We start from the raw sequence: 57671 nt of genomic DNA, 5'->3' as shown, positions 1-57671 counted from the left end.
GGCGTCGTCGCCCGTCTCCTCGCGCCCGAGGGTGGCTGCGTCTGGAACCACGAGCAGACCCACGCCTCGCTCGCCCGGTACGCGGTGGAGGAGGTCTACGAACTCGTCGACGCCGTCGATGCGGACGACGAGGTCGAGATCCGGGAGGAACTCGGCGACGTCCTGTACCAGGTCGTGCTGCACGCGGGGATCGCGCGATCGTTCGATCTCGAAGACGTCGCCGCCGGCGTCCGGGACAAGATGGTCCGCCGACACCCGCACGTGTTCGGGGACGAGCGGGCGGACACGGTCGGTGACGTCGAACGCGTGTGGCGTGCGGCGAAGGCGGCGGAGAAGGCTGCGCGGCGCAGCGCCCTGGACGGGGTGCCCCGGGCGATGCCGCCGCTCGAGCGGGCGGTCAAGCTCCTGGAACGCCTGGAGGTGCGTGGGGACGCCGACACGGTCGTCGCGTCCGTCGGCGGCGCGGGGACCGAGAACGACGCCGCGGTCGACGTCCTCGCGGGTGACGTCGTCGTCCTCGCGGGTGACGTCGTCGCGGCCGGTGCCGGGCGGGTCGACACGGCGTGGGGGACCCGGGCGCTCCGGGCGGTCGCCGCGGCCCGGCGGGACGGCGTCGATCCGGTCGCGAGCCTGCGTGCGGCGGTCATGGCGCTCGAGGAGGCGGGGCGCGCCGCGGACGCCTGAGTCGCGTGCCGAGCGGGAGAACTCGTCGTGCCGACCGAAGGGAAGCGTGCCGAGGGTGGGGCGCCGCGCCGGCCGCGGCGGCTCGACCTCGGCTTCGAACAACTGACACTGTCGCCACTGGCCCGGCACGGTGATACCGTCCGGGGCACGTGGCCGAGCGAGAGGTAGGGACCGCGATGGAGTCCAGCAATCCTGTCATCCCGATGTCCTACGACCTGATCTGGGGCGCTCTCACGGTCGTGATGTTCGCGCTGCTCGTCGCCGCGCTGATCTCGATCGGGAGGCACGCCGCAGAGATGGGCGTGATCGTGGCGCTCGTCTGGGCCGTCGTGGCGATCGTCATGCCGTTCCTTGGTCCGGCCGCGTGGTTCTTCGTTGGCCGCCGTCAAAGCGGGTCGGCGTCTCGGAGAGGCGTCTCGACGAGCTGAGCCGGTTCCGTCAGAGGCGGCCTCCGCACCGATTGCGTGGTGCGGAGGCCGCCGTCGTTCCTGCGGATGGGCTCTCGCATGCAAAGTGATCAGATCCGCGTGCGCTACTCGATGGGGCGTCGCGGCGTTGCGCGAGCTCCGACCACTGGCACATCGGTGCCGTGGACGCGGGCTTCGGTGGCGTGAAGGCATCCGACGAAGAGAATGCGGACGCCCTCCCAACCCGAAAAAAAGGAGGGCGCCCGCGAGCGGGCCACTCACGCACGCAGGGAATCGGAGCATGAGTGGAGACCCGCTCACCGTGGGGCACACTGCAGCACGTTGCCCACACGATCGGACAGCGGATGGATCAGGCATCCGCAGTCCGAGGTACTGGATGAAGAATATCAGACCGGAGATGGTCGTGCAACCCGCCCGGTCCGTTCTGGCAGGATCGAGACATGGCGACGACCGTGACGGCACCCCGTGGCATGCGTGACTTCCTCCCTGCGGACAAGGCCCGTCGCGAGCACGTGCTCGGCGTCGTTCGTGGTGTCTACTCACGCCACGGGTTCGACGAGATCGAGACCCCGGTGGTCGAGGACGCGGCGCGGCTCCACTCCGGGCTCGGCGGCGACAACGAGAAGCTCGCGTTCGCCGTCATGAAGCGCGGCCTGGGCGTCGAGGACCTCCGAGCCGCCGACGCCCCGCTCGATCTCGCCGATCTCGGACTGCGGTTCGACCTGACGGTCCCGCTCGCCCGCTTCTACGCCTCGCACCGTGCCGAGCTGCCGACGGTCTTCCGGTCGGTCCAGATCGCGCCGGTGTGGCGCGCCGAGCGTCCGCAGAAGGGGCGCTACCGGCAGTTCGTCCAGTGCGACATCGACATCCTCGGTGAACCCGGGCAGCTCGCCGAGATCGAGCTCATCCGAGCGACCACCGACGCGCTCGATGCCCTCGGGGTGTCCGGGACGTCGATCCGCATCAACGACCGGCGCATCCTCCTCGGGCTGCTCGCGTCGTGGGGGATCACGGACCCCGCCGCTGCCGACCGGGCGCTGATCACGATCGACAAGCTCGACAAGATCGGCGCGGACGGGGTCGCCGCCGAGCTCCGGGAGACCACCGGCTCCGACCTGCCCGGGCTCGAGGACACCATCCGGGCGCTCGAGTCGGCCGACTGGGAGTCCGTCCGCGGGGCCGACTGGCTCGACGCGGCGGCGTTCGACGACCTGACGCGTCTCCGTGCGGCACTGGGCGGCGTGGACCTCCGGTTCGACCCGACCCTCGTGCGCGGCATGGGCTACTACACCGGCACGATCTTCGAGGTCGCGCACCCCGACTTCGGGTACAGCCTCGGCGGCGGCGGACGCTACGACGGCATGATCGGGCGCTTCCTCGGGCAGGACGTCCCGGCGGTCGGGTTCTCCCTCGGGTTCGAGCGCCTCGTCGACCTCGTCACGTTGCCGGACGCCGAGTCGGCCGACGCGGTCGTGCTGCTCTACGACAAGGACGTCGAACCGGTCCGACTCGCCGCGCTCAAGACCGAGGCGCTCGCGACGCACCAGCGCGTCCGGCTCGAGAAGCGCGCGAAGAACACGAAGAACCAGCTCGCGGCGCTCGCGGCGCAGGGCTTCGGCGCGTTCACGTCGGTCCGGGCCGACACCACCTCGCTCGACGGGATCGAGTTCCGCCCACTCGGCTGACCGGCCGAGGCCTGTGCGTCACCGGGAGTTCTCCACGGCGAGCGTCATGCGGAGTGTCCGCACCACCGGGCCTCGGTAGGATCGGACCCGCAATCACCACAACCGAACTCGTAGGGAGTACCCCGTGGCCCAGATCGATGCCGTAGGCGCACGCGAAGTCCTCGATTCCCGAGGCAACCCGACGGTCGAGGTCGAGGTCCTCCTCGACGACGGCGTCGTCTCGCGCGCGCTCGTCCCGTCCGGTGCCTCCACCGGTGCGTTCGAGGCGTACGAACTCCGCGACGGCGACGCCTCGCGCTACGGCGGCAAGGGCGTGCTCAAGGCCGTCGACGCCGTCCTCGACGAGATCGGCCCGGCGCTCGAGGGCTTCGACGCCACCGACCAGCGCCTCGTCGACGCCGCGCTCATCGAGCTCGACGGCACCGAGAACAAGTCCCGCCTCGGCGCGAACGCGATCCTCGGCGCCTCGCTCGCCGTGGCCCGTGCCGCCGCCGACTCGGCCGACCTGCCGCTGTTCCGCTACCTCGGCGGCCCGAACGCGCACACGCTGCCGGTCCCGCTCATGAACGTCGTCAACGGTGGCGCGCACGCCGACACCAACGTCGACATCCAGGAGTTCTTCCTCGTGCCCTACGGTGCCGAGTCGTTCTCCGAGGCGCTCCGCTGGGGCGTCGAGACCTACCACGCGCTCAAGGGCGAGCTGAAGAAGCAGGGCCTGGCGACGGGCCTCGGCGACGAGGGCGGCTTCGCCCCGGAGCTCGCCTCGAACCGTGCCGCGCTCGACTTCCTGCTCTCCGCGATCGAGAAGGCCGGCTTCACCCCGGGCAAGGACATCGCGCTCGGCCTCGACGTCGCCGCCACCGAGTTCTTCCACGATGGCAAGTACGCGTTCGAGGGCAAGCAGCTCTCGAGCGAGGAGTTCACCGGCTACTTCGCCGACCTCGTCGCGAACTACCCGCTCGTCACGATCGAGGACGCCCTCGCCGAGGACGACTGGGAGGGCTGGAAGCACCTCACGGCCGAGCTCGGCTCGAAGCTGCAGCTCGTCGGCGACGACCTGTTCGTGACGAACCCGAAGCGCCTGCAGCGGGGCATCGACGAGCAGGCCGGCAACTCGATCCTCGTCAAGGTGAACCAGATCGGCACCCTGACCGAGACCCTCGACGCCGTGTCCCTCGCACACCGCCACGGCATGACCGCGATCCTGTCGCACCGCTCGGGCGAGACCGAGGACACCACCATCGCCGACATCGCGGTGGCCGTCGACGGCGGGCAGATCAAGACCGGTGCGCCGGCCCGGTCGGACCGCGTCGCGAAGTACAACCAGCTCCTCCGCATCGAGGAGGAGCTCGGTGACGCCGCGGTCTACGCGGGTCGCTCGGCCTTCGCCCGCGCCGCCGCGCTGTAGGCGCCGGCACGACCACCGGGACGCCGTCCTCCTCCGGGAGGGCGGCGTCCCGTCGTCCTGAGCCGCTGGGCCGTGTCGTGCGCGCCGGTGCGGACCGTCGGAGCCCGACCGGGAGCCGATCGAACAGCGCGGAACCGCGATGCCGAGTGATCTCGGTCGTGCGCTGCCGAGCGGCGGCGACCGGCGGGACGGAGGCGAGTCGTGCCTCCAGGGCGAGGCTGGGAGGCGGCCGCGCGCCCGCGTGCCGGGCCCGACCACGGCGTCGAGCCGGGTTAGCGTTGGGGTGTGCCCAGCCAGAAGCCCCGCGTCCGCCGCGTCCCCGTGGCCATGCCGGCCGCCGGCGCGGCCGCGCACCAGCCGTGGTACCGCTCGCTCCGGTTCTCCGGGTTCAGCCTGCTCATGCTCGGCATCATCGTGCTGTTCGTCGTCGTCCTGGCCCCGTCGCTGCGCACCCTCATCCAGCAGCAGGAGCAGATCGCGCAGCAGCAGCGCGAGGTGGCGGCGCAGAAGGAGGACGTGTCGCAGAAGCGGAAGGACGTCGCGCGCTGGGACGACCCGGCGTACATCGAGGCGCAGGCCCGCGACCGGCTGCTCTACGTCTACCCGGGCGAGGAGAGCTACCTCGTGATGGGGAGCGAGGGACGCCGTTCGTCGAGCACCCCGACGACCGACTCCGGCACGCCGGTGAGCTCCACCGTGCAGACCCCGAAGGTCGACTGGGTGCAGGCGATGCTGTCGTCCGTGCTGCAGTCCGGCCTCACCGACGAGAGCCGTCAGGAGCTCGTCGCGCCGGACTTCTCCGGCACCGGTGACACGAAGTAGGACCTCGCGCCGGACTCGGGTAGGCTCACGTACCCGTGACGACCCCTCCCTTCGACCCGCCCACCGAGCGCGACGTCCGCGTCGTCTCGGAGCAGCTCGGCCGACCGGCGCGTGACGTCATCGGGATCGCGGCACGTTGCGTCTGTGGCAACCCCACGGTCGTGTCCACGAAGCCCCGGCTGTCGAACGGCACCCCGTTCCCGACGCTGTACTACCTGTGCCACCCCGCGGCCACCGCTGCGGTCAGCACCCTCGAGGCCAACCAGGTCATGCCCGAACTGGCAGCCCTGCTCGAGGACCCCGCCGTCGCGGAGCAGTACCGCGCCGCCCACGAGTCCTACCTGGCAGACCGTGCGTCCATCGAGCGCGTCGAGGAGATCGACGGCATCAGCGCCGGTGGCATGCCCACCCGTGTGAAGTGCCTGCACGCGCTCGTCGGTCACGCCCTCGCCGCCGGACCCGGCGTCAACCCCATCGGCGACCTCGCGCTCGAGCGCGCGGACTGGTCGCCCTCCCGGTGTGAGTGCCGGGCGTATGATGAGGGTGCAGACGCCGGAGTCGGGGCGGGTGGCGGCGAACTCTGACCAGCCTCCCGGCAACCACCCCACTCCAAGGAGATCATCCCCCGTGCCCAAGATCCTCGTCGTCGGCGGCGGTTACGCCGGTTTCTACACCGCCTGGAAGCTCGAGAAGCACCTGCGTCAGGGTGAAGCCGAGGTCGTCATGGTCGACCCGCTGCCCTACATGACCTACCAGCCGTTCCTGCCCGAGGTCGCCGCCGGGTCGATCGAGCCGCGCCACGCGATCGTGTCGCACCGCCGTCACCTCAAGAAGACGCGGGTCGTCACGGCGAAGGTCACGAAGGTCGACCACGCCACCCGCACGGCGACGATCACCCCGGCCGTCGGCGAGCCGTGGGAGGAGACCTACGACCAGATCGTCATGACCGCCGGTGCCGTCTCGCGCACCTTCCCGATCCCGGGCGTCGCGGACGAGGCGATCGGCCTGAAGACCATCGAGGAGGCCGCGGCGATCCGCGACAAGATCCTCACGAACTTCCACAAGGCGGCGACCCTGCCGGCCGGTCCCGAGCGCGACCGCCTGCTCACCGTCGTCGTGGTCGGCGGTGGCTTCGCCGGCATCGAGGTGTTCGCCGAGCTCCGCTCCTTCGCGAGCGACCTGCTGAAGAGCTACCCGGAGCTGTCCTTCGACGACACGCACTTCCACCTCGTCGAGGCGATGGGGCGCATCATGCCCGAGGTCTCGCTCGAGACCTCGCACTGGGTGCTGCAGAACCTCGCGGAGCGCGGCGCCACCGTGCACCTCGAGACGCAGCTCGCCTCGGCCGAGGGCGGCGTCTGCCAGCTCAAGGCGAAGGACGAGTCGATCGAGACGATCGAGTCCGACCTCATCATCTGGACCGCCGGCGTGATGGCGAACCCGATGGTCAAGGGCACCGACTTCCCGCTCGAGCAGCGCGGACGCATCCGGGTGCAGCCCGACCTCCGCGTGGTCGACGACAACGGCGTGGTCGCCGACGCGTGGGCGTGCGGTGACGTCGCAGCCGTGCCGGACCTCACCGGCGGTGGCGTCGGCGGCTTCTGCGTGCCGAACGCCCAGCACGCGGTCCGTCAGGCGAAGCAGCTCGCCAAGAACGTCGTCGCCGTCATCCGCGGCGAGGCCACGACCGACTACAAGCACGAGAACCTCGGCGCCGTCGCGGGCCTCGGGCTCGGCATCGGCGTGTTCCAGTCCGGCAAGTTCGCGATGAAGGGCTTCCTGGCCTGGGGCGCGCACCGCGGGTACCACGGTCTGGCGATGCCGTCGTGGGAGCGCAAGTGGCGCGTCATCGGCGACTGGGTGGGCGGATTCTTCCTGGGCCGCGACATCGCGTCGCTCGACGACCGTGAGACCCCGCGCGCAGCGTTCGAGGCCTGGGCCTCGCGTCCGAAGCCGGCCGTCGAGGCGCCGGCTCCGGCAGCGCCCGCGGCTGCTGCTCCCGAGGAGGGCAAGCCCGCCGACGCCGCCGGCCCCGCCTACGCGACGCCCGCCGAGGACGTCTCGAAGGAGGCCGAGCCGGTCACTGCGGAGGCAGACGCCAAGTAGGCATCGCTCGACGTCCGGACGGCGGTCACCCCACGGGGTGGCCGCCGTCCGGCGTCGTCGGGCTCGGCTCCCGGGGTCGGCGCGGCTCGGTAGGCTGTTGCGGCCCGCCCCCGTGGCCCAATCGGTAGAGGCATGCGACTTAAAATCGCCGAGTTGTGGGTTCGAGTCCCACCGGGGGTACGTGCCGGGTGACCGACACCCGACTTACAACCGCCGAGTTGTGGGTTCGAGTCCCACCGGGGGTACGTGCCGGCCGCGAAAGCGACAGAACCGTGGCGACGGCGCGCACCGCACTGTCGCTTTCGCGGAGGCAACCTCGAACGCAACCGCAACCGCACGCACAACGGGCCCGCGGCGACGGCGCCAGCTACGATCGACTCCCGTGGTCGGACTCGGAAGCGCACTCACCCAACTGCGGAACACCCTGCGTCGCCCCGAGCCCCACGTCGAGCTCGTCGACGGTGAAGCGGTCCCCGTCGGCATGCTCCTCGGCACCCTCGGCGCACTCCTCCTCGACGCCGGCAGCTCCGTCACCGACGTCCGGTCGGCCCTTGAGAAGGCCCGGGACGCCGCAGGCATCGGACCCGAGCTCGCGGTCGGCGTGCTCCCGGCGCTCGTCATCGTCAGCGAGACGGCGACCGGCGCCGCAACCATCGTCAACGCCGAGGGCGTGGAGCTGTCCATCCGCCAGTCGGCCCGGGCGAACCGGCTCGTGCTCGGCCTCGAGAGCGGATCCATCGCCCTCGCCGAGATCCCGGCGCGGGTCCGTGCGATCCGCGCCGGCACCCGGCTCACCGCCCCCGTGCCGTGGATCCTCGGCAACGCCCTGACCTCGGCGGGCCTCGCGGTCGTGTTCCGCTGCCCGTGGTGGGCGATCCTGCTCGCCCTCGGGGTCGGCGCGGTCGTCGGGGTGATCGGTCTGCTGCTCCGGCGCTTCCGCGAGGCCGTCGCCATCGTGCCGTTCCTCGCCGCCTTCGTCTCGACGACGATCGTCGGGCTCGTCGCCGCGGGCACCGGCTTCACGCACGTCCCGCTGTTCGCCGTCTGCGCGCCGGTGGCCGTGTTCGTCCCGGGGGCGCTCATCACGAACGCCCTGCTCGAGCTGACCGCGGCCGACATCGTCACCGGGTCCTCGCGGCTCATGCAGGGCGTCATCATGCTCGGCTTCATGGCGGCCGGGATCGCCGCCGGCAGCGTCCTCACCGGGCTCCGGGTCGATCCCTCGTCGGCGGCGCTCGTCGGTCAGGTCGCCGGTGTCGGAACGGACCGCGGCGGCTGGGAGGCGGTCCCGCCCTACTGGGTCTCCTGGGTCGCCGTCGCGCTGCTCGCGGTCGGGCTCGGCCTCGTCTTCCAGTCCGGGTGGCGGCTGACGCTGGTCTCCGTCGTGGTCATGACGAGCGCCTACGCGCTGCTCACGGGCATCACCCCGGTCGCCGGCAGCGTCGTGGCGACGGGCGCGACGGCCGCGGTGCTGTTCGTCGCGACGCGGGTCCTCGAGCGCATCGTGCCGGTGATCCCGGCGACGATCTCGTTCTTCCCGGCGTTCCTCCTGCTGGTCCCGGGGACGGTGGGCCTGGTCGCCGTCGCCACGTTCGACCCCGTTGCCCTGACCACACCGGTCGCGACGTTCGTCAGCCTGTGCGTGGGCACGAAGATCGGCGGGCTGCTGCCCGGCCTGTTCGCGCGGAACGCGCCGCAGCAAGCGGGGTGACCACGCGTCGGACGGGAGGCACGGTGCGGGCCCGACCCGTGCCTCCCGTCCGACAGGGCGGAGCCCAGCCCGGCAGGGGCAGACGGTCCGCTCGACCGTCTGCCCCTGCACTCGGTCAGGGCGCGAGCAGGCGGCCGGCCTCCTGGTCCTCGACCGCGGTCGCCTTGGCGAGGTAGTGGACCTTCTTGCCGGTCGCGTTGTAGGGGAGCTCGGTGACGAACCGGTAGCGCCGCGGCCGCTTGTAGCGGGCGAGTCCGGGGTGGGTGCCCGTCCACTCCTCGAGCACGGCGGCGGCGGCCTCGTCGTCCTCGGGCAGCCGACCGGGAGCGCGGACGACGTACGCGGTGACGACCTCGCCCCACTGCTCGTCCGGCACGCCGACGACGATCGAGTCGGCGACGCCGGGGTGTTCCTGCAGCGCCGCCTCGACCTGCACGGGGTGCACGTTCTCGCCGCCGGAGATGATCATGTCGTCCTTGCGACCGACGATCGTGACCCGCTCGTGCTCGTCCCAGGTCGCGAGGTCTCCCGGGTAGAACCAGCCGTTCGCGAACTTCTCGGCCTCGAGCCCGGGGTTGCGGTACGAGTAGCCGGACTTGACGGTCCGGACCGCGAACTCGCCGATCTCCGAACCGTCCTTCGCCACGGTGTCCGAGGGGTCGGCGAGCCGGTCCTCGTAGACGCGCACCACGGCGACGTCGTCGTCGGTGCTCGCCCGCCCGGTCGAGCCGGCGCCGTCGGGGAAGTCCTCGGGACGGAGGAACGTGTTCCAGAACGTCTCGGTCGTGCCGTACCCGTTGAAGATCCGCGGCGACAGCAGCTCCTGGTAGCGGAGCGCGGCGGCCCGGTCGAGCGGGGCACCCATCGTGACGATGCCGCGCAGGCTGGAGAGGTCGCGGGGCTTCGCCTCCTGCGCGTTCGCCAGGCCCACGAGGTTCGGCGGCGCACCGATGAGGAAGGTCAGCCGCTCCGACTCCACGAGGTCGAGCACGCGGTCGGGGTCGAAGTGCCGGAGCGTGGTGAGTTCGGCGCCGACGTAGAACACGGGGTTGGGGCCGCCGGAGTAGAGGCCGCCCCGGTGGAACAGCGGCGACATGTTGAGCGTCTTGTCGAACGGGCTGAGCGGGAAGTGCATGATCACGTCGTGGGCGCTGAGGACCTCGACCAGGCTCGGCAGGGGCACCGGCTTCGGCCGTCCGGTGGTGCCCGACGTGTACAGACGCGTGGTCTCGGCGTAGGTGTCGCGCGGGCCGACGGCGGCGAGCTCCTCGGCGGTCAGGGGGTCCGCGGCGAGGAGTGCGGCGAAGCCCGTGGTGGCGCGGCCGGTCCCGCCGGGCTCCGGGGCCGTGCCGCCGTCGTCGCTACCGGGCTGCGCCGGACCGGCGAGGACGACGACGTGCTCGGGTCGGTGGTCGGACGTCTCGAGCGCCGCGGCGAGCTCGGCGGACCGTGCGGCGTCGTGCACGAGGACCACGGGCGCGGAGTCCTCGATGATGAACGCGACCTCGTCCGGGGCGAGCCGGAAGTTCGTCGGCGAGAACACGGCCCCGATCCGGTGGCACGCGAGGTAGAGCATCGCGAACTCCGGGCCGTTGAACAGCTCCACCATGACGACGGACCCGGTCCCGGCGCCGTGGCGGTGCAGCCATCCGCCGACCCGGTCGACCGCCTCGCCGAGCTCCGCGTACGTCCACGACCGGTCGGTGTCCGGATCGCGGAGCGCGGGGCGGCCGGCGAACCGGTGGGTGTTGCGGGCGAAGCCGTTCGCGTAGGTGAACCCGTGCTCGAAGACGTCGCGGAAGCGGGTCGGGTCGTAGTCGGATCGGGTGTCGCTCATGTCACTCCCTGCGAGGCTCCTGTGCGCGTCGCGCGCCGGTCGCCAGCGTATCCGCAGAACCGACCGCACGGGAGGTTCTCACCGTGCCCGTCGGACCGGCGGCCGGGGCGGCTGCGGCGCAGCCGGCCGGGACGTGTCGGCGGTGGCCCGCTCAGGCGCCGGCCGGCGCTCCGGTCCGGCGGGACCAGACCAGGGCGGTGACGGCGGCGGCCGTGCAGACGACGCTCGCCACCACCAGCGTCGCCGGGGGAACGTGCGTGCCCGTCGTCCCCGACGACACCGCGGTGGCGAGGGCGACGGTCACGACCGTGAGCGCTGCGTACCGGCCGCGAGCCGTCGTGACCATCGACGCCGCGACCGACCCGGGGGCGGGGAGGAGAGCGGCGACGAGGGCGCCGAGTCCGCCGAGGCACAGGGTGATCGCGACGTCCGACACGGCCGACGTCCACGCGCCGCCGCGGGGCACGAGGCTGTGCACCACCCAGCCGGCCACCGCGAGGACGAGCAACGCGCCCGCTCGCCAGGTCGCGCTCCGGGTCCCGGCGACGGCGGCCGAGCCGAGGCGCATCGGACCGGTGCCGAGGTCGACGCGGGCGGTCGGGACGAGCACCGTGCCGACGACGAGCGCGGGGGAGAGGTCCCCGGCGCGGGTCGCCGCACACGCGACGAGCGCCGCGAGGACGAGCCACGGGGAGACACGGAACCCGACCAGGTGCCGCTCCGTCCCGGCCGCCCACCGGCTCGCGACGACGACGGCCGCGGTGAGGACCCCGGAACCGACCGCGACCGCGATCGCGAGCCGGACGTAGCGGGCCTCCAATGAGACGCCGGCACCGAGGAGCGTGCACAGGGTGCTGATCGTGATCGCACCGCCGACCGACAGCCACACGGGCAGGACGTCGTCGGCGCGGGAACGGGCGTCACGAGGCCGGTTGCGTCCGAGCAGGCCGGCGAAGGGTGCGCGGAACCGCCCCCGGACCACACCGGCGACGACGGCGAGCGGTGCGGCGATGAGGACGAGGAACCCGGCGGCGACGCCCGTGGCGAGGAACACGGTGCGCCAGGCGAAGACGGCCTGGATCGTCGGGACGGCGGTGTCGAACGACGTCCGGGCGGACCAGTCGCCGGCGGGTCCCGACCAGTCGATGCCGCCGGGGCCACCAGCCGTCGCACCGGGGGAGGGGGCCCCACCGGACGATCCGCCGCTGCCCACGCCCCCGGGGCCGTCGACGTCGTGCCCGTCGCCGTCGGCCGCGGAACCGCTGCCACCCGGAACGCCGCTCCCGCCGCCGGTCGATCCGGACGCGGCCGGTGCGCCCGCGCCGCTCGACGCGTCCGCCGTGCCGGACGGTGTCCCCTGCGCCGTCGGCAGCACGGCCGTCGCGGTCACGAGGACCCGGGTGTCGGCCGAGGCGCGTGAGGTGTTCCCGGCCGGGTCGCGTTGCACGGCGGTGAGCACCCGGCTGCCCGGGTCGATCGAGCCCCGCGTCGCACAGGTCCAGCGACCGCTCGCACCCACGTCGGCGGTGCAGACGGGCGCGTGGTCGACGTACACCGTCACGACGGCGTCCGACGCCCCGGTGCCGGAGACCCGGATCGGCAGGGCGCTCACCCGCGCTCCTGGGCGGGGCGTCGTGATCCGCGGTGCCGCGGGCACGGACCGGTCGAGCGTCAGGGACACGGACGCCGACGACGCGCTCCGCAGGTCGGACCGGTACCCCGCCGCCGTGCTCGCCGTCTGGGTCGCCGAGACCGTGACCGTCCCGTCGCCGACCGTCCGGGGGAGGGAGACGACCCAGCGCCCGTCCCGTCCCACGATCGCGTCCGTCTGCACGGTCGACCCGGCGACCGAGACGGTCACGGAGGCGCCGGGACGACCGTCGCCGGCGACCGCGCCGGTGGTCGTGCCGCGGGACGCGACCGTCGGCGGCGTAACGACGTCCGACGCCGGGGTCTCCGCGGTGCCGAGGAGCGGCTCCTGCTCGTCGACCGCGGTGAAGACCTGCTGCGGCCCCGAGGTCACCGTCCCCAGGCAGGACCACGTGCCGTCGCTGCGGACCGTCGCCGTGCAGACGGTGCGTCCGCCGGTGGCGACCTGCACGCGGTGCCCGATGGTCCCGGTGCCGTGGAACCGGGCCGTCGCCGTCGTGATGTCGCCCGGGTCGGCGATGCTCGGTACGACCGAGGGACCGCTCGACGTCGGCGGACCGGTCGGGGTCGGGTGGCCGTAGACGGGACCGGTCGGGGTCGGGGTCGGGGTCGGGCTGGCGGTCGGGTCGGCCGGCGACTCCTCGGCGAGCGTCCGCGCAGCCGGGGCAGGGCTGGTGGACGGCACAGGGGTCTCGGACGCTCCTGACGCTGCGACCGCGCCGGCCGGCGCCACAGCCAGTCCGACCAGCCCCGCGGAGAGGACGAGTCCGGCCGAGAGCCCGAGGGCCACGAGGACCACTGGCCGCAGCGACCGGGCGGCGGGACGGATCCGGCGTGGTCGGGTACGACGAACGGGGCCGTCGCCCCCGACGGCCCGCTCGTCCTCCTGCTCCCCGGGCGTGCTCACCGTTCCCATCACACGTGATCGAGCGGCTGTGGTCAATCCGCCTCGCGGATGATCCGGTGGACGCGGCCCATCCCGAACCCGCGGTGTGTGCAACTCGGGAATCGCCCGTGAACCGCTCCAGCGTCGGAGGAGCGCCGGCCGAGCGTCGATAGACTCAGCGGTGGCCCGCGCCGCCCGAGGACGACCGATCCGGACGACCCTGATCCGGTCCCACACGGCGGAACGGACGCAGCCCGACCGCGGTCACCGCGCGGTTCCCGACGCGCAAAGGAGTACGCCCGCATGGACACCGGACTCATCACGACGCTCATCGTCGTCGGAGTGGTGGTGGTCGTCCTCGTCGTCATCGGCATCTACCTGTGGGTGACGTACAACGCGCTCGTCACGCTCAAGGTCCGCGTCGACGAGGCGTGGAGCGACATCTCCGTGCAGCTCAAGCGGCGGGCCGACCTCATCCCGACGATCGTGGACACGGTGAAGGGGTACGCGGCGCACGAGAAGGCGGTCTTCACCGACGTCACCCAGGCGCGCGCGGAGACGCTCAGCGCCGGAGACGCCGAGGCCGCGTCCGCTGCCGAGGGCCACATGCAGAAAGCGTTGAAGAGCGTGTTCGCCGTGGCCGAGGGCTACCCGCAGCTGCAGTCCAGCCAGAACTTCCTGCAGCTGCAGTCCGAGCTCGTCGACACCGAGGACAAGATCCAGTCCGCCCGCCGCTTCTACAACGGCGGGGTCCGCGAGCTGAACACGAAGATCCGCGTGTTCCCGAACTCCGCGTTCGCGAAGAACCGCGGCTTCACCGAGGCGCCGTTCTTCGAGACCGCCGAGCCGGCCGCGATCGCCGAGCCGCCGCGCGTCCAGTTCTGACCCGCCCGAGCGACCTCACCGGACCGCCGTGTACCGCGCGATCGCGCGCAACAAGCGCAACACCGTCCTGATCGTCCTGGTCTTCCTGCTCGTCATCGGCGCGCTCGGCTTCCTCGGCGGGTACCTCGTCGGGAACGTCTCCATCGGCGTCATCGTGCTCGCCGTGGCGCTGGGCTACGCCGTCCTGCAGTACTTCCTCGCGGCGCGCCAGGCCGTCGCGATCGCCGGCGGCATCGAGGTCGACCGCGCCACCGAACCCCGGCTCTGGCGGACGGTCGAGAACCTCACGATCGCGACCGGGATGCCGATGCCGCGCGTGTTCGTCATCGACGACCCCTCGCCGAACGCCTTCGCCACTGGACGGGACCCGGAGCACGCCGTGGTCGCGGCCACCACCGGCCTGCTCGCGATCATGGACGACCAGGAACTGCAGGGCGTGATGGCCCACGAGCTCGGGCACGTGCAGAACCACGACATCCGCGTCTCGACGATGGTGTTCGGCCTCGTGGTCGCGGTCGGACTCCTCGCCGACGTCCTGCTGCGCATCTCGATCTTCAGTGGGCTGAGCGGTCGCGGGCGCAGCAACAACGACAACGGCGGCAACAACCCGATCCTCCTGATCGCCGGACTCGTCGCGGTCGTCGTCGCGCCCATCGCCGCGGCGGGCGTGCAAGCCGCCGTGTCCCGACAGCGGGAGTACCTCGCCGACGCGACCGGGGCGATGACCACGCGGCACCCGGAGGGCCTGGCCCGGGCACTCGAGAAGCTCGGTGCGTACGGCCGTCCGATGCGGACGCAGAACTCGTCGATGGCGCACCTGTGGATCGCCGACCCGATGCGCCCCGGCGTGATGGACCGCCTGTTCTCGACGCACCCGCCGTTGGCCGACCGTGTGGCACGGCTCCGCGGCAGCATCGACCGCTTCTGACTCCTTCCGTCCACCGTGACGCAGCGACCCGTCGCAGCGACGGCGCGGCGGCGTCGCAGGCACCCCTGCCCAGCCGCCGCTGTCGGACGGTGACCAGGAGCCGGACGGGAGGCCCGTGGCGGCGCCCGCCGTGCCTCCTGTCCGTCAGCTGGTCGCGACGGCGGGCTCGGCTGCGGGCGCCTCGGCGTCGTCCGCGGCGACGTGCGGCACGAGATCGACGCCCAGCGCTCCGGCGAGGGCCGCTGCCGCCGTACCGCGGTCCGTCACCTCGACCTGGTCGAGCCCCTGCCACGCGGCGGTCCGGAGCAGGGTCGCCGCGAGGCGCTCGGCGTCGAGCCGCTCCCCGGGCTCCTGCCACGCCGTCCGTACCCGGAGCACGCCCCGCTGGCGGTCGCTCTTCAGGTCGATGCGCCCGACGAGCCGGTCGTCCTGCAGGACGGGCAGGACGTAGTAGCCGAAGACGCGTTTGGGGGCCGGTGTGTAGATCTCGATGCGGTAGTGGAAGCCGAACATGCGCTCGGCACGGGGACGGAACCACACCACCGGATCGAACGGGCTGAGGACCGCGTCGGCGCGGACGGTCCTCGGGACCCGGGCGGCGGCGTCCATCCACGCGCGGTCCCGCCAGCCCTCGACCTGCACCGGGACGAGTTCGCCCGCTTCGGTCAGCTCCGCGAGCGCTCGGGCCGTGTCGTCGGCTCGGAGTCGGTAGTGGTCGGCGATGTCCGCGCGCGTGCCGACGCCGACGGATCGGGCGGCACGGCGGACGAGCTCCCGGACGGCGTCCGCGCGAGGGGGTGCGTCCTGCAGGAACCCCACGGGCAGCACCTGGTCGGGGAGGGCGTAGACCCGCTCGAACCCGGACCGTCCGGCGCTCACCACGTCGCCCCAGCGGAACATCTGCTCGAGGCCGATCTTCACGTCGCTCCAGCCCCACCACGGTCCGCGGCGGACGTTGGACTCGTGCTCGACGTCACTCGCCCGCATCGGTCCCTCGGCGGCCAGCAGTGCTCGGAGCTCGCGGCGGACCCCCTCCGTCCGCGTGACGGTGTCGACACGGTTCGGCCGGGCGTCGCGGAGCCGGAACGCGTCCATCCGCCACCGGAACAGCCGGAGGTCGTCACGGGGGATGAAGGCGGCCTCGTGCGCCCAGTACTCGAGGTAGGGCGCACGCCGTGCCGTCGTGAGGCGGTCGAGGGTGCTCCGGTCGTACGCGCCGAGACGGGCGGCGAACGGGAGGTAGTGGCTGCGCTCGAACACGTTGACCGAGTCGATCTGCAGCAGCCCGAGTCGGCGGAAGCCGGCGGTGAGCGCCCGCGTCGAGACCGCGGGCGAGGGCTCCGAGCCGAACCCCTGCGCCGCGAGGGCGACCCGGCGTGCCTCGGCTGCGGAGAGCGTCGTCCTGACCATGCCCCGACCGTAGCGAGAGCCGCCGACACGCAGTCCTGGGATTCGTATGCCGGATGCGGAACCTGTCAGGACGCACATCGGTACACTCGCGGGCATGGCCTGGGGCAAGAAGACTCATCCCGACCCCGTCGTCGAGGACTCGGTGCCCACGGGCATGCGGATCGCGGGGGCGTGGTCGTGGCGCGTGCTGGTGGTGCTCGGCGTGGTGGCGGTGTTCATCTACCTCGTCATGCTCTTCAGCGAGGTGCTCATCCCGTTCCTCATCGGGATCGTCGTGGCGTCGCTCCTCGTCCCGCTGTCGAACTGGATGCAGCGGCACCACGTGCCGAAGTGGGTCGCCGTCGTCGTCAGCCTCGTCGGCGGTCTCGCTGCCGTGGGCGCGCTCATCTGGCTCGTCGTCGACCAGATCGCCGCGGCCTTCCCGTCCTTGCGTGACCGGGCGCTGCAGCAGTACGACACGATCCAGCAGTTCCTGAAGAACTCCGGGCTGAGCATCAGCGAGAAGGACTTCAACAGCTACCTCGACCAGGCGACGAGCTGGCTGCAGGACAACTCCGGCTCGATCCTGTCGGGCGCGGCGAGCGTGGGGTCCTCGCTGACGCACGTGCTGACCGGGCTCTTCGTCGTCATCTTCACGGTGATCTTCCTGCTCATCGACGGCAAGAACGTCTGGCGCTGGGTCGTCCGGATCTTCCCGAGGAAGGCCCGCCCCGCGATCGACGGCGCGGGTGTCGCCGGTTGGACGACGCTGACGAGCTTCGTGCGGGTGCAGATCTTCGTCGCCTTCGTGGATGCGGTCGGCATCGGCATCGGCGCGTTCGCCCTGCAGCTGCCGCTCGTCGTGCCGATCGCCGTGTTCGTCTTCCTCGGCGCGTTCATCCCGGTCGTCGGCGCGATCGTCACCGGCATCCTCGCGGTGTTCATCGCGCTCCTGTTCAACGGATGGGGCGCGGCGCTCATCATGCTCGGTGTGGTCCTCGCGGTGCAGCAGATCGAGGGGCACATCCTGCAGCCGCTCGTCATGGGCAGTGCCGTCAAGGTGCACCCGCTGGCCGTCGTGCTCGGCGTGACGGCGGCGTCCGGCCTGGCGGGCATCGCCGGGGCGTTCTTCGCGGTGCCGCTCATCGCCACCGTCAACTCGATGGTGACCACGATCGCCAGCGGGCGGTGGCGCGGACTCGACTCCGACCACGTCCAGCAGGCGGTGGAGCGCAACCGCGCGGGCAAGGCCGCGAAGCGTCGGGGTCGACGACGGAAGGACGTGCCGGAACCCGGCAGCGACCAGCAGCCCACGGCCGCGAAGGGCACGGCCGGCTGACCGAGCGCGTCACGAGTTCGCGGCGGGGTCCCGGAGCGGCGATGATGGGGGAGTGACCGACACCTCCGCGCCCCAGCTCCCCGACACCGCGATCCCGACGCTCGCGGACATCGAGGCCGCACGCGCCACCATCGCCGGGGTCGCCCGGGTGACACCGATGGAGTCGTCGCAGTACCTGGCCGAGGTGCTCGGGTCCCCGGTGCACCTCAAGTGCGAGAACCTCCAGCGCACCGGCGCCTACAAGGTCCGCGGTGCCTACAACCGACTCGCCGCCCTCACCCCCGAGCAGCGCGCCAAGGGGGTCGTCGCGGCGAGCGCGGGCAACCACGCCCAGGGCGTCGCCCTCGCAGCCCGTGAGCTCGGCATCCCGGCGACGATCTTCACCCCGGTCGGGGTGGCCCTGCCGAAGCTGCAGGCGACGCGACACTACGGCGCCGACGTCGTGCTCCGGGGCCACAGCGTGGAGGAGGCGCTGAGCGCCGCCAAGGACTTCGCCGCCCGCACCGGTGCCGTGTTCATCCCGCCGTTCGACCACCCCGCCGTCATCGCCGGGCAGGGCACCCTCGGCCTCGAGATCATGGACGAGGTGCCCGAGGTCGACACGGTCGTCGTGCCGATCGGCGGCGGCGGCGTCATCGCCGGCATCGCGCTCGCCGTCAAGGGCACGGCCGAACGGCTCGGCCGCCGGGTCCGGGTGATCGGTGTGCAGGCCGCCAACGCCGCCGCCTACCCGACGTCGATCGAGGCCGGCGAGCCGGTGACGATCCAGACCACCCCGACGATCGCCGACGGCATCGCCGTCGCGCGCCCGGGAGACCTGAACTTCCCGATCATCCGCGACCACGTCGACGAGATCGTCACCGTGACCGACGACGACGTCGCCCGGGCGCTCCTCGTGCTGCTCGAGCGGGCCAAGCTCGTGGTCGAACCCGCGGGTGCGGTCGGGGTCGCGGCGATCATCTCCGGCGTCGTGCGTGACACCGGCCGGACCGTCGTGCTGCTGAGCGGCGGGAACATCGACCCCCTCATGATGGAGCGGGTCATCACCCGGGGCCTCGTCGCCGCGTCGCGGTACATCGGCATCCGGATCATGCTCCCGGACCGTCCCGGTCAGCTCGCCCGCGTCTCGCAGGTGATCTCCGACGCCGGCGCGAACGTCGTCGAGGTCCTGCACACCCGGCACGGGCAGGGACTGGTGATCAACGAGGTCGCCCTCGACCTGTCGATCGAGGCACGTGGACCCGAGCACGCGCAGGAGGTCATCGGCCGCCTGCAGGAGGCGGGCTTCCGCCCCGAACTGCTCGAGCGCTGAGCGCGCGCCCGGCCACAGACGGACAGGAGGCGCGGTGCCAGCCGGCACCGCGCCTCCTGTCCGGAACGCATCGCGTCCTACGGCTCGTAGCGCTCGACCTTCGTCACCTCGACGGCGATCTCCTTGCCGTTCGGGGCCGTGTAGGTGGTCTTCTCACCGGCACGGAGGCCGACGATGGCGGCCCCGACCGGGCTGACCGGGCTGTACACGGTGAGGTCCGAGCCCTCGCCGACGATCTCGCGGTTGCCGACGAGGAACGTCGACTCGTCGCCGGCGATGACGGCGGTGACGACCGTGCCTGGCTCGACGGTGCCGTCGAAGTCGGCCTCGCCGACCGTGGCGTGCTTCAGCAGGTCCGTGAGCTGACGGATGCGGGCCTCGATCTTGCCCTGCTCGTCCTTGGCCGCGTGGTAGCCGCCGTTCTCCTTGAGGTCGCCCTCTTCACGCGCCGCCTCGATGCGGTCCGCGATCTCCTTGCGCCCCGGACCGGAGAGCTGCTCGAGCTCCGCCTGGAGACGGTCGTGGGCCTCCTGGGTCAGCCAGGTGACCTGGGTGTCGTTGCTCATGGTGCATCCCTTCAACAAAGAGCGAGACCGGCCGTCGGGGCCGGTCTCGCTCTGCGGATCACAGCAGTCTAGGGAACCCAGCAGTCGTGGATCAAGCCGGTCACGCCGCGTGTCGTCGTGCGGACCTCGGTCGAGATGGTGCGGGACCGCTGGTCGCTCGCAGGCAGGTCGACGACCTTCCAGCCGACGATCGTGTACGACTTGTCGAGCACCTGGACGGCGCAGTCGGCGCGCGTCCCGGGGTCGACCGACACCTGCGAGCGCACGACCGTGGTGTGGTCGGAGAGGACCTTGTACCCGACGTCGTCGCTGTCGAGCCCGTGACTGGTCTGCCCCGGACCGGCCCAGACGACCCACACCGCGAAGACGACCACGATCGCGACGGCCGCGGCGATCGCGAGCGCTCGGGAACGGCGACGACGCGACGGCGTCCGGCCGTAGCGGTCGTCGAGCGTGGCCGCGGCGGTCGCCGACGCGACGGTCGGTGTGGCGGGGTGCTGCTGATCGGACAGTTCGGGGCTCCCGGGGTGGATATCCTGATGACCAGGGTAGTTCACGCCTGGCTGTGTGCCGCCCGCGTCCGCCCGCTCCCGCACGGACCCCGACCGCGTCGAGGGCCGTGCACGAACCGCGAGGAACCCACGTGCCCTACCGTCTGCTGGCCGTCCACGCCCACCCCGACGACGAGTCGAGCAAGGGAGCGGCGACGGCGGCCAGGTACGTGGCCGAGGGCGCCCAGGTCCTCGTCGTGTCCTGCACGGGCGGCGAGGCCGGCGACATCCTCAACGACCAGCTGGGCGAGCCCGCCACCACCCGGGCGCACCGCGACATGGCCGGGTACCGCCGCACCGAGATGGCCGCGGCGCAGCAGGCCCTCGGCATCGACCACGTCTGGCTCGGCTACCACGACTCCGGGCTGCCGGAGGAGGGCGAGACCGTCCGCCCCGGCACGTTCGCCACGGTGCCGCTGGAGTACTCGACCGAGGCGCTCGTCCGCGTGGTCCGCCGGTTCCGCCCGCACGTGCTCGTCACCTACGACGAGAACGGCGGCTACCCCCACCCCGACCACATCCGCTCGCACGAGGTGTCGGTGGCCGCCTGGCGCGACGCCGCCGACCCGACGAAGTACCCGGCGGCGGGCGAGCCCTGGGCCGTCGCCAAGCTCTACTACGAGCGCACGATGAACCCGCGTCGGTTCACCGCGATCTACGAGGCGATGCAGGAACGCGACCCCGCCGACCCCGCGCTCGAGCAGCTGCGGGAGTGGGTGGAGCGGTTCGCCGACCGGCCGGACCTCTCGACGACCCACGTCGACGTCCGCGGGTACTTCGACGCCCGCGACGCCGCCCTGCACGCGCACGCGAGCCAGGTGCCGCCGGACAGCGCGTTCTTCTCCTGGCCGAACGACCTCCTCGCGACGGTGTGGCCGACCGAGGACTACCAGCTCGTCGAGGCCCGCGTGCCGACGTCGACGCCGGAGTCCGACCTGTTCGCGGGGATCACGGCAGACGAGGACACCACCGCGTGAGCAGCACCTGGGCGGCACTCGCCGCAGCCACCCCCGTTCCGAGCCCGACCTCCACGGTGCCGGACGTCGAGGTCACGCCGGGCGTCGCCGGCTTCATCGCGATCGCGGTCGTCGCGGTCGTGACGATCCTGCTCGTCATCGACATGACACGGCGCATCCGTCGCACGCGGTACCGCGCCGAGATCCGGGAGCGACTCGAGTCCGAGGCGGGTGCGGAGGGTGCCGAGGGTGTCGCCACGGACGAGCCGGAGCGGCGGGCGGCCGAGGACGGCCGCGCCGACGTCGGCGACGACACCGAACGCGGGTAGACGCGACCCCGACGGCGGACGGGAGGCCCGTGGCGGCGCCGCCACGGGCCTCCCGTCCGTCGGGACGCGCCCCGCGCGTGGGTGACCGTTCCGCGCGTGGGTGACCGTTCCGCTCGTAGGTGACCGATTCGCTCGTAGGAGGTCGTTCGGAACGACCTCCTACGAGCGGAATGGCTTCCTACTGCAGGCGTGATGGGAAGGAACGCGCGGTGACGGACCCGCGGAACGACATGCTCCGGCAGGCGTGGCGGGGCCCGCTGGTCAGCGGATCGGGTCGAGCGCGACGATGAGCACGCCGACCCACTGCGCCGCGAACGCCGCCACCGTGAAGGCGTGGAACACCTCGTGGAAGCCGAACACGCGCGGCGACGGGTCCGGACGCTTGAACCCGTACACCAGCGCGCCGAGCACGTAGGCGAGTCCGCCGGACAGCACGAGAACCGTCATGGGGACACTCGCGGCGAAGAACTGCGGCAGCAGACCGAGCGCGGCACACCCCAGCACGAGGTAGATCGGGACGTAGAGCCACCGTGGCGCTCCGATCCAGAGCACCCGGAACGCGATGCCCAGCGCTGCCCCCGACCACATCACCCACAGCACGACCACCATGAGGGTGTGCGGGAGAGCACAGATGGCGATCGGTGTGTAGGTGCCGGCGATGAGCAGGAGGATGTTCGTGTGGTCGATGCGCTTCAGGATCCTCTTGACCGTCGGGCCCCACGGGAACCGGTGGTAGGTCGCCGAGACGCCGAAGAGCAGCAGCGAGCTCGCCATGAACACCGCACTGCCCGCCTTGGCCGCTGGTGAACCGGCGAGGCTGACGAGGACGACCCCCATCGCGATCGCGAACGGGAAGGTGCCGAGGTGGATCCATCCCCGCCAGGCCGGCCGGGGCGGCTCCGTGGCGGTCGCGGCCTCCTCGGTGAAGGGGACGTGCGGGAGGGTCCCGGTGTCGTTCGTGGCCTGCATGGGGCGACAGTAGGGGGCCTGCCCGAACGTCCGCCGAGCGCCCGGTGTCATGTCGGTGTCGGCCCACCGGGTGGCGCGGGTGCGGTCGCATCCGTCCAGCGCGTCCGTCGCGGCGCGTTCCGATGACGGGTGCACTATGTTCGTTCCGTGGCGAGCAGGGTGGGACGGAACGGGCGTGGACTCCTGTACCGCGCCTACCAGCGCCGCATCCGCAGGCAGATCGACGGGGCGCCGACACCGAAGCACGTCGCCATGATCGTCGACGGCAACCGACGGTGGGCGAAGCAGCTCGGCCTCGACTCGGCCGCCCACGGACACCGCGCCGGCGCCGCCAAGATCCCGGAGTTCCTCGACTGGTGCGACGACCTCGGCATCGAGGTCGTGACGCTGTACCTGCTGTCCGCCGACAACCTCACCGGTCGGGGCGGGGAGGAGCTCGAGCAGCTCGTGGGGATCATCGCCGACCTCGCCGGGGTGCTCGCCGACCACCGCGACTGGCGCGTGCAGCACGTCGGGTCGAACGAGGGGTTGCCCGCGGACCTCGTCGCCGCGCTCGAGGACGCCGAGCGCCGGACCGCCGACCACACGGGGCTCCACGTCAACCTCGCGGTCGGGTACGGCGGCCGACGTGAGATCGCCGACGCCATGCGGAGCATCGTCCGGGCGCACGGCGAGGGCGGGGGGACACTCGACACCCTCGCCGAGGTCCTCACGCCGGAGCTCATCGGCGACCACCTCTACACGCAGGGGCAGCCGGACCCGGACCTCGTGATCCGCACCTCCGGCGAGCAGCGGCTGTCGGACTTCATGCTCTGGCAGAGCGCCCACAGCGAGTTCTACTTCGTCGAGGCGTTCTACCCCGACCTCCGCGAGGTCGACTTCCTGCGTGCAGTACGCGACTTCGGGCTGCGGTCGCGGCGCTTCGGCGGCTAGCGGGTCCGTCGGCCGGACAGTCCACGGAGCGTCATCACCGGGCGCCCGGTTCGGCGCGAGCAGACCGTCCCAGTACACTCACAGGGTTTTCGTTCCACGGAAGGTTGCCCCAGTGAACATCAACGAGTATGCCTCAGGCTTCGCGGAGGAGCCCGGCTACCTCGATCACGCCGCGTTCGGCCCGGTGCAGACCGCCGTGCTCGAGGAACAGCGCGTGCTCGGCACCATCCAGGAGCACATGCGCTTCGGCGCGATGGAGACGCTCGACGAGCAGGATGCCCGGGTCCGCACGGTCGCCGCGCGTCTCGTCGGACGCCGGGACGACCAGGTGGTGTCGCAGACCGCGACGACGCCGGGGCTGGTGCACACCGCGTTCGGCCTGACCGGCGGTGTGCTGGTTGCGGCGGACGACTACCCGGCGATGCCCCTCGCGCTCGCGTCGGCGGCCTCGTCGACCGGTGGTCGTGTGCACCCGGTCGTGATCGAGTCCGGCGTCGGTTGGGCGACGCCCGAGCTGATCCGCGAGCGGCTGACCGACGAGGTGACCGCCGTCGCCGTGTCGCTCGTCGACTGGCGGACGGGCTACCTCGTCGACCTCGCCGCGATGCGGGAGGTCGTCGGCGATCGACTGCTCATCGTCGACGCGATCCAGGGCTTCGGGATCGTCGACGCCGCCTACGACGCCGCCGACGTGGTCGCGACGGGCGGGCAGAAGTGGCTGCACGCGGGGTGGGGGACCGGCTTCACGGCGTTCAGCGATCGGGCACTGAACCGGCTGCGTCCGGCGCTGTCCGGCCCGGCCGGCACGACCGGGTGGCCGGCCGAGGTCCCCTCCGTGAAGTCCGGCGCAGGGGCGTTCGTCTCGACCCGGATCGATCCGGTGGCGCAGGCCCGGATGGCGGTGTCGCTCGAACGGCTCGCCGGCGTCGGCGTCGCAGCCGTGCAGGAGGCGGTCGCAGAGCGGGTCGAGCGGGTGTTCGACATCGCCGACGAGTTCGGCCTGGTGGTCGAGTCCAGCCGCGACCCCCGCGAGCGAGCCGGGATCGTCGCGCTCCGTCCGCCGCAGGGTCGACTCACGGCACTGTCGGCGGCACTGCACAACCACGGCGTCACGGTGACGACCCGACTCGGGGTCGCGCGCGTCTCCGTGTTCGCGTCCACCACGGACGAGACCCTCGACATGTTCCGCGACGCCTGCCTGTCCTACGCCACGATGCCGTAGCAGGCGCGTCGCGCGGGGCGCGCGCGGCGCGGTTGCCCCTGCGGAAGCGACAGGCGTGTCGCGCGCAGCGCGGTTGCCGTCACGAAGGCGACAGAAACGGGTGCGCCGACGGCAGCACACTGTCGCTTTCGCGAAAGCGACGGGCTTCGCCGCGACGGAAGGGAGGCGCGGTGCCAGCCCGCACCGCGCCTCCCGTCCGTGGTGTGCACCGGTCGGGCGCGACGCGTTCACACGACCGTAACCGGACAGGCAGCGTGTCGCGATTCCACCCGGCAGGCGACGGTCGTAGGTTGACCGCATCGGGCACCGCGCCCGATCGAAGCGGCCGCAGCAGGTGCTTCGAGACCCGCTCCAGTGGCCGCGTCGAGGACAAGGACCGGGTCCTTCGCGGCCCGGGGATGGAGTGGTCGTGACCTCTCAGAACGTCTCTCGCGGAACCCAGCACCAGCCCACCGCGGACTCGTCCACACCGGTCGCCCAGCGCACGTACGTGCTCGACACCTCGGTGCTCCTCAGCGATCCGCGGGCGTTGTTCCGCTTCGCCGAGCACGCGGTCGTCCTGCCCGTGGTCGTCGTCAGCGAGCTGGAGTCGAAGCGGAACGACCCGGAGATCGGGTACTTCGCCCGGCAGGCGCTCCGGATCCTCGACGACCTGCGGGTCGAACACGAGCGCCTCGACTTCCCGATCGCGATCGGCGAGGGCGGTTCGCTGCGCGTCGAGCTGAACCACTCCAACCAGTCCGTCCTGCCGTCGGGCCTGCAGCTCGGGGACAACGACTCGCGGATCCTCGCGGTCGCGATGAACCTCCAGAACGACGGACTCGACGTGGTCGTCGTGTCCAAGGACCTCCCGCTCCGGGTGAAGGCCGCCTCGATCGGCATGGCCGCCGAGGAGTACCGTGCCGAGCTGGCGGTCGACTCCGGTTACACGGGCATCACCGAGCTGCAGGTGTCCGGCGAGCAGATGGCGGACCTCTACGACCGCGAGGAGATCCGCTCGTCGCAACTGGCCGGCGTGCCGGTGAACACCGGGGTGGTCATCCACTCCGAGCGGGGTTCGGCACTCGGCCGGGTGCACGAGGCCGGAGGAGTCGCGCTCGTCCGCGGTGACCGCGAGGTGTTCGGGCTCCGCGGACGGTCGGCCGAACAGCGACTCGCGATCGACGCCCTGCTCGACCCCGAGATCGGCATCGTGTCGCTCGGTGGCGCCGCCGGCACCGGCAAGTCGGCACTCGCGCTCTGCGCCGGGCTCGAGGCCGTGCTCGAACGACAGCAGCACAAGAAGATCATGGTGTTCCGGCCGCTCTACGCGGTGGGTGGCCAGGAGCTCGGGTACCTGCCAGGCGACGCCGCCGAGAAGATGAACCCGTGGGCGCAGGCGGTGTACGACACGCTCGGTGCACTGGTGTCGGACAACGTCCTCGACGAGGTGGTCGAGCGCGGGATGCTCGAGGTGCTGCCGCTGACGCACATCCGCGGACGCTCCCTGCACGACGCGTTCGTCATCGTGGACGAGGCGCAGTCGCTCGAACGGAACGTCCTCCTGACGATGCTGTCGCGCATCGGGCAGAACTCACGGGTGGTCCTGACGCACGACGTCGCGCAGCGGGACAACCTCCGGGTCGGCCGGCACGACGGCGTCGCGTCGGTGATCGAGCGACTCAAGGGGCACCCGCTGTTCGCGCACGTGACGCTGACGCGGTCGGAGCGCTCGGCGATCGCGGCGCTCGTGACCGAGATGCTCGACTCGCCGGACCTCGTGTAGCGGGGCGGCGGCCGGCGCTTACTCTTCCGCGAAAGCGACAGATGTGCGCGCAGCCTCAGCGGACATCTGTCGCTTTCGCGGAATGTGTCCGGCGCGGGGCAGGGCGGCCGCACGACGGACGGGAGGCGCGGTGCCGGCTGGCACCGCGCCTCCCGTCCGTCAGCGGGTGCGTCCGTCAGTTCGGGTGCGTCATGCTCAGCACGTCGAGGGCGCTGTCGAGCTGCTCCTCGGTGACCTCGCCCCGCTCGACGTAGCCCAGCGCGACCACGGCCTCGCGCACGGTGATGCCCTCGGCGACGGCGTGCTTCGCGACCTTCGCGGCGGCCTCGTAGCCGATCACCCGGTTCAGCGGCGTCACGATCGAGGGCGACGACTCCGCGAAGGCCCGTGCGCGGTCGAGGTTGGCCTCGAGCCCGTCGATGACCTTGTCGGCCAGCACCCGCGAGCTGTTCGCCAGCAGACGCACGGACTCGAGGAGCGCCGTGCCCATGACCGGGATCGCGACGTTCAGCTCAAAGGCTCCGGACGCGCCGGCCCAGGCGACGGTGGCGTCGTTGCCGATCACCCGCGCGGCGACCATGAGCGTCGCCTCGGGGATGACCGGGTTGACCTTCCCGGGCATGATCGACGAGCCCGGCTGCAGGTCGGGGATGTGCAGCTCACCGAGACCGGTGTTCGGCCCCGAGCCCATCCACCGCAGGTCGTTGTTGATCTTCGTCAGGCTGACCGCGATCACCTTGAGCGCACCGGACGCCTCCACCAGGGCGTCCCGCGCTCCCTGCGCCTCGAAGTGGTCGAGGGCCTCGGTGACGGGCAGGTCGGTGTCGGCGGCGAGCTGTGCGATCACCCGCTGCGGGAACCCCGCGGGGGTGTTGATGCCGGTGCCGACGGCGGTGCCGCCGAGCGGGACCTCGGCGACGCGGGGGAGCGTGGCGTTCACCCGTTCGATGCCGAGCCGGATCTGGCGCGCGTACCCGCCGAACTCCTGTCCGAGGGTCACGGGGGTGGCGTCCATGAGGTGCGTGCGGCCGGACTTCACCGCGTCGGCCCAGAGCGTGGCCTTGCGTTCGAGCGACTCGGCGAGGTGCTCGAGCGCGGGGACGAGGGTGCGGATGAGCGCCTCGGTCACGGCGACGTGCACGGAGGTGGGGAACACGTCGTTCGACGACTGCGAGGCGTTCACGTGGTCGTTGGGGTGCACGGGGGTGCCCGCGATGTCGGAGGCCAGCGTCGCGAGGACCTCGTTCATGTTCATGTTCGACGACGTCCCGGAGCCGGTCTGGTACACGTCCACCGGGAACTGGTCGTGGTGCTCCCCGGCGATGATCGTGTCCGCCGCCTTCGCGATCGCGTCGGCGAGGGCCGGGTCGACGATGCCGAGCTCCCCGTTGACGATCGCCGCGGCGCGCTTGATGCGGGCGAGGGCGACGATCTGGGCGCTCTCGAGGCCGCTGCCGGAGATCGGGAAGTTCTCGACCGCGCGCTGGGTCTGCGCCCGGTAGAGCGCCGAGGCGGGCACCCGCACCTCGCCCATCGTGTCGTGCTCGATGCGGAAACCGTCGTCCGTCGTCGCTGGGGTCTGGGTGGTGTCGGTCACGTCGTCGTGGTCCTTCCTGGGGTGCTCGCCGGTCGCGGTCGCGTCGGCTGGTGGTCCGTGACGGAGGTCGTCCGTCGCGGCACGGGTGCGGGCTCGCCGGCGTCGTGGTGGTTCGTCACCGCGACGCCGGCGGAGTCGTGGACGGGCTCGGTTCAGGCCTGGCCGACGACGGTGTCGATGGTCACCTCGCCGGAGGCGAGGTCGTAGGTGGCGCCGACGACCGCCAGGGTACCCTCCGCGACGGCGTCCGACACGGCACCGGAGCGCTCGAGGACCTGAGCGAGGGAGGCTTCGAGGTGCGCGGCGCCGACCGACTCCTGCGGGAGCTCGGCGTCGGTGCCGCGGACCTTCTCGACACTCGGAGCGATGGCGTCGACGATCGACTGCAGGTGGGGGGCCGGCACGGGGTCGCCCGAACGGGCCGCCGCGACCGCACCACACCCGGTGTGGCGCAGGACGACCACGAGGGGCGTCCCGAGTGCGACCACGGCGAACTCGATCGAGCCGAGGACGACGTCGTCGACGATCTGTCCGGCGTTGCGGATCGCGAAGAGGTCGCCGATGCCGGCGTCGAACACGTGCTCGAACGGCACGCGGGAGTCCGAGCACCCGAGGACCGTCGCGAACGGCGCCTGGGATCCGGCCAGCTCCGAGCGACGGTCGGGGTCCGTCCGACCCGTGCGGCGCTTGTCGGCGGCGAAGCGGGCGTTGCCCTCGACGAGCAGGCGGAGGGCCTCGGACGGGGTAGCGGCGGCGCGGTCGGGCATGGTCTTCCTCGGGGTCGATCGGTGAGCGGGTTCGGGAGTGGGTCGGTCGGGTCGGGCCGCGGGGAGAGCGGGCTACTGGTCGGCGAACTGCTCGGCCACGGCGGTGGCGACCGTCCGGAACGAGGAGTCGTCGGCGGTGCCGGCGAGCACGATCGTGGACCGGCCGAACGTGTGCACGAGGGCGTAGGCGTCGTTGCCGGCGTCCTGCCCTTCATCGCGGCGGTCGTACACGGTCCACTTCGTGCCGGCGATCGTCGTCGTGCCGGTCGACGGCTTCTGGTCGAGCTGGTTCGCCACCCAGGACGCGTTGGCGGAGACGCCCTGCCGCAGCGCGATGTACTGCTTGTCGGGAGTGAGCAGCCCGACGGTCCAGACGGACACGCCGTCGGCTCCCTTGTCGGCGTAGTCCGCGCGGTTCGCCGTGTAGGAGTCGGGGAGGGCCGGTGCCGCGAGCGTCACGCCCGACACCTGCGCCTGGGCAGCGACCTGCCGGTAGTCGACGGTGCGGTCCGCGACGGGCGTGTTCGGCCGCACGACCACGAGCACGAGGACCAGGACGACTGCGAGCGAGGCGATCAGGGCGATCACGAGGTTGAACGCCGTCTGGTGCTGCCGACGCGCGGTGCGCGCGGCGTCCTTGCGCGCCCAGGTCTCCTCCGGGGTCTCCGGACGACCGAGCTCGGCGACGATGGGGCGTCCGTCGGGATCGGTCACCGGGCGTCACCACCGTCCGTGGCGCGTTCGGCACCGCGCTCGTCCGAGGCGGCACGAGCGGCATCGAGACGGGCACGCGCACCGACGAGCCATTCCTCGCACCGGGCGGCCAGTGCCTCCCCACGCTCCCAGAGGCGCAGGGACCGCTCGAGCGTGGCGGAGCCCTGCTCGAGCTCGGCGACGACGCGCACGAGTTCGTCGCGGGCCGCCTCGTAGCTCAGGGTGGCGACGTCCTGCTCGGTTTCCTGCTGGGATGACACACCCCGATCCTACCGAGCGGCCACGGACACGGCGTCGCCGGACCGGACCCTGTGGAGAGCCGCGTGCCGGACCGACACTGTGGAGGACGCGCGCCGCGTGACGGGACCGCCACGGGCCTCCCGGCCGGTGCCCGACCCGCCCGGACCGCCCGGGTGCGCAGACCGCGCGGGTACTCAGACCGCGCCGTCGGGACCCGGCCCGTCCGGCGCCAGCGTCCCGCTGGCCGTCCCGATCCCGAGCGTGACGTGCACCGCGGTGTCGCCGTCGAGGTCGGCCGAGGCCCGGACGACGCTGCCGTCGGCGGTCTGCACGATCGCGTACCCGCGGCGGAGCGTGTCCCGCGGCGACAGGGCGCGGAGGCGGGCCGTCAGGTGACCGACGTCGGCGTGCGAACGCTCCAGGCGTCGGTCGAGCAGCTCGCGGGCGCGGGAGAGGTCACGCGCGACCTCTTCCGCACGGGTGTCGACCAGCCACGCCGTGGAGGCGAGGGCCGGTCGGGACCGCAGCGCGGCGATCCGGTCGGCCTCGACCGAGAGGGTGTGCGAGAGCCGGAGACCGAGCCGGGCACGGGCCTGCCGGACGTTCGCGAGTTCCTCGGCGACGTCGGGCACGACCCGCTTCGCCGCGTCCGTCGGGGTCGAGGCGCGGAGGTCGGCGACGTCGTCGAGCAGGGGACGGTCGGCCTCGTGCCCGATCGCCGAGACGATCGGCGTGGCCGCGGCCGCCGCGGCCCGGACGAGGGTCTCGTCGCTGAAGCCGAGCAGGTTCTGGAAGTCCCCACCGCCGCGCGCGATGACGATGACGTCGACGGAGGGATCGGCGTCGAGCTCGAGGATCGCCGCCGTCACCTCGCCCACGGTCCGGTCGCCCTGGACGGCGGTGTGCACCGTGCGGAACTCGACCTGCGGCCACCGCAGCTGCGCGTTGCGCTTGACGTCCTTCTCGGCGTCGGAGTCCTTGCCCGTGATGAGCCCGATGCGGTGCGGCAGGAACGGCAGGCGCTTCTTGCGCGCGGGGTCGAACAGCCCCTCGGCCGCCAGGGTCCGGCGCAGCCGCTCGAGCCGCTCGAGGAGGTCGCCGAGCCCGACGTGCTTCATCTCGACGACCTGCATCGTGAGCGAACCGCCCTTGACCCAGTAGTTCGGCTTGACGGCCGCGACGACCCGGTCGCCCTGCTTGAGGTCCGCCGGCACGCGGGAGCGCACGCTCGACCAGATCGAGAACGACACCGTCGCGTCGACCTCGACGTCCTTGAGCTTGCCGTAGACGTTGCCGCCCGCGACGTTCCACTGCGTGATCTCGCCCTCGACCCAGGCGGTGCCGAGCCGGTCGATCCAGTCGCGGAGCTTGGCGCCGAGGAGCGCGACGGGCCAGGGGTTGTCGGCCGTCGGCGGGCCCTGATCGATCGCCATGTCGCTCCTTCCGAACGCGGGACACCCATGCTGCCGCAGACCGGCGACACGACCGCCCGCACCGCGCCGCCGGGGCGTTCTCCACAGGCGTGACCGCGCCCAGGTCGCGCGGGTCGTGCTCACCTATCATCGGGGACGTGACGATCACCAACGGACACACGGTCCCTCTCGCCCCGCCTCGGGTGCACCCGGCGCGCGGGCGACTGCGGGACGAACCGGTGGCCGGCACGAAGAAGGTGCTGCTCGCGGCGCCGCGCGGGTACTGCGCCGGCGTCGACCGGGCCGTGGTCGCCGTCGAACAGGCACTCGAGCGCTACGGCGAGCCCGTCTACGTCCGGAAGCAGATCGTCCACAACGTCCACGTCGTCTCGACGCTCGAACAGCGGGGCGCCGTCTTCGTGGACGACGTCACCGAGGTCCCGCGCGGTGCCCACGTCGTCTTCAGCGCCCACGGCGTGTCACCAGCGGTCGTCGCCGGAGCGGCCGAGCGCGACCTGCACGCGATCGACGCCACCTGCCCCCTCGTGACGAAGGTGCACCGCGAGGCCACCCGGTTCGCCAGGGCCGACCGCACGATCGTCCTCATCGGCCACGCCGGGCACGAGGAGGTCGAGGGCACCATGGGTCACGCTCCCGACCGCACGATCCTGGTGAACGGACCGGAGGACGTCGCCGGACTCCAGGTCCCCGACCCGGACAACCTCGTCTGGTTGTCGCAGACCACGCTGAGCGTCGACGAGACGATGGAGACGGTCCGGCTACTCCGCGAGAAGTACCCCACCATCCAGGACCCGCCCTCCGACGACATCTGCTACGCCACGCAGAACCGCCAGGTCGCGATCAAGAAGGTGGCGCCCGCAGCGGACCTCGTGATCGTGGTCGGGTCCGCGAACTCCTCGAACAGCGTCCGCCTGGTCGAGGTCGCCCTCGAGCACGGCGCGAATGCCGCGCACCGCATCGACTACGCCGAGGAGATCCAGCAGGACTGGCTCGACGGCGTCGGCACCGTCGGGGTGACGAGCGGAGCCTCCGTCCCGGAGGAGCTCGTCACCGAGGTGCTCGAGCAGCTCGCGGACGCCGGCTACGCCGCGGTGGAGGAGGTCGTCACGGCCCACGAGGACCTCATGTTCTCGCTGCCGAAGGAGCTCAGGACGGACGCGGCCGGCCAGCCGACGCGCGCGCTCGGCGGTCGGCGCGCATGAGCGCTCCGGGCGACTGGTCGGACACTCCGGCGCACGACCCACGGACGGTGACGTCGCGCGACGGCCGGGAGGCACGGCACGATCCCCCCTCGTCGGCGTCGGCCGCGGTGCACGGTCGCGTCCACGGCACGCCGGCTCCCCAGTACGGTGAGTACGCGCCCGAGGGTTGGGTGAACCCGGTCCTGGTCGAGCAGGAGCGTCTGGAGCGCGAGGCCGAGGCGCGGGCACTCCGCGAACAGACCGAGCGATCGCGTGCGCCGATGCCCGGTTCGACGTCCGGCACACGGCCGGCTCCCGACCGGCCAGCAGGCGTTCGTCCCGACGCCCGACGACCGGCTGGTGCACGCGCCGGTGGTCGGACGAGCGGCAACGTCGTGCCGAGGAGCCGGTTCGGCGCGTCCCCCCTCGACTTCGGCATGACCGTCGGGCTCCTCGTACTGGGGGTGTACAGCGTGTTCGAGGCGCTGCTGGTCGGCGACGTGGCGTCGTCGATGCGGATGCTCGTCGAGCGCCAGTACACGTCGCTCTCCGACCCGTCGGTGCTCTCGGGTGCCGCTGCCGTCCGCGCGGTGGTGCTCGTCGTGGCGTTCGTCCTGGTCGCGTGGTGGTCCGTGCGCCGGCTCCGCGCCCGCCGACGCACGTTCTGGGTACCGCTCGTCGGCGGCGCGGTCGCGTCGGTGCTCGGTTCGGTGCCGATCGTGGTCGTGGTCTTCCAGGACCCTGCGATCCAGTCGTACCTCCACCGTCTCGCCGCCGGAGGCTGAAGCCACACCGGAGCGCTGCGAGGCCACCGCGTGGCGGCGGACCGTCGGGTCACGGGGACGACCGGGCCGCGCCCGTTCGCAGCATCCGGCGACGATCAGCCGGCGAGGAACGCGGCGACGGCGCCGTGGAGCGCCGCGAGGTCGTCGACGTGCACGAGCTCGCGGACCGAGTGCATCGACAGGAGCCCCACGCCGATGTCGATCGTCGGGATGCCCAGCCGGGTCGCCGCGATGGGCCCGATGGTCGATCCGCCGGGGATCGTGTTGACGTTCACGAACGGCTGGTACGCGACCCCCGCGGCGTCGCAGGCCGCGGCGAACACCGCCTCGCCCTTCGCCTCGGTCATGTAGCGCTGGTTCGCGCTGATCTTCAGGAGCGGGCCACCGCCGGGGCGCGGACGGTTCGTCGGGTCGTGCTTCTCGGGCTGGTTCGGGTGCACCAGGTGCCCGGCGTCGCTCGACAGCAACCACGATGCGCGGAACGCCCGTGCCGCCTCGGACCGGGTCGCCCCGAGCCCCTCCTGCACACGGCCGAGCACGTCCTCCAGGAACGGGCCGCCCGCGCCGGACGGCGTCGAGGACCCGATCTCCTCGTGGTCGAACGCCGCGAACACCGGGATGTGTCCGGCGTCGGCCGGAGCGTCGACGATGCCGCGGATGCCGGCGTGCACGCTCGTCAGGTTGTCCATCCGACCGGACGCGAGGAACTCGCGCTCGATGCCGATCCGGGCGGGCGCCTGCGTGTCCGCGAGGAAGAGGTCCCACGACACCGCGGTCTCCCCGAGTCGGGCGCGGAGCCACTCGGCCACGTCCGGGCCGCCCACGTCGCCGCCGATGCCGACGACCGGGATCGTGTGCCGCTGCCGGTCGATCTCCTTGCCGTCGTTCACGCCCCGGTCGAGGTGGATCGCCAGGTTCGGGATGCGCGCGACGGCCCCGGTGGAGACGAGTCGCACGGAGCCGTCGGCGTCGACGACCCGTCCGGCGATCGCGAGGTCACGGTCGAACCAGGTCGACAGCAGCGCGCCGCCGTAGACCTCGACGTTGAGCTGCTCCCACCCGAGCGTCCGCACCGTGGGGTTCGGCTTGACGCGGAAGGTCGGCGAGTCGGTGTGCGAGCCGAGGATCCGGAACGGTGTCGTCGCCGTCGCGCCCTCGGGGAGGCGCCACGCGATGACGGCACCGTCCCGCACGACCACGTACGCCCCGGGTCCCGTGGGCCAGGCGTCGAGCTCGGACAGTTCGGTGAAGCCCGCCGCCACGAGTCGGTCCCGTGCCGCCGCCGCCGCGTGGAACGCGGTGGGGGACTCGGTGACGTACTGGGCGAACTCGGAGGCGATGGCGTCGGCGGTCACGCTCCCCATCGTGGCACGGCGGCGGTGGTGACCAGACGCAGGACGGGGCGCGTCCGTCGGACGCGCCCCGTTCCTCCAGGCTGTTCGCCGCGGACTCAGCCCTTGGTGTGCCCGGCCGAGCCGAGCACCTTCGCGGCCTCGACCACGCGAGCCGCCATGGCGGTCTCGGCGACCTTGCCCCACGCGCGCGGGTCGTACTGCTTCTTGTTGCCGACCTCGCCGTCGATCTTGAGCACGCCGTCGTAGTTGCGGAACATCGAGTCGGCGATCGACCGCGTGAACGCGTACTGCGTGTCCGTGTCGATGTTCATCTTGATGACGCCGTTGCGGACGGCCTCGTGGATCTCGTCGTCGGTCGAGCCCGAACCGCCGTGGAAGACGAGGTCGAGCGGGTTCTCGCCGGTGCCGTGCTTCTCGGCGACCGAGGCCTGGATCTCGCCGAGGAGCTCCGGGCGCAGCTTGACGTTGCCGGGCTTGTAGACGCCGTGCACGTTGCCGAAGGTGAGGGCGGCGATCCAGCGGCCCTTGTCCCCGAGGCCGAGCGCGTCGACGACCTTCTCGACGTCGTTCGGGGTGGTGTAGAGCGCGTCGTTCGTGCCCTCGTGCTGGACGCCGTCCTCCTCGCCGCCGACGACACCGATCTCGACCTCGAGGATGGCGTTGATGTTGCGCGTCTTCTCGATCATCGTCTTCGCGATCTCGATGTTCTCGTCGAGGGGCACCGCGGAGCCGTCCCACATGTGCGACTGGAAGATGGGGTTGCGGCCCTGGCGGACCTCTTCCTCGCTCGCGGCGATGAGCGGGAGGACGAAGCCGTCGAGGGCGTCCTTCGGGCAGTGGTCGGTGTGCAGGGCGACCGTGATGTCGTAGTTCTTGGCGACCTCGTGCGCGAAGCGGGCCATCGCGAGCGCCCCGGCCGCGCGGTTCTTGACGGTGTGGCCGGCGAAGTAGTCGGCACCACCGGTCGTGACCTGGATGATGCCGTCGGAGCCGGCCTCCTGCAGGCCCTGGAGGACCGCGTTGATCGTCTGTGACGACGAGACGTTGACCGCGGGGTAGGCGAACTTGCCGGCCTTCGCTCGTTCGAGCATCTCGGCGTACTGTTCCGGCGTTGCGATGGGCACTGCGATCTCCTTCGACGTGGTGGTGTCCTCGCCGAGCCTAGTCAGCACGTACTGGAGGCGCGGTGCGGGTTACGCACGCGGGTCCGCCTCGCGCTGCACATGCGTTCACCGCCCTCGGCGACACGGCCGCTGCGCGGCCCGCCGTCGGTACGCTGAGGCTGTGACTCCCACCACTGAGACCGGCTCCCTGTTCCTCCAGCCCGACCGCAACCTCGCGCTCGAGCTCGTGCGTGCGACGGAGGCGGCGGCGATCCGCGCGCAGCCGTGGGTCGGCCGGGGCGAGAAGAACCTCGCGGACGGCGCCGCGGTGGACGCGATGCGGAAGTTCCTCGGCACGGTGAACTTCGACGGCGTCGTGGTGATCGGCGAGGGCGAGAAGGACGACGCCCCGATGCTCTACAACGGCGAGCACGTCGGCAACGGTCACGGTCCGGCCTGCGACATCGCGGTGGACCCGATCGACGGCACCTCCCTGACCGCTGCCGGCCGACAGAACGCGATCTCGGTGATGGCCGTGTCGGACCGCGGGTCGATGTACGACCCGTCGGCCGTGTTCTACATGGACAAGATCGCCGCCGGTCCCGAAGGGCGCGGAGTCCTGGACCTCGAGAAGCCGATCGGGGAGAACATCCGGGCGCTCGCGAAGGCGAAGCACAAGGACATCGAGGACATGCAGATCGCCGTGCTCGACCGTCCCCGCCACGACGAGCTCATCCGCGCCATCCGTGCCACGGGTGCGGGCACGCGGCTGCTGCTCGATGGTGACGTCGCGGGCGGGATCTCGGCGGCGCTGCCCGGGTCGAAGATCGACATGTGCGTCGGTGTCGGCGGCACCCCGGAGGGCATCATCACCGCGTGCGCGATCAAGGCGCTCGGCGGTGTGATCCTCGGCAAGCTCCAGCCGAAGGACGACGAGGAACGGCAGAAGGCGATCGACGCCGGGCACGAACTCGACAAGGTCCTCGACCAGGACGACCTGGTGCAGGGCGACAACACGTTCTTCGTCGCGACCGGTGTCACCGACGGCGTGCTCGTCGACGGTGTCCGGCGCTCGCGCGGCGTGATCCACACCGACTCGCTCGTGCTCCGGTCTCGGTCGAACACGATCCGTCGCATCCAGGCGGACCACCGCGCGGAGAAGTGGTTCTGATCGGTCCGGTCTGACCACGCCGCACAAGGGCGGAACTCGAGGGGGCGCAGTCGACGCTCTCGGGAAGGTGCTGTGATGACGCCGCTGTTCGCCACGAGGTCGCGGAGGCGACCTCGTGCGCCGCAGCTCGACGGGCGGTACTGGAGCGAGGCGCTGCACATCACACGATCGAATCGTGACGGCCGGACGCAGGCAGCCGATCGGTTCTCCGATGACCCGGTGAGAGGGACCCGCGCAGCCCGAGACGCCTGGCGCGCCGGAGTGACGCACGCGACCGTTCAGTACTCCGCTGGGCTCGACATCGACGACATCGCCGACACCGTCATTGTCGCGGGGGTCCATTTCGTCGATTGGACGGCTCGAGCGACCCATCTGCAGGGTGCTCATCCTCGCCTGGACGACGGCATCGACTACTCCTTCGACGTGCTCCGCCTGGTTGCTCTTGCGGTCGGGTGCGGAGTGGGAGACGCTACGGATCGGATCCTGGGTGCCGTCGTGGTGCAGGGCGCCGACGGGGTCTTCAGTCGACTCGGCGCCTCGCAGCTCCGAGGTGGGACCGTCGCGACCACACCCCGGCCTGCCCGAGAGCTCCTGTCGTCGCTGGACCCCGCGGACGACCCGATCGCGCACCTCCAGACCCACCTCGACGAGTGGCCCATCCGTCTCAAAGCCATGCCGTGGATGGGTGCGCTCGAGCGGAGCCAGCCCGGCGACGTGGACTTCATCGGGTACTGGGCTTTCGAGATCGTCGGCGTTGCACGGGCGAGAGGTGTGCACGTCCCGGACCTGCGGGGAGACGTGGTCCCCGTCGACATCCTCTCCTCGGAGTGAGGATCTCGGAGTGAGGATCTGGGAGTGAGGATCTGGGAGTGAGTGTGTCTCTGGGGATCAAGGAAGTGCGCTGTTCGCAGCATGACCACGGGTCCCCGACCTGACACTCCGGCGTGATCCCGTGACGCCCGAGACACCAGTCTGCGTGATCGCTCCCGCGGCGCAAGGAACGTCGGTCAGCTCTGCGACGACTCGTCCTCGTTCGCCGTGAGGGGCGACACGACGCTCCGGGGCAGCGGCGCATCTGGTGTCGCCGGGAAGGGGAGACGGGTCACGGGCCAGTTCGACCGTGAGAGTTCGTCGCGCAGGCGATCGAAGTCCTGGATGGTCTTGAGGTCGTCGTACACGAGGGCGTAGCCGGCGCGGAGGTCGTCGAAGTAGTCGTCCCACGAGTCGAACACCGAGAACGCGACGTTCGAGACGATGTCGATCGTCGCCCATGCTTCGTCGCTGGTGAGCAGGCCCGCGCAGTACGCGCCCCTGATCATCGAGACGGCGTTCTTGACGTCCATCGCCCAGAGGAGCTTGGCGGGACGTGCATCGCCTCCCTCCAGGAGGTTCCTTGCCGCCCATGGGTCATCGCCGAGCAGCGAGGACATCCGGGAGATGCGCTCGTCGCCCTCCGGGGAACGAGCGAGCGCGGCGAACTGCCACGAGATGCTCTTCGGGCCGATCAGGTCGAGCGCGAAGGTCTGCGCGTCCCGACCGCTGGCGACCTTGTACTTCTGGTCCATCTCCTGCCGCAGGAACGGCAGCACGGGGAGCGGGATCGTGACGAAGGGCGACGGCGTCTTGTCATCCAGCCACTGGCCGCCGAGCTCGACGCGCGAACCGTAGGGGGCGAGCGACGCCGGCCACCAGCGGTCGGCGAAGTCGCCGAACGAGGCGAGGGCGAGTTGTTGGAGTCGGTGGTCTGGGAGCTCGCGCTGCCCGGCGAGGGCTCGGTAACGCCGTTGTTCCCGGACCGGCAGTGTCAGGTCACGAAGCGACGTGACGAAGGTCAGGACGAACCAGACGACGAACGCGATGAGGAAGCACCGCCACGCGGCCTCGAACCCGTACCCGAAGTGCTCCCTGACGTCGTACGGACCGGCCGTTGCTGCGACCAGGGCGACGAAGAACGCGACGATCGCCAGCGCCATGATGATCCATGCGGCTGCCCGATCGCGACGCCTGCCGGTCTGACGACGGGCCTTCGCGACCATCGCGCGGTGACGCCACCGACCTCGGACCGGGAACTCGCGGTCCCCGGGATGGTTCTGCAGTGCTTCCCCCACGATGAGGCAGTGTAGCTGCCGTTCAGTCCTCGTCGACCGCGCCGACGAGCTCCGGCGCCGTGAGCAGCCGCGGCTCGTCCTCGATCGTCACCGGGTCGGCGAGCACCTTCGACTCGTCGAGCAACGACAGCCGCCGGGCACTCGGGAGCACCTGGCGCTCGAGCGACCCCACGAACCGGTTGTAGTCGACGACGGACCCGCGGATGGCCCGGCCGAGCTTGTCGACGTGTGCGCCGAGCGTCGCGAGCCGGCCGTAGAGCTCACGGGACACCCGGAACAGCTCGCGGGCCTCCGCGGTGACGACGTCCTGCTGCCACGAGAACGCCACGGTCTTCAGCACCGACCAGAGGGTGACCGGCGACGCGAGCGCGATCCGCTTGCGGAACGCGTGGTCGAGGAGCCCCGGATCGGCCGCGAGTGCGCTCGACACCAGCGATTCGGAGGGGATGAACGCGATGGTGAGCTCGGGGGAGGCGTCGTACCCGGACCAGTACTCCCGCGCGGCGAGGGCGTCGACGTGGGCGCGCAGTGCCTTCACGTGCTGTGCGATCAGCTGATCGCGTCGAGCACCTTCGGCGCCGGTCGCGCTCGCCGGGATCTCCGCCGCCTGCAGGTAGGCGCTGAACGGCACCTTGGCGTCGACGGCGATCGTCTTGCCGCCCGGCAGGTGCACCACCATGTCGGGCCGTGCGGCGCCGGTCGCCGTGGTCACAGAAGACTGCACGTCGAAGTCCACCCGTTCGAGCAGCCCGGCGGCCTCGACGACGTTCCGCAGCTGCGTCTCGCCCCAGACACCGCGGGTGCTGTTCGAGGAAAGGGCGCTGGCGAGTGTGTCCGCCGTGGCGCGGAGGCGTTCCTCGGACTCGGCCGCCGTCCGCAGCTGCGCCGAGAGCGCCCCGTACTGTTCGCTGCGGGACCGTTCGAGCTCCGCGATCTTCGACCGCATCGTGTCGAGCGTCTCCGCCACGGGGCTGAGCGCGGCGAGCACCTTCGACTCGTTCGCCGTGCGGGCGGCGTCGGCTCCGTGCATCCGTTGCACCAGGTGCTCGAGTTCGGCGGCGCGGCGCTCGAGCGAGTCCACCTGCCGGCGGTACTGCGCGTCCTGGGCCTCCAGTCGTTCCTCGGCGTCGGCTCGTGCCGTGTCGAGTTGCGCGCGGAGGACGTCCGCCGTGGCTCGCGCTGCCGCCGCGTCCACGCCCGCACGGGAACGCGCGGTGGACCACGCGACGACGGCGCCGACGGCGACGCCGACGACGAGACCGATGACCAGAGCGAGGATCTGCATGACGCGACCCTGACAGGACCCACCGACACCGCGCCTCCCGGCCGGACGGGCCGAACCACAGGAACGGGCCGACCCACAGGGACGGGCCGAACCACACGAACGGGCCGGACCGGCGCAGCGCTCCACGAGCGCGACGCATCCATGTAATGACATTAGGGCAAAGACCCGCTACAGTCGTGACCACCCGCCGATGACGCCGCACGGAAGGCCCGCCCCGCCGCATGTCGCTCCCCGAACCGCACGTGTTCGACGTGATCACCATGGGCCGCGTCAGCGTGGACGTCTACCCCCAGCAGACCGGCCCCCTCGAGGACGTCACCACCTTCTCGAAGTCGGTCGGTGGCAGCCCCACGAACGTCGCCGTCGCAGCCGCCCGGCACGGGGCCGACGCCGCCGTGGTCACCCGCACCGGCGACGACCCGTTCGGCCGCTACATCGCCCGGACGCTGCCGGAGTTCGGCGTGGCCGTGGACTTCATCGAGACCGTCGCCGGGCTGAACACCCCCGTCGCGTTCTGCGAGATCCTCCCGCCCGACGACTTCCCGCTCTGGTTCTACCGGGCACCGAAGGCGCCGGACCTGACGATCACGCCGGAGTCCGTCCCGCGACGGGAGATCGCACGGGCCCGGGTGTTCTGGACGACGCTGACCGGTCTGAGCGACGAGCCGAGCCGGAGCGCGCACCACGCCGCGTTCGACGCCCGGGCGGGGATGACGAGCAGCAGCGCGCTCCACACCGTGCTCGACCTGGACCACCGGGCGGCCTTCTGGTCGGAGACCGCCGCGGCCACCCGCGAGGCCGCGGTTGCGCTCGAGCACGCGACGGTCGCCGTCGGCAACCGCGAGGAGTGCGCGGTGGCGGTGGGCGAGACCGACCCCGTGCGCGCCGCCGACGCCCTGCTCGAGCGCGGGGTCGAGCTCGCGATCGTCAAGCAGGGGGCCGAGGGCGTGCTCGCGAAGACCCGGGACGAGGTCGTCGAGGTCCGACCGCACCGGGTCGACGTCGTGAACGGCCTCGGCTCCGGCGACGGCTTCGGCGGGGCCCTCGTGCACGGGCTCCTGCAGGGCTGGGGGCTGGGACGGGTCCTGGCGTTCGCGAACGCCGCCGGCGCGATCGTCGCCACGCGGTTCGAGTGCTCCACGGCGATGCCGACGACCGACGAGGTGACGCGGTTCCTGCAGGAGCACCCCGTGCACAGCGGAGAACGACCGGTGGTGCACCCCGAGCGCAGCGGAGAACGACCGGTGGTGCACCCCGTGCGCAGCGAGGAGCCGGCCGATGCCTGAGTGCACCGCTGGGGACTTCGCGCGGCTCCGTGACGTCCGCGCCGCCCACCCCGAGCGGATCGCGCAGGCGCTGGCGGACCGTCGACACCGCCCCCTGCTCGGCGACGACGGCCGCCTGTTCATCGTGGCGGCCGACCACCCCGCGCGCGGCGCCCTCGCCGTGCGGGACGACCCTGCGGCGATGGCGAACCGCTACGACCTGCTCGAACGGCTGGTGGTCGCCCTGGGCCGGCCCGGCGTCGACGGGGTCCTCGGCACGCCCGACGTGCTCGAGGACCTCGCCCTGCTGGGCGTCCTCGAGGGGAAGGTCGCGGTCGGGTCCATGAACCGGGGCGGTCTCCGCGGCGCGTCGTTCGAGATGGACGACCGGTACACGGCGTACTCGGCCCGCTCGATCGTCGACGCCGGCCTCGACGTCGCCAAGCTGCTCGTGCGGGTGAACCTGGCCGACCCGGCGACGGCGCGGACGCTCGAGGCGACGGCTGCCGCGGTCACCGAGGCCGCCGCACTCCGGCTGCCGATCATGCTCGAGCCGTTCCTGTCGACCTGGCGGGACGGCGCGGTCCACAACGACATGACGCCGGACGCCGTGATCACCTCGATGGCGATCGCCGCCGGGCTCGGGACGTCGAGCGCCTACAGCTGGCTGAAGATCCCCGTCGTCGACCAGATGGCACGGGTGATGGCGGCGACGACCCTGCCGACGCTGCTGCTCGGCGGTGACCCCTCCGCCCGCCCGGACGAGACCTACGCCCGGTGGGCCGACGCGCTCGCCCTGCCCGGTGTCCGCGGACTCGTGGTCGGACGGACGATGCTCTACCCGCCCGACGGCGACGTGGCCGCCGCCGTCGACGTGGCCGCTGGCCTCGTCCACGGCACGGCGGGTTCCGTGACGGCGCCCGCGGTCGTCCTCCACAGCCAGGAGGCCCGGGGCGGGTCCTCCACAGATCCTCGCGACCGCGCCGCGCGGCTCGCGGGCCCCACCACCATGGACGCGTCCGTCCCGGAAGGAAGCACCGCATGACCACCACGGAACAGTCCACGATCGTCGGCCACTGGATCGACGGCGCACCCGTCGCCTCGACGTCGGGCAACACCGCGCCGGTCTACGACCCGGCGCTCGGGGTCGCGACGAAGCGGGTCGCGCTCGCCGACGAGTCCGAGGTCCAGGCGGCGATCGCGAGCGCGAAGGCGGCGTTCCCGGGGTGGGCGAACACGTCGCTCGCGAAGCGCCAGCAGATCCTCTTCGCGTTCCGCGAGGTCCTGAACCGCGACAAGGCCGAGCTCGCGGAGATCATCACGAGCGAACACGGCAAGGTCATCGACGACGCGCTCGGCGAGATCGCCCGCGGGCAGGAGGTCGTGGAGCTCGCGACGAACATCCCGTCGCTGATGAAGGGCGAGTTCAGCGACCAGGTGTCGACCGGCATCGACGTGTACTCGATCCGGCAGCCGCTCGGGGTCGTGGGCATCATCTCGCCGTTCAACTTCCCGGCGATGGTGCCGCTGTGGTTCCTGCCGATCGCGATCGCCGCGGGCAACACCGTGGTGCTGAAGCCGAGCGAGAAGGACCCCTCGGCAGCGGTCTGGCTCGCGTCCAAGTTCACGGAGGCCGGACTGCCCGACGGTGTCTTCACGGTCCTCAACGGCGACAAGGTCGCGGTCGACGGGCTGCTGACGAGCCCGGACGTCGAGTCGATCTCGTTCGTCGGGTCCACCCCGATCGCGCAGTACGTCTACGAGACCGGCACGAAGCACGGCAAGCGCGTCCAGGCCCTCGGTGGTGCGAAGAACCACATGCTCGTGCTGCCCGACGCCGACCTCGACCTCGTCGCCGACAACGCCGTCAACGCAGGCTTCGGCTCGGCCGGCGAGCGCTGCATGGCGATCTCGGTCGTCGTCGCGGTCGGGCCGGTGGCGGACGAGCTCATCGCGAAGATCGCGGACCGTGCGCAGTCGCTGCGGATCGGTGACGGCCGCCGTGGCTGCGACATGGGCCCGCTCGTCACCGAGCAGCACCGCGACAAGGTGGCCTCGTACATCGAGGTCGCCGAGCAGGACGGAGCGGTCATCGTGGTGGACGGCCGCGAGGTCCGGCCCGACGGCGACGAGAACGGGTTCTGGCTCGGGCCGACGCTGATCGACCGGGTGCCCACCACGAGCCGCGTGTACACGGAGGAGATCTTCGGCCCGGTGCTCTCCGTGGTCCGCGTGCAGAGCTACGAGGAAGGCCTCGAGCTGATCAACTCGGGCGCGTTCGGCAACGGCACGGCGATCTTCACCAACGACGGCGGCGCCGCGCGTCGGTTCCAGCGCGACGTGCAGGTCGGCATGATCGGCATCAACGTCCCGATCCCGGTCCCGGTGGCCTACTACTCGTTCGGCGGCTGGAAGAACTCGTTGTTCGGCGACCACAAGGCGTACGGCGCCGACGGCGTCTCCTTCTTCACCCGCCAGAAGGCGGTCACCGCGCGGTGGACCGACCCGGCCGAGCGGGGCGGCCCCTCGCACGGCGGCGTCGACCTCGGCTTCCCGTCGAACAGCTGACGTACCCGATGACGAACGACGACTGGTTCATCCCCGCCGGCTCCCGTCCCGAGGCGGGCTGGACGGACGTGGTGGACGGGCGCATCCCGGGGTGGGCGCACACCGGTCTGCGGACCGGCACCCTCCGTGACGGAGGTGCGCTGCGCCTCCCGGCCGACGCCGTGGAACGGATCATCGTGCCGCTCGCCGGGAGCTGCACCGTGGCCTACGACGACACCGTGCAGGTCCTCGACGGTCGCGCGAGCGTGTTCGCGGGACCGACCGACGTGCTGTACCTCGGGTCCGGGACCGCCGCGACGATCACCGGCGCAGGTCGCGTCGCCGTCGCCGAGGCGCCCACCGAGGTCGTCCGGCCGAGCGCGTACATCGCCCGCGACGACGTCCCGGTGGAGCTGCGCGGCGCCGGTCGGTCGAGTCGCCAGGTGCACAACTTCGGGACGCCGGCGGTCCTCGACGCCGAGCGGCTCATCGTGTGCGAGGTGATCACGCCGGCGGGGAACTGGTCGTCGTACCCGCCGCACAAGCACGACACGACCGTGCCGGGCGAGGAGTCGGACCTCGAGGAGATCTACTACTACGAGTCCGCCGTCGCCCGGGGCTGCTCGGCACCGTCGCAGGCCGCCCCCTTCGGCCTGCACCGCACGTACGCGTCCGACGACCGTCCGATCGACGAGTTCCGCCAGGTGCGCTCGGGCGACGTCGCCCTCGTGCCGTACGGCTGGCACGGTCCCGCGGTCGCGGCTCCTGGCTACGACCTGTACTACCTCAACGTCATGGCCGGGCCGGGCCCCGAGCGCGTCTGGGACATCACCGACGACCCGGCCCACGGCTGGGTCCGCACGACGTGGGAGTCCGAGCCGATCGACCCACGCCTGCCGTACACACCGCAGAAGGAGGACGTGTGACCACGACCACACGCCGCATGACCGTCGGTCAGGCGCTCGTCGAGTTCCTGGCGAACCAGTGGACCGTCGACGGTGACGTCCGCGAGCGCACCGTCCCGGGGATCTTCGGCATCTTCGGGCACGGCAACGTCGCCGGCCTCGGCCAGGCGATCAAGCAGCTCCACGTCGACCAACCCGGCCTGCTGCCGTACCACCAGGCCCGCAACGAGCAGGCGATGGTGCACGAGGCGGTCGGCTTCGCCCGCATGCACCGGCGTCGTGCGACGTTCGCCGCGACGGCCTCGGTCGGCCCCGGCGCGGCGAACATGCTCACCGCCGCCGCACTCGCCACGACGAACCGGCTGCCCGCCCTGCTGCTGCCGTCGGACACGTTCGCCACCCGGACCACGGACCCGGTGCTGCAGCAGATCGAGCAGCCGCACGACACCTCGCTGCAGGTCACGGACGCGTTCCGACCGCTGTCCCGGTTCTTCGACCGGGTCGAGCGGCCCGAGCAGCTGTTCTCGATCGCCCTCGCCGCGATGCGGGTGTTGACCGACCCGGCGGAGACCGGCGCCGTGACGATCGCACTGCCCGAGGACGTGCAGGCCGAGGCCCTCGAGGTCCCGGTGGCGTTCCTGCAGCCGCGCGACTGGCACCTCCGCCGTCCGCTGCCCGAACGCGGCCCGCTCGCCCGCGCGGTGTCGGCGATCGCCGCGGCGGAGCGCCCCGTGATCGTCGCGGGCGGCGGGGTCCTCTACTCCGGTGCCGAGCAGGAGCTCGCCGCGTTCGTCGAGGCGACCGGCATCCCGGTCGGCACGTCGCAGGCCGGTGGTGGTTCGCTCGTCTGGGACCACCCGCAGTACCTCGGCGGGATCGGGGCGACGGGCACCGCCGCGGCCAACGCGATCGCGGGCCGGGCCGACGTCGTGATCGGCATCGGCACGCGGTACAGCGACTTCACCACGGCGTCCCGCACTGCGTTCCAGGACCCGGACGTCACGTTCGTCAACATCAACGTCGCCGCGTTCGACGCGTACAAGCACGGCACGCAGCTCCCGGTGGTCGCGGACGCCCGGGAGGCACTGGTCGCGTTGACCGCGTCGCTCACGTCCGGATCGGCGTACGCCGTCGAAGCGGGCTACGCAGCCGAGATCGCGCAGCGCAAGCAGGAGTGGGACGCCGTCGTCGACGCCGCGTTCGCGCCGTCCGGCCTGGCGGTCCCCGGTCAGCCGGAGATCATCGGCGCCGTGCACGCCGCCACCGACCCGCGGGACGTCGTGGTCCAGGCCGCCGGATCGCTGCCGGGCGACCTGCACAAGCTCTGGCGCGTCCGCGACCCGCTCGGGTACCACGTCGAGTACGCGTTCTCGTGCATGGGCTACGAGATCGCGGGCGGCCTCGGTGTGCGGCGCGCCGCTCCCGACCGCGACGTGATCGTCATGGTGGGGGACGGGTCCTACCTGATGCTCCACACCGAGCTCGTCACCGCCGTCGCGGAGGGGATCAAGATCGTCGTCGTCCTGGTCCAGAACGACGGGTTCGCGTCGATCGGGCACCTGTCCGAGACCGTCGGGTCGGAGCGGTACGGCACGAGGTACCGCTACCGCGACGACACCGGATCGTTCGAGAACGACGAGGTGCTGCCCGTCGACCTCGCGGCGAACGCCCGGTCGTACGGGGTCGACGTCATCGAGGTCCAGCCCGGCCCGGACGCCGTCGCCGACCTCACCGCGGCGGTCCGGCGTGCGAAGGCGAACGACCACACCACCCTCGTGCACGTCCACGCCGACCCGCTCCGGTACGCCCCCGACGGCGACGGCTGGTGGGACGTGCCGGTCGCCGAGACCTCCACCCTGCCGAGCACCCAGCAGGCCCGTGCCGCCTACGAGCAGCAGGTCGCGGCGCAGCGGCCCCTCCTCGGCTGATGCGCACCCCGACCCAGAAGGACGACGACGCCATGACCGACACCGTCACCGACACTGTCACCGACACCGACACCGCGCGCTCCATCCGGATCGGGACCGCTCCCGACTCGTGGGGCGTCTGGTTCGCGGACGATCCCGGCCAGGTGCCGTGGCAGCGCTTCCTCGACGAAGCGTCCGCCGCCGGGTACGAGTGGATCGAGCTCGGACCGTACGGCTACCTGCCGACCGATCCGTCGCAGCTGTCCGACGAGCTGGAGTCCCGCGGCCTGCGGCTCTCGGCCGGGACGGTCTTCACCGGCCTCCACAAGGGCGACGACCGGTTCCGGCGCGCCTGGGACCAGGCGGTCGCGGTGGCGGGGCTCGTGTCGCAGCTCGGCGCGGAGCACCTCGTCACGATCCCCGACCTGTGGCGCTCGGACGCCACCGGTGCGGTCCTCGAGCCCCGGACGCTCACCGACGAGCAGTGGACCCGGCTCGGGAGGGGGCACGACCAGCTCGGCAAGGCGCTGCTCGAGGAGTTCGGCGTCCACCAGCAGTTCCACACGCACGCGGACAGCCACGTCGGCACGTACCGCGAGACCGTCCGGTTCCTGTCCGAGACCGACCCGGCGTACACGAACCTCTGTCTCGACACCGGGCACTTCGCGTACTACGGCGGCGACAGCCTCCGCATGATCGCCGAACACCCCGAGCGCATCGGGTACCTGCACCTCAAGCAGGTCGACACCGACCTGCTCTTCGACGTGCTGAAGAACGACGTGCCGTTCGCCACCGCGGTCGCGCAGGGGATCATGACCGAGCCGCCGCACGGCACCCCCGACCTCGCCCCGGTCATCGAGGCCGTCGCCGCGATCGACCCGGACGTCTTCGGCATCGTCGAGCAGGACATGTACGGCTGCGCCGTCGACGTCCCCGCCCCGATCGCCGAGCGCACCGTCCAGCACATCCTCCGTTCCACCCCGGCCGCCCGGGTCTCCTGACGCCGACACCGAAGGGTCTCCCTCCCATGCACAGCACCGCCAACCTCCGTGTCGCCGTCGTCGGCGCGGGCATGATGGGCGCCGACCACGTGCGGCGACTCACCGCGACGACCGCGAACGCCGACGTCGTCGCGATCGTCGAACCCGACCGGGACCGAGCCGCGGCAGCAGCCGCACTCGCGCCCGGGGCGATCACCGCAGCGTCGTTCGACGAGGCGCTGGACCGGACGGACATCGACGCCGTCGTCATCGCGACGCCGGGGTTCCTCCACGAACCGATCCTCGTGACCGCGCTGGAGCGCGGGCTCGCGGTGCTCTGCGAGAAACCGCTCACCACGAGCGCGGCGGACTCCCTGCGGATCGTCGAGCTCGAACAGCAGCACGCCGAACGCCCCCGCATCCAGGTCGGGTTCATGCGCCGGTTCGACCGCGGCTACCAGGAGCTGCGTGCGCTGCGGGAGTCGGGTGTGCACGGCGCCCTGCTCGCCCTGCACCACGCGCACCGGAACCCGACCACACCGCCGAACTTCAGCGAGTCGATGCTCATCCACGACTCGGTCATCCACGAGATCGACATCATCCCGTTCCTCACCGGTGAGCGCATCACCGGCGTCGAGGTGAAGAAGCCCCGGCGGAACAGCCTCGCGCCGCCGGACCTCCCCGAGCCGCAGCTCGTGCTCTTCACCACCGAGTCCGGCACCATGGCGATCGTCGAGATCAGCGTGAACGTGCAGTTCGGGTACCAGGTCACGACCGACGCCGTGTTCGAGTCCGCCGTCGCGTACGCCGGTCGGGAGACCTCGCAGACCGTCGTGACCGGCGGCGTGTCCGGCCAGGGGGTGACCCCGTCGTACAAGGAGCGCTTCGCCGCCGCCTACGACGAGGAGGTGCAGCGCTGGGTCGACGCCGCCCGGACCGGCGGCATCGACGGACCCAGCGCGTGGGACGGGTACACGGCGTCCGTCGTCGCCGAGGTCGCCGTCCGGGCACAGCAGTCCGGCGCGGCCGAGTCGGTCGGGTACGCGCTGGCGAAGCCGGCGTTCTACGCCACCGCCGACGACGCCGTGCTGCAGGACGGACCGGCACGATGACCACGACCGACCGACAGCGCACCGAGTCCGCGGTCGACACCCGCCCCGTCACGTTGCAGGCCGCCGAACGCACGCCGACCGCGCTGTGGAACGACTCCGCCGACCCGCACGAGCTCGGCACGGCGATCGCCGAGTACGGCGCGGTCGGCGCGACCTGCAACCCGGTCATCGCCTACACGTGCATCAAGCAGGACCCGGATCGGTGGGTGCCGCGCATCCGCGAGATCGCCGCGGAGCACCCGAAGGCGGGGGAGTCGTGGATCGGGTGGAAGGCGGTCGAGGAGCTGTCGGTCGCCGCAGCCGAGCGGTTGCTGCCCGCGTTCCGGGCATCGGGCGGTCGTGACGGGCGGCTGTCGATGCAGACCGACCCGCGGCTGCACCGGGACCGTGACGCCCTCGTCGAGCAGGCCGTCCGGTTCTCGGAGCTCGCGCCGAACATCATCGTGAAGATCCCGGCGACGTCGGTGGGCATCGCCGCGATCGAGGAGGCCGCGTACCGGGGCGTGTCGATCAACGCGACGGTGTCGTTCACCGTGTCGCAGGTCGTCGCGGTCGCGGAGGCCGTCGAACGCGCCCTCGACCGTCGAACCGCGGAGGGGCTGCCGGACCGCGAGTTCGGTCACGTGGTCACGCTCATGGTCGGCCGGTTCGACGACTGGTTGAAGACCGTCGTCGCGCGCGAGCACGTGATGGTCGACCCGGGGATCCTCGAGTGGGCAGGGATCGCTGCGGTCAAGCACGCCTACCGGGTCTTCCGGCAGCGCGGCTTCCGCTCCCGGCTGCTCGTCGCCGCCTTCCGCAACCCGTTGCAGTGGTCGGAGTTCCAGGGCGGCGACCTCGTCGTCTCGCCGCCCTTCCAGTGGGCGACGGACATCAACGACAACGCGTTCCCGTGGCGTCCCGACGCGATCGACGACGAGGTGCCGGCCGGCATCCTCGATGCGCTCCGTGCCGCGACACCGGAGTTCTCCCGCGGCTACGACGTCGACGGCATGACGGTCGACGAGTTCGACCGGTTCGGCGCGACCGTGACCACGCTGCGGCAGTTCCTCGACGCCGACGCGATGCTCGACGCCCTCGTCCGCGACATCGTCCTGCCGCCCGCCTGACGGACCGGGGCATGACCGTCCGCGCGCACACCGGCGCGGTGAGCCGGGCGGACCTCCGCGGAGGACCGCGCCGGCTCCGGGCACGACGTCGCTCCCGTCGGCGGGCGGCTCCCGTACCCCGCGTCGACCCGCTGCTGGACGCTCGCCGCACGATGGCGGGGGCACGCGGAGCAGGCTGGGTCCAGGCCGCGCGCTCGCGTCGCGGGTCGTGCGCGGGACGAGACCCGCGCCTCCCGTCCGCGCACCGCTGGCCGCCACCGCATCCGGTGCAACGCACCGCCCACCCGACCCCGCGAGGAGAACCCATGCCGCTCGTCCGCATCGACCTGATCACCGGCCGCACCCCGGAGGAGGTGCGCGCGATCGCCGACGCCGTGCACCAGGCGATCGTCGACGAGTACGGCATCCCGGCACGGGACCGCTTCCAGGTGGTGACCGAGCACCCGGCGACGCACATCATCGCCGAGGACGCCGGTCTCGGGTTCGAGCGGACCGAGGGCGTCGTGATGATCCAGGTCTTCACCCAGGCCGGTCGGTCGGACGAGGCCAAGCAGGCGCTCTACGCCACCGTCCACGACCGGCTCGCCGCCGTCGGGGTCGCGAGCGAGGACGTGTTCATCGGCTACGTCGAGAACGGCCCCCAGGACTGGTCGTTCGGCTTCGGTCGCGCGCAGTACGTCACCGGCGAGCTCAGCGTGCCGTCCTCCGACTGACGGCCGCTGCTGCTGCTGCTGCCCGCTCGTCCGCTGACGGTCCGGCTGCTGCGAGCCCGGCTCCTACTTGTCGACCAGCGTGACCTCGAACGAGTACCGGTCGGGCCGGTAGCAGTGCACCCCGTACTCGACCGCCCGTCCGGACGCGTCGTACGCGGTGCGGCTCATCGTCAGCACGGGGTCGCCGTCCTCGACCTCGAGCAGCCGGGCCTCGTCGTCCGTCGCCGCCCGTGCACCGATCCGTTGCTTCGCCACCCGCATCGTGACCCCGCGGGCCCGGAGCAGCTGGTAGAGCCCGTGCGTGGCGAGGTCGTCGGCGGAGAGGTCGATGAAGTCGGACGGCAGGTAGTTCTCGAGCACCGCCATCGGTACGTCCTCGGCGAACCGGACCCGGCGCAGGTGGACGACGGTCGTGCCGGGGTCGACCCCGAGCGCCTCGGCGACGACGTCCGACGCGGGGACGTCTTCACGGCGCAGCAGCGTCGTGGCCGGTGCCTGCGACCCCTGCGCCAGGTCGTCGTACAGGCTGGTCAGCTCCACCTTCCGCGTCACCGGGCCGTGGACCACCTGCGTGCCGATCCCGCGCCGACGCACGAGCAACCCCTTGTCGACGAGGTCCTGGATCGCGCGCCGGATGGTGGGGCGGGACAGACCGAGCCGCTCCCCGAGCGCGATCTCGTTCTCCAACCGGGCGCCCGGGGGCATCGCGCCGGACCGGATCGCCTCCTCGATGCGCGACGCGACCTGGTGGTAGAGCGGCATCGGACCCGACCGGTCCAGGTCCATGAACAGGTCGGACGGCAGCTGGCCAGCGTTGGTCATCGCGGTCCTTCGGGCAACGGGCGCGACGGCGGTGCCGTCGATTTGTCCTGACAATACCACCGAGCGTTCCCGCAGCTCTTTCGACGGGTCCTCTCTGCAGGCTGGCCCGAGCGTCAGTCGGAGAAGACCATCGGCCGACGCGACAACCGGGGCTGCGGGGCCGCGGCCGCAGCGCGTGGCTTGTCCTCGCGCGGCCGCACCGGCGCGATGTGCACGCGGGTCGCGGAGCCCAGCGCCTCGACGGTGTCCGCGCCGTGCTGCCCGGCGGCGTGCACGACGATCGCCGCGCAGGCCTCGGCGTCGGCGGCGGCGTCGTGGTGCGAGAAGCCCACGTGTCCGGCGGCTCGCGCGGCCATCGGCAGGCGGTACGAGTCGAGCGTGTAGGTCTTGCGGGCCACCTGCAGGGAGCACAGGGAGTGGTGCTCGGCGAGGGGTGTCCCCGTGGCGGCGCACCCGCCGGCGATCACGCCCATGTCGAACCGGGCGTTGTGGGCGACCAGGACGTCGCCGTCCGCGAACGCCACGATGTCGGCGTACTGCTCGGCCCATCCCTTCGCCCCGCGCACGTCCGAGGCGACGATGCCGTGGATGCGGGTGTTCCACTCGAGGAAGACGTCGTGCCCGATCGGCGGCTGGATGAACCACGAGGCGCGCTCGACGACCCGGCCGGCCCGGATCTTCACGAGCCCGACGGAGCACGCACTGGCGGGCGAGCTGTTGGCGGTCTCGAAGTCGATCGCGGTGAAGTTCAACGGCACGGCACCGATCGTCGCACGGGGTTCCGACATCGGCCGCGGTTGGTCGCGGCGTTGCGGCCGTGACGGACGGCTCCCGCCCCTCGCCGGCGTCGGCGTCGGGGTCAGCGACGCCGGAGCCCCTCGTCGACGCGTTCGAGCAGGGCCAGCGCCTCGACCGTCCCGCCCTCGTCCCCGTCGAGGGCGGCCCGGAGCCTCGTCGCCCAGTGCCGGTGCAGCCGCGCGACGCTCGCGTCGGCGACCGGGGTGGGGTGCAGCTGCACCGTCCGAGCGTCGGTCGGGTGCTGCCGCCGTTCGACCATGCCCTTGCTCACGAGCGAGCGGAGCGCCGCGCTGAGGTTGCTCCGCTGCAGCGCAGTCGCCTCCGCCGTGGCGCTCGGTGAGGTGCCCGGGTTGCGGGACACCCAGCGCATGACGAGCGCCTCGGTGCCGGTGAGGGGCACGATGTCGCGCGGCTCGCCGCCGTGCGGATCGACCTCGCGCGCGATGCGGAGGAGGACGTCCGCGAACTCGGCGAGCTGGGCGTCGGACACCTCGGAGTGCATGGCCGTACTGTACCGAGGCCTGCCGATGGGTTATGATTTCATAATAATGACCTCGGACACCGGAACCATCCGCACACACGTCGGACCCGCCACGGCCGACCGACCGGGCATCACCGCAGCCCTGCTCCTGGTGCTCGGCCTGCTCAGCGCCGTCGCACCCTTCGCCACCGACCTGTACATGCCCGCGTTCCCCGCGATGACGGCCACGCTCCACACGAGTGCGACCGCGGTGCAGCTCACCTTGACCGCCTTCCTCGTCGGGGTGACCGCGGGGCAGCTGGTGTTCGGACCGCTCTCCGACCGGTTCGGTCGCGTCCCGCCGCTGGTCGCCGGAGCAGCACTCTGCGTGCTCGCCTCCGTCGCCGCGGTGCTCGCGCCGAACATCGCCGTGCTGATCACCGCACGACTCCTGCAGGGCCTCGGCGGCGCGGCGGGAATGGTGATCAGCCGCGCGGTCATCTCCGACCTCGCGACCGGCAAGGCCGCGGCGCGCGCGTTCTCGCTGATGATGATCGTCGGCGGGGTCGCGCCGGTCGTGGCGCCGCTCCTCGGTGGCCTCCTGGCCGGACCGATCGGCTGGCGTGGTCTCCTCACGATCGTCCTCGGACTCGCCGTCGCCATGCTCATCGCGGTGCTCGCCGTGGTCCGCGAGACCCACATCCGGGAGCGTCGCGACGCGCTCCGTGTCGAACGCCAGGGCGCCGGATCGCCGTGGCGGGCGCTGCTGTCACGGGCGTTCCTCGCGCACACGGCCGTGTTCGGCTTCGCGTTCGCGGTCATGATGGCTTACATCTCCGCATCGCCGTTCCTGTACCAGGACATGATCGGCTTCGACACGGTCGGCTACGGACTGGCGTTCGGGCTCAACGCGCTCGCGCTCATGGGCGTCAGCGTCGTGTCGGCGAAGCTCACGGAGCGTCGGTCGGTCAGGGGCGTCCTCTCGCTGGGGATCGGCCTGGTCCTCGCGTCGACGATCGTGTTCGCCCTGCTCGTCGTCACCGGCGCTCCGGCCCTCTGGCTCGCCGTCCCGCTCTTCACCGCGGTCGGGTCGCTCGGTCTCGTGCTCGGCAACGCCACCGCGCTCGCCCTCGGCGCGGTCCCCGCCGCGGCCGGCAGCGCGTCCGCCGTGCTCGGCGCGCTGCAGTTCGGCCTGGCGGCCCTGGTGTCCCCGCTCGTGAGCATCGGCGGATCGACCACGGCCGGCCCGCTCGCCGTCGTCATGCTGGCCGCTGCCGTCGTGGCCGTCGTCGCCCTGCTCGTCGCCTGGCCGCGTCGTCGCTGACGGCGGTGTCCGAGCGGCAGGCTCGAGCACAGCACCGGTAGCCTGCGGGGATGGGGACCGCCACCGACCGACCGCTCGTCCTCGTCCTGCCCGGCAGCGGGTACGGCCAGCAGGCGCCGCTGCTCTGGTGGACCCGCGCCGTCGCCGAGCAGCACGATGCCGAGGTCCTCGCCCCCTCGTGGGACGCGGACGACGACGCAGGCACCGACCCCGTCGGGTTCGTGGAACGCAGCGTCGAGCGTGCCCTCGGCGGGCGACGACCGGACCTCGTCGTCGCCAAGTCGTTCGGGTGCTGCGCACTCCCGTGGGCCGTCCGCAACGGCATCGCCGGCGTTTGGCTCACCCCCGTCTGCACCCTGGGGTCCGTCGCCGCAGCATCGGCGACGGACGTCGCCGTCGGCGGCTCGGCCGACCCCCTGTGGCAGCCGGACGCGATCGGCGGAGGCGGGGCGCGCCTCCAGACCGTCGACGGAGCCGACCACGCGCTCGAGGTGCGCGGCGACTGGCGACGCTCGCAGCGCCTCCAGGCCGAGGTGCTCGACCTGGTCGAGGGCCGCATCGCGGGCCTGCGGGCCGTCTGACGACCGGACTGGAGGCCCGGGTCGGCTCCGGCAGGTGGCCCCGGTAGGCTGTCCTCCCGTGGCTCTCACCATCGGAATCGTCGGTCTCCCGAACGTCGGCAAGTCGACCCTGTTCAACGCCCTGACCAAGAACCAGGTCCTCGCGGCGAACTACCCGTTCGCGACGATCGAACCGAACGTCGGCGTGGTGAACCTGCCCGACCCGCGGCTCGACCGGCTCGCCGAGCTGTTCCACTCGGAGAAGACCGTGCCCGCTCCGGTGTCGTTCGTCGACATCGCCGGCATCGTCAAGGGCGCCAGCGAGGGTGAGGGGCTCGGCAACAAGTTCCTCGCGAACATCCGCGAGGCCGACGCCATCGCCCAGGTGGTCCGTGGCTTCGCCGACGACGACGTCGTCCACGTGGCGAACAAGGTGTCGCCGAAGGACGATCTCGAGGTGATCAACACCGAGCTCATCCTCGCCGACCTCGAGACCATCGAGAAGGCGCTGCCGCGGTACGAGAAGACCGTGAAGCTGAAGCAGGCCGAGCCGATCGTGCTCGAGACCGCGAAGGAGGCGAAGGCGGCGCTCGAGCAGGGCACGCTGCTGTCCGCGACCTCGATCGACCTCGACCCCATCCGCGAGCTCGGGCTCCTCTCCGCGAAGCCCTTCATCTTCGTGTTCAACGTCGACGAGGCCGTGCTCACCGACGAGGCCCGCAAGGCCGAGCTCTCGGCGCTCGTCGCCCCCGCCCAGGCCGTGTTCCTCGACGCGAAGATCGAGTCGGAGCTCATCGACCTCGACCCGGCGGACGCCGCGGAACTCCTCGAGTCGACCGGTCAGACCGAGTCGGGCCTCGACCAGCTCGCGCGCATCGGCTTCGACACCCTCGGGCTGCAGACCTACCTGACCGCGGGGCCCAAGGAGTCGCGGGCGTGGACGATCGGCAAGGGGTGGAAGGCGCCTCAGGCCGCCGGTGTCATCCACACCGACTTCGAGAAGGGCTTCATCAAGGCCGAGGTCATCTCGTTCGAGGACCTCATGGAGGCCGGCTCGATCGCCGAGGCCCGTGCGCACGGCAAGGCCCGGATCGAGGGCAAGGACTACGTCATGCAGGACGGCGACGTGGTGGAGTTCCGCTTCAACAACTGAGTCGCCGCGGACCGCCCGGGCTGACCTTGGTTGCGCTGGCTCGAACACTGTCCCGTCGTCGCGAGTTCCGAGGTGCCTCTCGAGGCGGTACACTCATGTCACTGGGCTGGCCGTGAGGCCCTGGTCCACCCTTTCGGCGGAGACATCCCTTCGCCACGCTGCAGGCGGGCATTGCCCGCCTGCAGCTCTTTCCAGGCTCACCAGTGCGCGAACTCAGTATCTTCATCGACGAATCGGGCGACTTCGGCCCGTACGAGAAACACGCTCCCTACTACGTGTTGAGCCTGGTGTTCCACGACCAGAGCGAGGACATCGGCGGCCACCTCGAGTCGATCCACAGGTCGCTCAACGACCGTGGGCTTCCCGAGGACCATGCGATACACACCGGGCCGCTCATCCGTCGCGAGAAGGACTACCAGTGGATGCCGATGCCGGACCGGCGATCACTGTTCCGCGTTCTGGTCGACTTTGTCCGCCACTGCACCATCACCCACCGTTCGTGGGTGTTCGCGAAGCGCGACAACGGCGACTCAGACCAGCTCGTGACGAGCATGTCCCGTGCGCTCGGCGCCTTCATCCGTGAGAACAGCGCCTTCTTCATGCTCTGGGATCGCATCGTCGTCTACTACGACAACGGGCAGAAGGAGATCACCAACGTCGTGAACAGCGTGTTTAACGCGCTGCTCAGTTCAGCGGAGGTGCGCAAGGTCTCTCCGTCTGACTACAGCCTCTTCCAAGCAGCGGATCTGTGCTGCACCCTCGCACTGCTCGAACAGAAGATCCGCGCAGGAGGGCTGTCCCAGTCTGAGCGGGATTTCTTCTCGACCCCGAAGAACAGCGCCGAGCGAGCCCTCAAGAGGGGGTACTTCAAGACGCTCGATGCGAAGCGGTTCGTCGGGTGACCGTGTGGGCGCTCACTCGGCGACCTCGTGCATGTTCTGGGCCTGCCACCCCTCGGGCACGCTGTTGCGGTAGGCCGCCAACGCAGCGTCGTAGTTCGCTCCTGTGGCCTCGTGCGGACGGAGCGCTGTGGACCGTGCGATCGCCTTCACGGTCGACTCGCCCGTCGCCTTGCTCGTCACGGTGTTGACCTGGAGCAGCTGGAACCCGTCGAGGTCGAGCGCCGCGATCGCCGCCTCTCGCGCCTCGCCGATGGTGTCGCCGCTGCCCTCGGCCTCCCGGGTCTCGGTCGATCGCAGGGTGCCTCGCAGTGTCGTCACCCCTCCAGTATGGAGGGCTGACGACGGGTGCCGGTGTCCGCCAGGATGAGCGCATGACGAACGTGCAGCCAGGTTGGTACGACGACGGTTCCGGCACGATGCGGTGGTGGGACGGGAACGCGTGGACGGAGCAGGTGCAACCCGCGGCGGCACCGGCACCGGCACCGGGCATCGGGGGTGTCTTCGACCGCATCCAGGCGGAGGCGAACGCGGGGGCGCAACCCCGTTCGGCCGCGGCCGGCATGAGCTACGTCGTGTTGCAGGTCGTGCTCAAGGAGAAGTTCTTCGGCACCGGCTCGGGCAACCTGACCGAGCTGGAGCGGGCGATCAACCAGCAGGCAGCGCTCGGCTACCGCTTGCACACGATCACCACGTCGTCCTCGGGCAGCACCGGCTTCGGCGGGGGCGACCGCATCCAGGCGACGATGGTGTTCGAGAAGCTGGTCTGACGAGACTGCTGGCGCCCGCAACTGCCGGCGCCCCGGACCTGCTGACGCCGCTCGGTGATGGCGCTCGCTGTCCGAGCAGCGCTAGGTTGTCGCTGATCGCCGAGCCGCCAGGAGGGCGCCATGTCGTACGTCGTCGACTTCGTGAACGTGTCCACGGTCGGACTCGAGTCCTCGCCCGTGGCCGAGGCACTCGCCGGACTCCGAGCGAACGAGGCCAGGTACTTCGGGAACAAGTACGACCTCGACT

55 protein-coding genes and 1 tRNA gene (2 of these 56 cut by a window edge) are annotated in these 57671 nt (G+C 71.7%); 37 read left to right on the top strand and 19 right to left on the bottom strand.

All coding sequences use genetic code 11. From position 1 onward, the window contains the following. The 9 genes from Csp2054_RS17585 to Csp2054_RS00735 all read left to right on the top strand — a co-directional run. Positions 1-684: the 3' portion of a MazG family protein gene (locus Csp2054_RS17585; protein WP_141399060.1), read on the top strand. 24 nt of this gene lie to the left of the window's left edge; 684 of the gene's 708 nt are visible here — the last part of the coding sequence; the start codon falls outside the window, past its left edge; its stop codon occupies positions 682-684. Positions 685-860: 176 nt separating this feature from the next. Beyond that, positions 861-1112: a PLDc N-terminal domain-containing protein gene (locus Csp2054_RS00770; RefSeq protein WP_096897624.1), complete on the top strand. Its 252-nt coding sequence runs from the start codon at positions 861-863 to the stop codon at positions 1110-1112. 440 nt (positions 1113-1552) lie between these two features. Further along, positions 1553-2797 (top strand): histidine--tRNA ligase, encoded by a 1245-nt coding sequence (gene hisS / locus Csp2054_RS00765; RefSeq protein WP_096897404.1) that lies wholly within the window; start codon positions 1553-1555, stop codon positions 2795-2797. 124 nt (positions 2798-2921) lie between these two features. Next, positions 2922-4205 carry a phosphopyruvate hydratase gene (eno, locus tag Csp2054_RS00760; RefSeq protein ID WP_096897403.1) on the top strand — a complete coding sequence of 428 codons (1284 nt, stop codon included), beginning with the start codon at positions 2922-2924 and terminating at the stop codon, positions 4203-4205. A 285-nt stretch (positions 4206-4490) separates the two neighbouring features. Then, positions 4491-5027 carry an FtsB family cell division protein gene (locus Csp2054_RS00755; protein ID WP_096897402.1) on the top strand — a complete coding sequence of 179 codons (537 nt, stop codon included), beginning with the start codon at positions 4491-4493 and terminating at the stop codon, positions 5025-5027. Between the two features lie 35 nt (positions 5028-5062). Then, positions 5063-5611 carry a DUF501 domain-containing protein gene (locus tag Csp2054_RS00750; RefSeq protein ID WP_096897401.1) on the top strand — a complete coding sequence of 183 codons (549 nt, stop codon included), beginning with the start codon at positions 5063-5065 and terminating at the stop codon, positions 5609-5611. A 43-nt stretch (positions 5612-5654) separates the two neighbouring features. Further along, on the top strand, positions 5655-7133 hold the full coding sequence (locus Csp2054_RS00745; RefSeq protein ID WP_096897400.1) for an NAD(P)/FAD-dependent oxidoreductase: 1479 nt from the start codon (positions 5655-5657) through the stop codon (positions 7131-7133). Positions 7134-7239: 106 nt separating this feature from the next. Beyond that, positions 7240-7313, top strand: a tRNA-Leu gene (locus Csp2054_RS00740). Between the two features lie 202 nt (positions 7314-7515). After that, positions 7516-8844 (top strand): threonine/serine exporter family protein, encoded by a 1329-nt coding sequence (locus Csp2054_RS00735; RefSeq protein WP_176491484.1) that lies wholly within the window; start codon positions 7516-7518, stop codon positions 8842-8844. A gap of 115 nt (positions 8845-8959) precedes the next feature. Here the strand turns inward: Csp2054_RS00735 and Csp2054_RS00730 are convergent, their stop codons facing one another. Continuing rightward, positions 8960-10681: a class I adenylate-forming enzyme family protein gene (locus tag Csp2054_RS00730; RefSeq protein WP_096897399.1), complete on the bottom strand. Its 1722-nt coding sequence runs from the start codon at positions 10679-10681 to the stop codon at positions 8960-8962. A gap of 151 nt (positions 10682-10832) precedes the next feature. Further along, entirely contained in the window at positions 10833-13238 is a 2406-nt protein-coding gene (locus tag Csp2054_RS00725) for a hypothetical protein (protein ID WP_141399059.1), read from the bottom strand. A 297-nt stretch (positions 13239-13535) separates the two neighbouring features. Here Csp2054_RS00725 and Csp2054_RS00720 point away from each other — a divergent pair, with 297 nt between their 5' ends. Continuing rightward, positions 13536-14102 carry a LemA family protein gene (locus tag Csp2054_RS00720; RefSeq protein ID WP_096897622.1) on the top strand — a complete coding sequence of 189 codons (567 nt, stop codon included), beginning with the start codon at positions 13536-13538 and terminating at the stop codon, positions 14100-14102. Between the two features lie 28 nt (positions 14103-14130). After that, positions 14131-15030 carry a M48 family metalloprotease gene (locus tag Csp2054_RS00715; protein WP_096897397.1) on the top strand — a complete coding sequence of 300 codons (900 nt, stop codon included), beginning with the start codon at positions 14131-14133 and terminating at the stop codon, positions 15028-15030. A gap of 144 nt (positions 15031-15174) precedes the next feature. Here Csp2054_RS00715 and Csp2054_RS00710 read toward each other — a convergent pair whose 3' ends face one another. Then, the gene (locus tag Csp2054_RS00710; protein ID WP_096897396.1) at positions 15175-16440 is read right to left on the bottom strand and encodes a winged helix-turn-helix domain-containing protein; all 1266 of its coding nucleotides are present in this window, start codon (positions 16438-16440) and stop codon (positions 15175-15177) included. A gap of 94 nt (positions 16441-16534) precedes the next feature. On the opposite strand from Csp2054_RS00710, the gene Csp2054_RS00705 reads away from it, so the two are divergent. Both Csp2054_RS00705 and ilvA read left to right on the top strand, forming a co-directional pair. Next, entirely contained in the window at positions 16535-17758 is a 1224-nt protein-coding gene (locus Csp2054_RS00705) for an AI-2E family transporter (RefSeq protein ID WP_096897395.1), read from the top strand. A gap of 52 nt (positions 17759-17810) precedes the next feature. Further along, entirely contained in the window at positions 17811-19070 is a 1260-nt protein-coding gene (ilvA, locus tag Csp2054_RS00700) for a threonine ammonia-lyase (protein ID WP_096897394.1), read from the top strand. A 77-nt stretch (positions 19071-19147) separates the two neighbouring features. Here the strand turns inward: ilvA and greA are convergent, their stop codons facing one another. Then, positions 19148-19636, bottom strand: a complete 489-nt coding sequence (greA, locus tag Csp2054_RS00695; protein ID WP_096897393.1) for a transcription elongation factor GreA — start codon at positions 19634-19636, stop codon at positions 19148-19150. A 68-nt stretch (positions 19637-19704) separates the two neighbouring features. Further along, positions 19705-20193 carry a DUF4307 domain-containing protein gene (locus Csp2054_RS00690; protein ID WP_176491482.1) on the bottom strand — a complete coding sequence of 163 codons (489 nt, stop codon included), beginning with the start codon at positions 20191-20193 and terminating at the stop codon, positions 19705-19707. Between the two features lie 86 nt (positions 20194-20279). On the opposite strand from Csp2054_RS00690, the gene mca reads away from it, so the two are divergent. Together mca and Csp2054_RS00680 are read left to right on the top strand one after the other, a co-directional pair. Beyond that, positions 20280-21164 carry a mycothiol conjugate amidase Mca gene (gene mca / locus Csp2054_RS00685; RefSeq protein ID WP_096897391.1) on the top strand — a complete coding sequence of 295 codons (885 nt, stop codon included), beginning with the start codon at positions 20280-20282 and terminating at the stop codon, positions 21162-21164. Beyond that, positions 21161-21472 carry a hypothetical protein gene (locus Csp2054_RS00680; RefSeq protein ID WP_096897390.1) on the top strand — a complete coding sequence of 104 codons (312 nt, stop codon included), beginning with the start codon at positions 21161-21163 and terminating at the stop codon, positions 21470-21472. The genes mca and Csp2054_RS00680 overlap by 4 nt, the downstream gene beginning before the upstream one ends. Positions 21473-21733: 261 nt before the next feature. On the opposite strand, the gene trhA is transcribed toward Csp2054_RS00680, so the two are convergent. Continuing rightward, positions 21734-22441 carry a PAQR family membrane homeostasis protein TrhA gene (gene trhA / locus Csp2054_RS00675; protein WP_096897621.1) on the bottom strand — a complete coding sequence of 236 codons (708 nt, stop codon included), beginning with the start codon at positions 22439-22441 and terminating at the stop codon, positions 21734-21736. Between the two features lie 147 nt (positions 22442-22588). Here trhA and Csp2054_RS00670 point away from each other — a divergent pair, with 147 nt between their 5' ends. The 3 genes from Csp2054_RS00670 to Csp2054_RS00660 all read left to right on the top strand — a co-directional run bounded on the left by Csp2054_RS00670 (position 22589) and on the right by Csp2054_RS00660 (position 26361). Beyond that, positions 22589-23374, top strand: coding sequence for an isoprenyl transferase (locus tag Csp2054_RS00670; protein WP_255252546.1), 786 nt, complete (start codon positions 22589-22591; stop codon positions 23372-23374). Between the two features lie 112 nt (positions 23375-23486). Further along, positions 23487-24596, top strand: a complete 1110-nt coding sequence (locus Csp2054_RS00665) for an aminotransferase class V-fold PLP-dependent enzyme (RefSeq protein WP_255252545.1) — start codon at positions 23487-23489, stop codon at positions 24594-24596. Between the two features lie 403 nt (positions 24597-24999). After that, positions 25000-26361: a PhoH family protein gene (locus Csp2054_RS00660; protein ID WP_176491481.1), complete on the top strand. Its 1362-nt coding sequence runs from the start codon at positions 25000-25002 to the stop codon at positions 26359-26361. Positions 26362-26536: 175 nt separating this feature from the next. Here Csp2054_RS00660 and Csp2054_RS00655 read toward each other — a convergent pair whose 3' ends face one another. The 5 genes from Csp2054_RS00655 to xseA all read right to left on the bottom strand — a co-directional run bounded on the left by Csp2054_RS00655 (position 26537) and on the right by xseA (position 31112). Beyond that, a complete protein-coding gene (locus tag Csp2054_RS00655; protein WP_096897388.1) occupies positions 26537-27958 on the bottom strand; it encodes a class II fumarate hydratase in 1422 nt (473 codons plus the stop codon). A 152-nt stretch (positions 27959-28110) separates the two neighbouring features. Continuing rightward, positions 28111-28725 (bottom strand): carbonic anhydrase, encoded by a 615-nt coding sequence (locus Csp2054_RS00645; RefSeq protein ID WP_096897386.1) that lies wholly within the window; start codon positions 28723-28725, stop codon positions 28111-28113. A gap of 72 nt (positions 28726-28797) precedes the next feature. Continuing rightward, entirely contained in the window at positions 28798-29439 is a 642-nt protein-coding gene (locus tag Csp2054_RS00640) for a DUF4245 domain-containing protein (RefSeq protein WP_096897385.1), read from the bottom strand. Then, positions 29436-29699, bottom strand: coding sequence for an exodeoxyribonuclease VII small subunit (locus tag Csp2054_RS00635; protein ID WP_096897384.1), 264 nt, complete (start codon positions 29697-29699; stop codon positions 29436-29438). The genes Csp2054_RS00640 and Csp2054_RS00635 overlap by 4 nt, the downstream gene beginning before the upstream one ends. A gap of 174 nt (positions 29700-29873) precedes the next feature. Then, entirely contained in the window at positions 29874-31112 is a 1239-nt protein-coding gene (xseA, locus tag Csp2054_RS00630) for an exodeoxyribonuclease VII large subunit (protein ID WP_096897383.1), read from the bottom strand. Positions 31113-31249: 137 nt separating this feature from the next. On the opposite strand from xseA, the gene Csp2054_RS00625 reads away from it, so the two are divergent. Then, positions 31250-32314, top strand: a complete 1065-nt coding sequence (locus Csp2054_RS00625) for a 4-hydroxy-3-methylbut-2-enyl diphosphate reductase (protein ID WP_411897130.1) — start codon at positions 31250-31252, stop codon at positions 32312-32314. Next, complete coding sequence (locus Csp2054_RS00620) at positions 32311-33078, top strand: DUF6264 family protein (RefSeq protein WP_141399058.1); 768 nt, start codon at positions 32311-32313, stop codon at positions 33076-33078. Before Csp2054_RS00625 ends, Csp2054_RS00620 begins: the two co-directional genes overlap by 4 nt. Positions 33079-33173: 95 nt before the next feature. Here the strand turns inward: Csp2054_RS00620 and Csp2054_RS00615 are convergent, their stop codons facing one another. Next, positions 33174-34433 carry a M18 family aminopeptidase gene (locus Csp2054_RS00615; protein WP_096897381.1) on the bottom strand — a complete coding sequence of 420 codons (1260 nt, stop codon included), beginning with the start codon at positions 34431-34433 and terminating at the stop codon, positions 33174-33176. 95 nt (positions 34434-34528) lie between these two features. Next, positions 34529-35557, bottom strand: coding sequence for a class II fructose-bisphosphate aldolase (gene fbaA, locus Csp2054_RS00610; protein WP_096897380.1), 1029 nt, complete (start codon positions 35555-35557; stop codon positions 34529-34531). 160 nt (positions 35558-35717) lie between these two features. Between fbaA and glpX the strand changes: the two genes are divergently transcribed. Further along, positions 35718-36707: a class II fructose-bisphosphatase gene (gene glpX / locus Csp2054_RS00605; protein ID WP_096897379.1), complete on the top strand. Its 990-nt coding sequence runs from the start codon at positions 35718-35720 to the stop codon at positions 36705-36707. Between the two features lie 261 nt (positions 36708-36968). Beyond that, positions 36969-37538 carry a hypothetical protein gene (locus Csp2054_RS00600; RefSeq protein WP_096897378.1) on the top strand — a complete coding sequence of 190 codons (570 nt, stop codon included), beginning with the start codon at positions 36969-36971 and terminating at the stop codon, positions 37536-37538. A 176-nt stretch (positions 37539-37714) separates the two neighbouring features. On the opposite strand, the gene Csp2054_RS00595 is transcribed toward Csp2054_RS00600, so the two are convergent. Together Csp2054_RS00595 and Csp2054_RS00590 are read right to left on the bottom strand one after the other, a co-directional pair. Then, entirely contained in the window at positions 37715-38815 is a 1101-nt protein-coding gene (locus Csp2054_RS00595) for a DUF1266 domain-containing protein (RefSeq protein WP_141399057.1), read from the bottom strand. A 22-nt stretch (positions 38816-38837) separates the two neighbouring features. Next, positions 38838-40100 (bottom strand): DNA recombination protein RmuC, encoded by a 1263-nt coding sequence (locus tag Csp2054_RS00590; protein ID WP_096897375.1) that lies wholly within the window; start codon positions 40098-40100, stop codon positions 38838-38840. A gap of 221 nt (positions 40101-40321) precedes the next feature. On the opposite strand from Csp2054_RS00590, the gene iolC reads away from it, so the two are divergent. The 9 genes from iolC (at position 40322) to Csp2054_RS00545 (ending at position 50638) form a co-directional block, all read left to right on the top strand. Beyond that, positions 40322-41386, top strand: coding sequence for a 5-dehydro-2-deoxygluconokinase (gene iolC / locus Csp2054_RS00585; protein ID WP_096897373.1), 1065 nt, complete (start codon positions 40322-40324; stop codon positions 41384-41386). Continuing rightward, positions 41379-42410: a deoxyribose-phosphate aldolase gene (locus Csp2054_RS00580; protein WP_096897371.1), complete on the top strand. Its 1032-nt coding sequence runs from the start codon at positions 41379-41381 to the stop codon at positions 42408-42410. The genes iolC and Csp2054_RS00580 overlap by 8 nt, the downstream gene beginning before the upstream one ends. After that, positions 42407-43933, top strand: a complete 1527-nt coding sequence (locus Csp2054_RS00575) for a CoA-acylating methylmalonate-semialdehyde dehydrogenase (protein ID WP_096897368.1) — start codon at positions 42407-42409, stop codon at positions 43931-43933. The genes Csp2054_RS00580 and Csp2054_RS00575 overlap by 4 nt, the downstream gene beginning before the upstream one ends. A gap of 8 nt (positions 43934-43941) precedes the next feature. Next, positions 43942-44838 (top strand): 5-deoxy-glucuronate isomerase, encoded by an 897-nt coding sequence (gene iolB / locus Csp2054_RS00570; RefSeq protein ID WP_096897366.1) that lies wholly within the window; start codon positions 43942-43944, stop codon positions 44836-44838. A 17-nt stretch (positions 44839-44855) separates the two neighbouring features. Beyond that, on the top strand, positions 44856-46745 hold the full coding sequence (gene iolD / locus Csp2054_RS00565) for a 3D-(3,5/4)-trihydroxycyclohexane-1,2-dione acylhydrolase (decyclizing) (protein WP_176491505.1): 1890 nt from the start codon (positions 44856-44858) through the stop codon (positions 46743-46745). 32 nt (positions 46746-46777) lie between these two features. Further along, positions 46778-47725, top strand: a complete 948-nt coding sequence (locus tag Csp2054_RS00560; protein ID WP_096897617.1) for a sugar phosphate isomerase/epimerase family protein — start codon at positions 46778-46780, stop codon at positions 47723-47725. Positions 47726-47751: 26 nt separating this feature from the next. Further along, entirely contained in the window at positions 47752-48816 is a 1065-nt protein-coding gene (locus Csp2054_RS00555; RefSeq protein WP_096897362.1) for a Gfo/Idh/MocA family protein, read from the top strand. Continuing rightward, positions 48813-49925, top strand: a complete 1113-nt coding sequence (locus Csp2054_RS00550; protein ID WP_096897360.1) for a transaldolase family protein — start codon at positions 48813-48815, stop codon at positions 49923-49925. The genes Csp2054_RS00555 and Csp2054_RS00550 overlap by 4 nt, the downstream gene beginning before the upstream one ends. Positions 49926-50230: 305 nt before the next feature. Further along, positions 50231-50638: a tautomerase family protein gene (locus Csp2054_RS00545; RefSeq protein WP_096897358.1), complete on the top strand. Its 408-nt coding sequence runs from the start codon at positions 50231-50233 to the stop codon at positions 50636-50638. A 63-nt stretch (positions 50639-50701) separates the two neighbouring features. Here the strand turns inward: Csp2054_RS00545 and Csp2054_RS00540 are convergent, their stop codons facing one another. The 3 genes from Csp2054_RS00540 to Csp2054_RS00530 form a co-directional block, all read right to left on the bottom strand. Beyond that, positions 50702-51460, bottom strand: a complete 759-nt coding sequence (locus Csp2054_RS00540; RefSeq protein ID WP_096897356.1) for a GntR family transcriptional regulator — start codon at positions 51458-51460, stop codon at positions 50702-50704. A gap of 113 nt (positions 51461-51573) precedes the next feature. Beyond that, positions 51574-52248 carry an exonuclease domain-containing protein gene (locus tag Csp2054_RS00535; RefSeq protein ID WP_255252543.1) on the bottom strand — a complete coding sequence of 225 codons (675 nt, stop codon included), beginning with the start codon at positions 52246-52248 and terminating at the stop codon, positions 51574-51576. 71 nt (positions 52249-52319) lie between these two features. Then, positions 52320-52760 carry a MarR family winged helix-turn-helix transcriptional regulator gene (locus Csp2054_RS00530; protein ID WP_255252542.1) on the bottom strand — a complete coding sequence of 147 codons (441 nt, stop codon included), beginning with the start codon at positions 52758-52760 and terminating at the stop codon, positions 52320-52322. Positions 52761-52785: 25 nt separating this feature from the next. On the opposite strand from Csp2054_RS00530, the gene Csp2054_RS00525 reads away from it, so the two are divergent. The 4 genes from Csp2054_RS00525 to Csp2054_RS00510 all read left to right on the top strand — a co-directional run bounded on the left by Csp2054_RS00525 (position 52786) and on the right by Csp2054_RS00510 (position 56657). Continuing rightward, entirely contained in the window at positions 52786-54042 is a 1257-nt protein-coding gene (locus Csp2054_RS00525; protein ID WP_255252541.1) for a multidrug effflux MFS transporter, read from the top strand. A 50-nt stretch (positions 54043-54092) separates the two neighbouring features. Beyond that, positions 54093-54623: a hypothetical protein gene (locus Csp2054_RS00520; RefSeq protein WP_096897353.1), complete on the top strand. Its 531-nt coding sequence runs from the start codon at positions 54093-54095 to the stop codon at positions 54621-54623. 58 nt (positions 54624-54681) lie between these two features. After that, positions 54682-55755 (top strand): redox-regulated ATPase YchF, encoded by a 1074-nt coding sequence (gene ychF / locus Csp2054_RS00515; protein ID WP_096897351.1) that lies wholly within the window; start codon positions 54682-54684, stop codon positions 55753-55755. A gap of 203 nt (positions 55756-55958) precedes the next feature. Beyond that, positions 55959-56657 (top strand): DUF3800 domain-containing protein, encoded by a 699-nt coding sequence (locus Csp2054_RS00510; protein ID WP_096897348.1) that lies wholly within the window; start codon positions 55959-55961, stop codon positions 56655-56657. A gap of 12 nt (positions 56658-56669) precedes the next feature. Here Csp2054_RS00510 and Csp2054_RS00505 read toward each other — a convergent pair whose 3' ends face one another. Beyond that, positions 56670-56975 carry a hypothetical protein gene (locus Csp2054_RS00505; protein ID WP_096897346.1) on the bottom strand — a complete coding sequence of 102 codons (306 nt, stop codon included), beginning with the start codon at positions 56973-56975 and terminating at the stop codon, positions 56670-56672. 53 nt (positions 56976-57028) lie between these two features. On the opposite strand from Csp2054_RS00505, the gene Csp2054_RS00500 reads away from it, so the two are divergent. Continuing rightward, on the top strand, positions 57029-57424 hold the full coding sequence (locus tag Csp2054_RS00500; protein ID WP_096897344.1) for a DUF2510 domain-containing protein: 396 nt from the start codon (positions 57029-57031) through the stop codon (positions 57422-57424). Between the two features lie 120 nt (positions 57425-57544). After that, positions 57545-57671, top strand: the beginning of a protein-coding gene (locus Csp2054_RS00495; protein WP_096897343.1) for a phage tail protein. The gene runs 335 nt beyond the window's last position; only the first 127 of its 462 coding nucleotides appear in the window; it begins with the start codon at positions 57545-57547; its stop codon lies off the right edge, out of view.

The sequence above is a fragment of the Curtobacterium sp. 'Ferrero' genome (assembly GCF_002412165.1).
Taxonomy (GTDB): Bacteria; Actinomycetota; Actinomycetes; order Actinomycetales; family Microbacteriaceae; genus Curtobacterium.
Note: the sequence above shows the minus strand (reverse complement) of the source record. Positions and strands in the feature narration are given on the sequence as shown.

Excerpts from the sequence above, each read along its gene's own strand:
- Csp2054_RS00770 (WP_096897624.1), top strand. The coding sequence starts at position 861 with ATGGAGTCCAGCAATCCTGTCATCCCGATGTCCTACGACCTGATCTGG.
- hisS (WP_096897404.1), top strand. The coding sequence starts at position 1,553 with ATGGCGACGACCGTGACGGCACCCCGTGGCATGCGTGACTTCCTCCCT.
- Csp2054_RS00730 (WP_096897399.1), bottom strand. The coding sequence starts at position 10,681 with ATGAGCGACACCCGATCCGACTACGACCCGACCCGCTTCCGCGACGTC.
- Csp2054_RS00710 (WP_096897396.1), bottom strand. The coding sequence starts at position 16,440 with ATGGTCAGGACGACGCTCTCCGCAGCCGAGGCACGCCGGGTCGCCCTC.
- Csp2054_RS00705 (WP_096897395.1), top strand. The coding sequence starts at position 16,535 with ATGGCCTGGGGCAAGAAGACTCATCCCGACCCCGTCGTCGAGGACTCG.
- greA (WP_096897393.1), bottom strand. The coding sequence starts at position 19,636 with ATGAGCAACGACACCCAGGTCACCTGGCTGACCCAGGAGGCCCACGAC.
- trhA (WP_096897621.1), bottom strand. The coding sequence starts at position 22,441 with ATGCAGGCCACGAACGACACCGGGACCCTCCCGCACGTCCCCTTCACC.
- Csp2054_RS00645 (WP_096897386.1), bottom strand. The coding sequence starts at position 28,725 with ATGCCCGACCGCGCCGCCGCTACCCCGTCCGAGGCCCTCCGCCTGCTC.
- xseA (WP_096897383.1), bottom strand. The coding sequence starts at position 31,112 with ATGGCGATCGATCAGGGCCCGCCGACGGCCGACAACCCCTGGCCCGTC.
- Csp2054_RS00620 (WP_141399058.1), top strand. The coding sequence starts at position 32,311 with ATGAGCGCTCCGGGCGACTGGTCGGACACTCCGGCGCACGACCCACGG.
- Csp2054_RS00590 (WP_096897375.1), bottom strand. The coding sequence starts at position 40,100 with ATGCAGATCCTCGCTCTGGTCATCGGTCTCGTCGTCGGCGTCGCCGTC.
- iolC (WP_096897373.1), top strand. The coding sequence starts at position 40,322 with ATGTCGCTCCCCGAACCGCACGTGTTCGACGTGATCACCATGGGCCGC.
- Csp2054_RS00580 (WP_096897371.1), top strand. The coding sequence starts at position 41,379 with ATGCCTGAGTGCACCGCTGGGGACTTCGCGCGGCTCCGTGACGTCCGC.
- Csp2054_RS00575 (WP_096897368.1), top strand. The coding sequence starts at position 42,407 with ATGACCACCACGGAACAGTCCACGATCGTCGGCCACTGGATCGACGGC.
- iolB (WP_096897366.1), top strand. The coding sequence starts at position 43,942 with ATGACGAACGACGACTGGTTCATCCCCGCCGGCTCCCGTCCCGAGGCG.
- iolD (WP_176491505.1), top strand. The coding sequence starts at position 44,856 with ATGACCGTCGGTCAGGCGCTCGTCGAGTTCCTGGCGAACCAGTGGACC.
- Csp2054_RS00560 (WP_096897617.1), top strand. The coding sequence starts at position 46,778 with ATGACCGACACCGTCACCGACACTGTCACCGACACCGACACCGCGCGC.
- Csp2054_RS00555 (WP_096897362.1), top strand. The coding sequence starts at position 47,752 with ATGCACAGCACCGCCAACCTCCGTGTCGCCGTCGTCGGCGCGGGCATG.
- Csp2054_RS00550 (WP_096897360.1), top strand. The coding sequence starts at position 48,813 with ATGACCACGACCGACCGACAGCGCACCGAGTCCGCGGTCGACACCCGC.
- Csp2054_RS00545 (WP_096897358.1), top strand. The coding sequence starts at position 50,231 with ATGCCGCTCGTCCGCATCGACCTGATCACCGGCCGCACCCCGGAGGAG.
- Csp2054_RS00540 (WP_096897356.1), bottom strand. The coding sequence starts at position 51,460 with ATGACCAACGCTGGCCAGCTGCCGTCCGACCTGTTCATGGACCTGGAC.
- Csp2054_RS00535 (WP_255252543.1), bottom strand. The coding sequence starts at position 52,248 with ATGTCGGAACCCCGTGCGACGATCGGTGCCGTGCCGTTGAACTTCACC.
- Csp2054_RS00530 (WP_255252542.1), bottom strand. The coding sequence starts at position 52,760 with ATGCACTCCGAGGTGTCCGACGCCCAGCTCGCCGAGTTCGCGGACGTC.
- Csp2054_RS00525 (WP_255252541.1), top strand. The coding sequence starts at position 52,786 with ATGGGTTATGATTTCATAATAATGACCTCGGACACCGGAACCATCCGC.
- Csp2054_RS00520 (WP_096897353.1), top strand. The coding sequence starts at position 54,093 with ATGGGGACCGCCACCGACCGACCGCTCGTCCTCGTCCTGCCCGGCAGC.
- Csp2054_RS00500 (WP_096897344.1), top strand. The coding sequence starts at position 57,029 with ATGACGAACGTGCAGCCAGGTTGGTACGACGACGGTTCCGGCACGATG.